Origin of the sequence: Pseudarthrobacter sp. 1C304, assembly GCF_052245515.1 — a bacterium.
Taxonomy (GTDB): domain Bacteria; phylum Actinomycetota; class Actinomycetes; order Actinomycetales; family Micrococcaceae; genus Arthrobacter.
This window is the reverse complement of the sequence record NZ_JBQQCH010000001.1, coordinates 334,445-388,329: the sequence shown is the minus strand read 5'-3', so window position 1 is coordinate 388,329 and position 53,885 is coordinate 334,445. Positions and strand designations below refer to the sequence as shown.

Annotated in this window: 56 protein-coding genes and 2 pseudogenes (2 of these 58 running past the window's edge); 25 read left to right on the top strand and 33 right to left on the bottom strand. The window is 68.5% G+C overall.

Going from position 1 to position 53,885, the window contains the following annotated elements:
* Together ACTWQD_RS01865 and ACTWQD_RS01860 are read right to left on the bottom strand one after the other, a co-directional pair.
* A protein-coding gene (locus ACTWQD_RS01865) for a GGDEF domain-containing protein (protein ID WP_443194500.1) crosses the window boundary here: on the bottom strand, positions 1-258 show its 5' portion. The gene continues 906 nt to the left of window position 1, outside the view; the window shows 258 of its 1,164 coding nt (coding positions 1-258); it begins with the start codon at positions 256-258; its stop codon lies off the left edge, out of view.
* A gap of 334 nt (positions 259-592) precedes the next feature.
* Positions 593-1,198, bottom strand: a complete 606-nt coding sequence (locus tag ACTWQD_RS01860; RefSeq protein ID WP_443194499.1) for a malonic semialdehyde reductase — start codon at positions 1,196-1,198, stop codon at positions 593-595.
* 233 nt (positions 1,199-1,431) lie between these two features.
* On the opposite strand from ACTWQD_RS01860, the gene ACTWQD_RS01855 reads away from it, so the two are divergent.
* A complete protein-coding gene (locus tag ACTWQD_RS01855) occupies positions 1,432-2,769 on the top strand; it encodes a uracil-xanthine permease family protein (RefSeq protein ID WP_443194498.1) in 1,338 nt (445 codons plus the stop codon).
* A gap of 163 nt (positions 2,770-2,932) precedes the next feature.
* Here ACTWQD_RS01855 and ACTWQD_RS01850 read toward each other — a convergent pair whose 3' ends face one another.
* Both ACTWQD_RS01850 and ACTWQD_RS01845 read right to left on the bottom strand, forming a co-directional pair.
* Positions 2,933-3,448, bottom strand: a complete 516-nt coding sequence (locus tag ACTWQD_RS01850; protein ID WP_443194497.1) for a hypothetical protein — start codon at positions 3,446-3,448, stop codon at positions 2,933-2,935.
* A gap of 76 nt (positions 3,449-3,524) precedes the next feature.
* Positions 3,525-4,424: an SDR family oxidoreductase gene (locus tag ACTWQD_RS01845; protein WP_443194496.1), complete on the bottom strand. Its 900-nt coding sequence runs from the start codon at positions 4,422-4,424 to the stop codon at positions 3,525-3,527.
* Between the two features lie 213 nt (positions 4,425-4,637).
* Here ACTWQD_RS01845 and ACTWQD_RS01840 point away from each other — a divergent pair, with 213 nt between their 5' ends.
* Complete coding sequence (locus tag ACTWQD_RS01840; RefSeq protein ID WP_443194495.1) at positions 4,638-5,174, top strand: DUF6328 family protein; 537 nt, start codon at positions 4,638-4,640, stop codon at positions 5,172-5,174.
* Position 5,175: 1 nt separating this feature from the next.
* Entirely contained in the window at positions 5,176-5,886 is a 711-nt protein-coding gene (locus tag ACTWQD_RS01835; protein WP_443194494.1) for a DUF6766 family protein, read from the top strand.
* A gap of 19 nt (positions 5,887-5,905) precedes the next feature.
* On the opposite strand, the gene ACTWQD_RS01830 is transcribed toward ACTWQD_RS01835, so the two are convergent.
* Positions 5,906-7,030: a glycerate kinase gene (locus tag ACTWQD_RS01830; protein ID WP_443194493.1), complete on the bottom strand. Its 1,125-nt coding sequence runs from the start codon at positions 7,028-7,030 to the stop codon at positions 5,906-5,908.
* Positions 7,031-7,128: 98 nt separating this feature from the next.
* Here ACTWQD_RS01830 and ACTWQD_RS01825 point away from each other — a divergent pair, with 98 nt between their 5' ends.
* Together ACTWQD_RS01825 and ACTWQD_RS01820 are read left to right on the top strand one after the other, a co-directional pair.
* The gene (locus tag ACTWQD_RS01825) at positions 7,129-7,878 is read left to right on the top strand and encodes a histidine phosphatase family protein (protein WP_443194902.1); all 750 of its coding nucleotides are present in this window, start codon (positions 7,129-7,131) and stop codon (positions 7,876-7,878) included.
* Positions 7,862-8,788 (top strand): NAD(P)H-hydrate dehydratase, encoded by a 927-nt coding sequence (locus tag ACTWQD_RS01820; protein WP_443194492.1) that lies wholly within the window; start codon positions 7,862-7,864, stop codon positions 8,786-8,788. Before ACTWQD_RS01825 ends, ACTWQD_RS01820 begins: the two co-directional genes overlap by 17 nt.
* A gap of 42 nt (positions 8,789-8,830) precedes the next feature.
* On the opposite strand, the gene ACTWQD_RS01815 is transcribed toward ACTWQD_RS01820, so the two are convergent.
* The 10 genes from ACTWQD_RS01815 to ACTWQD_RS01770 form a co-directional block, all read right to left on the bottom strand.
* Positions 8,831-9,592, bottom strand: coding sequence for a glycerophosphodiester phosphodiesterase (locus tag ACTWQD_RS01815; RefSeq protein WP_443194901.1), 762 nt, complete (start codon positions 9,590-9,592; stop codon positions 8,831-8,833).
* A 126-nt stretch (positions 9,593-9,718) separates the two neighbouring features.
* On the bottom strand, positions 9,719-9,967 hold the full coding sequence (locus ACTWQD_RS01810) for a hypothetical protein (RefSeq protein ID WP_443194491.1): 249 nt from the start codon (positions 9,965-9,967) through the stop codon (positions 9,719-9,721).
* 116 nt (positions 9,968-10,083) lie between these two features.
* Positions 10,084-10,902 carry an HAD family hydrolase gene (locus tag ACTWQD_RS01805; protein WP_443194490.1) on the bottom strand — a complete coding sequence of 273 codons (819 nt, stop codon included), beginning with the start codon at positions 10,900-10,902 and terminating at the stop codon, positions 10,084-10,086.
* Positions 10,903-11,033: 131 nt separating this feature from the next.
* Positions 11,034-11,552: a YbhB/YbcL family Raf kinase inhibitor-like protein gene (locus ACTWQD_RS01800; RefSeq protein WP_443194489.1), complete on the bottom strand. Its 519-nt coding sequence runs from the start codon at positions 11,550-11,552 to the stop codon at positions 11,034-11,036.
* Positions 11,553-11,561: 9 nt separating this feature from the next.
* Positions 11,562-12,557 (bottom strand): carbohydrate kinase family protein, encoded by a 996-nt coding sequence (locus tag ACTWQD_RS01795; protein ID WP_443194488.1) that lies wholly within the window; start codon positions 12,555-12,557, stop codon positions 11,562-11,564.
* A 57-nt stretch (positions 12,558-12,614) separates the two neighbouring features.
* A complete protein-coding gene (locus ACTWQD_RS01790; protein WP_443194900.1) occupies positions 12,615-14,003 on the bottom strand; it encodes an MBL fold metallo-hydrolase in 1,389 nt (462 codons plus the stop codon).
* Between the two features lie 100 nt (positions 14,004-14,103).
* Positions 14,104-15,453: a Na+/H+ antiporter NhaA gene (gene nhaA / locus ACTWQD_RS01785; protein ID WP_443194487.1), complete on the bottom strand. Its 1,350-nt coding sequence runs from the start codon at positions 15,451-15,453 to the stop codon at positions 14,104-14,106.
* A gap of 78 nt (positions 15,454-15,531) precedes the next feature.
* Positions 15,532-16,227 carry a potassium channel family protein gene (locus tag ACTWQD_RS01780; RefSeq protein ID WP_443194486.1) on the bottom strand — a complete coding sequence of 232 codons (696 nt, stop codon included), beginning with the start codon at positions 16,225-16,227 and terminating at the stop codon, positions 15,532-15,534.
* Positions 16,220-17,611, bottom strand: a complete 1,392-nt coding sequence (locus ACTWQD_RS01775) for a TrkH family potassium uptake protein (protein ID WP_443194485.1) — start codon at positions 17,609-17,611, stop codon at positions 16,220-16,222. Before ACTWQD_RS01775 ends, ACTWQD_RS01780 begins: the two co-directional genes overlap by 8 nt.
* Before the next feature lie 42 nt (positions 17,612-17,653).
* On the bottom strand, positions 17,654-18,448 hold the full coding sequence (locus ACTWQD_RS01770) for an alpha/beta hydrolase (protein WP_443194484.1): 795 nt from the start codon (positions 18,446-18,448) through the stop codon (positions 17,654-17,656).
* A 219-nt stretch (positions 18,449-18,667) separates the two neighbouring features.
* Between ACTWQD_RS01770 and ACTWQD_RS01765 the strand changes: the two genes are divergently transcribed.
* On the top strand, positions 18,668-19,774 hold the full coding sequence (locus tag ACTWQD_RS01765) for a GTP pyrophosphokinase (protein ID WP_443194483.1): 1,107 nt from the start codon (positions 18,668-18,670) through the stop codon (positions 19,772-19,774).
* 130 nt (positions 19,775-19,904) lie between these two features.
* Here ACTWQD_RS01765 and ACTWQD_RS01760 read toward each other — a convergent pair whose 3' ends face one another.
* The 3 genes from ACTWQD_RS01760 to ACTWQD_RS01750 form a co-directional block, all read right to left on the bottom strand.
* Positions 19,905-20,189 (bottom strand): DUF1540 domain-containing protein, encoded by a 285-nt coding sequence (locus ACTWQD_RS01760; protein ID WP_443194482.1) that lies wholly within the window; start codon positions 20,187-20,189, stop codon positions 19,905-19,907.
* A gap of 118 nt (positions 20,190-20,307) precedes the next feature.
* Entirely contained in the window at positions 20,308-20,748 is a 441-nt protein-coding gene (locus ACTWQD_RS01755; RefSeq protein ID WP_443194481.1) for a protein-tyrosine phosphatase family protein, read from the bottom strand.
* A gap of 149 nt (positions 20,749-20,897) precedes the next feature.
* On the bottom strand, positions 20,898-22,421 hold the full coding sequence (locus ACTWQD_RS01750; RefSeq protein WP_443194480.1) for a SulP family inorganic anion transporter: 1,524 nt from the start codon (positions 22,419-22,421) through the stop codon (positions 20,898-20,900).
* Between the two features lie 209 nt (positions 22,422-22,630).
* Between ACTWQD_RS01750 and ACTWQD_RS01745 the strand changes: the two genes are divergently transcribed.
* Entirely contained in the window at positions 22,631-22,981 is a 351-nt protein-coding gene (locus ACTWQD_RS01745) for a MerR family transcriptional regulator (RefSeq protein WP_443194899.1), read from the top strand.
* A 184-nt stretch (positions 22,982-23,165) separates the two neighbouring features.
* Positions 23,166-23,288, top strand: a pseudogene (locus tag ACTWQD_RS01740) (bile acid:sodium symporter family protein); the annotation flags it as partial.
* Between the two features lie 27 nt (positions 23,289-23,315).
* Here ACTWQD_RS01740 and deoC read toward each other — a convergent pair.
* From deoC to ACTWQD_RS01705, 7 genes are all read right to left on the bottom strand, one after another.
* The gene (gene deoC, locus ACTWQD_RS01735) at positions 23,316-23,990 is read right to left on the bottom strand and encodes a deoxyribose-phosphate aldolase (RefSeq protein ID WP_443194479.1); all 675 of its coding nucleotides are present in this window, start codon (positions 23,988-23,990) and stop codon (positions 23,316-23,318) included.
* Between the two features lie 22 nt (positions 23,991-24,012).
* Entirely contained in the window at positions 24,013-25,998 is a 1,986-nt protein-coding gene (locus ACTWQD_RS01730) for an ABC transporter permease/substrate-binding protein (protein ID WP_443194478.1), read from the bottom strand.
* The gene (locus ACTWQD_RS01725) at positions 25,995-27,485 is read right to left on the bottom strand and encodes a sugar ABC transporter ATP-binding protein (RefSeq protein WP_443194477.1); all 1,491 of its coding nucleotides are present in this window, start codon (positions 27,483-27,485) and stop codon (positions 25,995-25,997) included. The genes ACTWQD_RS01730 and ACTWQD_RS01725 overlap by 4 nt, the downstream gene beginning before the upstream one ends.
* 1 nt (position 27,486) lies before the next feature.
* The gene (gene rbsD / locus ACTWQD_RS01720) at positions 27,487-27,891 is read right to left on the bottom strand and encodes a D-ribose pyranase (protein WP_443194476.1); all 405 of its coding nucleotides are present in this window, start codon (positions 27,889-27,891) and stop codon (positions 27,487-27,489) included.
* Positions 27,892-27,944: 53 nt separating this feature from the next.
* On the bottom strand, positions 27,945-28,919 hold the full coding sequence (locus ACTWQD_RS01715; RefSeq protein ID WP_443194475.1) for a ribokinase: 975 nt from the start codon (positions 28,917-28,919) through the stop codon (positions 27,945-27,947).
* Positions 28,920-28,952: 33 nt separating this feature from the next.
* On the bottom strand, positions 28,953-29,963 hold the full coding sequence (locus ACTWQD_RS01710) for a LacI family DNA-binding transcriptional regulator (RefSeq protein ID WP_443194474.1): 1,011 nt from the start codon (positions 29,961-29,963) through the stop codon (positions 28,953-28,955).
* Between the two features lie 164 nt (positions 29,964-30,127).
* Positions 30,128-30,757 carry a LacI family DNA-binding transcriptional regulator gene (locus ACTWQD_RS01705; RefSeq protein ID WP_443194473.1) on the bottom strand — a complete coding sequence of 210 codons (630 nt, stop codon included), beginning with the start codon at positions 30,755-30,757 and terminating at the stop codon, positions 30,128-30,130.
* Positions 30,758-30,977: 220 nt separating this feature from the next.
* On the opposite strand from ACTWQD_RS01705, the gene ACTWQD_RS01700 reads away from it, so the two are divergent.
* From ACTWQD_RS01700 to ACTWQD_RS01670, 7 genes are all read left to right on the top strand, one after another.
* Positions 30,978-31,859, top strand: coding sequence for a WXG100 family type VII secretion target (locus tag ACTWQD_RS01700; RefSeq protein WP_443194472.1), 882 nt, complete (start codon positions 30,978-30,980; stop codon positions 31,857-31,859).
* A gap of 51 nt (positions 31,860-31,910) precedes the next feature.
* Positions 31,911-32,531, top strand: coding sequence for a hypothetical protein (locus tag ACTWQD_RS01695; RefSeq protein ID WP_443194471.1), 621 nt, complete (start codon positions 31,911-31,913; stop codon positions 32,529-32,531).
* A 61-nt stretch (positions 32,532-32,592) separates the two neighbouring features.
* Entirely contained in the window at positions 32,593-33,243 is a 651-nt protein-coding gene (locus ACTWQD_RS01690; protein WP_443194470.1) for a hypothetical protein, read from the top strand.
* Positions 33,244-33,525: 282 nt separating this feature from the next.
* On the top strand, positions 33,526-34,065 hold the full coding sequence (locus ACTWQD_RS01685) for a hypothetical protein (protein ID WP_443194469.1): 540 nt from the start codon (positions 33,526-33,528) through the stop codon (positions 34,063-34,065).
* 207 nt (positions 34,066-34,272) lie between these two features.
* Positions 34,273-35,022 carry a DsbA family protein gene (locus ACTWQD_RS01680; RefSeq protein WP_443194468.1) on the top strand — a complete coding sequence of 250 codons (750 nt, stop codon included), beginning with the start codon at positions 34,273-34,275 and terminating at the stop codon, positions 35,020-35,022.
* Positions 35,022-35,957, top strand: a complete 936-nt coding sequence (locus tag ACTWQD_RS01675; protein WP_443194467.1) for a cytochrome c biogenesis CcdA family protein — start codon at positions 35,022-35,024, stop codon at positions 35,955-35,957. Before ACTWQD_RS01680 ends, ACTWQD_RS01675 begins: the two co-directional genes overlap by 1 nt.
* Entirely contained in the window at positions 35,944-36,453 is a 510-nt protein-coding gene (locus ACTWQD_RS01670) for a hypothetical protein (RefSeq protein WP_443194466.1), read from the top strand. Before ACTWQD_RS01675 ends, ACTWQD_RS01670 begins: the two co-directional genes overlap by 14 nt.
* Here ACTWQD_RS01670 and ACTWQD_RS01665 read toward each other — a convergent pair.
* Positions 36,450-37,229, bottom strand: coding sequence for a GntR family transcriptional regulator (locus ACTWQD_RS01665; protein WP_443194465.1), 780 nt, complete (start codon positions 37,227-37,229; stop codon positions 36,450-36,452). The two genes, ACTWQD_RS01670 and ACTWQD_RS01665, sit on opposite strands and share 4 nt — an antisense overlap.
* A 226-nt stretch (positions 37,230-37,455) precedes the next feature.
* Between ACTWQD_RS01665 and ACTWQD_RS01660 the strand changes: the two genes are divergently transcribed.
* The 4 genes from ACTWQD_RS01660 (at position 37,456) to ACTWQD_RS01645 (ending at position 40,637) form a co-directional block, all read left to right on the top strand.
* Positions 37,456-38,064, top strand: a complete 609-nt coding sequence (locus ACTWQD_RS01660) for a hypothetical protein (protein WP_443194464.1) — start codon at positions 37,456-37,458, stop codon at positions 38,062-38,064.
* A 106-nt stretch (positions 38,065-38,170) separates the two neighbouring features.
* Entirely contained in the window at positions 38,171-38,728 is a 558-nt protein-coding gene (locus ACTWQD_RS01655; RefSeq protein WP_443194463.1) for a copper resistance CopC family protein, read from the top strand.
* Positions 38,729-38,781: 53 nt separating this feature from the next.
* Positions 38,782-39,372 (top strand): copper chaperone PCu(A)C, encoded by a 591-nt coding sequence (locus ACTWQD_RS01650; RefSeq protein ID WP_443194462.1) that lies wholly within the window; start codon positions 38,782-38,784, stop codon positions 39,370-39,372.
* Positions 39,372-40,637 carry a Dyp-type peroxidase gene (locus ACTWQD_RS01645; protein ID WP_443194898.1) on the top strand — a complete coding sequence of 422 codons (1,266 nt, stop codon included), beginning with the start codon at positions 39,372-39,374 and terminating at the stop codon, positions 40,635-40,637. The genes ACTWQD_RS01650 and ACTWQD_RS01645 overlap by 1 nt, the downstream gene beginning before the upstream one ends.
* 113 nt (positions 40,638-40,750) lie before the next feature.
* Here ACTWQD_RS01645 and ACTWQD_RS01640 read toward each other — a convergent pair whose 3' ends face one another.
* Positions 40,751-41,053: an antibiotic biosynthesis monooxygenase family protein gene (locus ACTWQD_RS01640; protein ID WP_443194461.1), complete on the bottom strand. Its 303-nt coding sequence runs from the start codon at positions 41,051-41,053 to the stop codon at positions 40,751-40,753.
* A gap of 148 nt (positions 41,054-41,201) precedes the next feature.
* Here ACTWQD_RS01640 and ACTWQD_RS01635 point away from each other — a divergent pair, with 148 nt between their 5' ends.
* The 5 genes from ACTWQD_RS01635 (at position 41,202) to ACTWQD_RS01615 (ending at position 45,416) form a co-directional block, all read left to right on the top strand.
* The gene (locus ACTWQD_RS01635) at positions 41,202-41,561 is read left to right on the top strand and encodes a hypothetical protein (protein ID WP_443194460.1); all 360 of its coding nucleotides are present in this window, start codon (positions 41,202-41,204) and stop codon (positions 41,559-41,561) included.
* Between the two features lie 11 nt (positions 41,562-41,572).
* Positions 41,573-42,799 carry an N-acetylglucosamine-6-phosphate deacetylase gene (locus tag ACTWQD_RS01630; RefSeq protein WP_443194459.1) on the top strand — a complete coding sequence of 409 codons (1,227 nt, stop codon included), beginning with the start codon at positions 41,573-41,575 and terminating at the stop codon, positions 42,797-42,799.
* Between the two features lie 237 nt (positions 42,800-43,036).
* Positions 43,037-44,212: a zinc-dependent alcohol dehydrogenase gene (locus tag ACTWQD_RS01625; RefSeq protein WP_443194458.1), complete on the top strand. Its 1,176-nt coding sequence runs from the start codon at positions 43,037-43,039 to the stop codon at positions 44,210-44,212.
* Between the two features lie 35 nt (positions 44,213-44,247).
* Positions 44,248-44,481 (top strand): DUF6480 family protein, encoded by a 234-nt coding sequence (locus tag ACTWQD_RS01620; RefSeq protein ID WP_443194457.1) that lies wholly within the window; start codon positions 44,248-44,250, stop codon positions 44,479-44,481.
* A gap of 119 nt (positions 44,482-44,600) precedes the next feature.
* A complete protein-coding gene (locus ACTWQD_RS01615; protein WP_443194456.1) occupies positions 44,601-45,416 on the top strand; it encodes a CPBP family intramembrane glutamic endopeptidase in 816 nt (271 codons plus the stop codon).
* Between the two features lie 121 nt (positions 45,417-45,537).
* Here ACTWQD_RS01615 and ACTWQD_RS01610 read toward each other — a convergent pair whose 3' ends face one another.
* Both ACTWQD_RS01610 and ACTWQD_RS01605 read right to left on the bottom strand, forming a co-directional pair.
* Positions 45,538-46,365 (bottom strand): creatininase, encoded by an 828-nt coding sequence (locus ACTWQD_RS01610; protein WP_443194455.1) that lies wholly within the window; start codon positions 46,363-46,365, stop codon positions 45,538-45,540.
* Between the two features lie 87 nt (positions 46,366-46,452).
* A complete protein-coding gene (locus ACTWQD_RS01605) occupies positions 46,453-47,970 on the bottom strand; it encodes a purine-cytosine permease family protein (protein WP_443194454.1) in 1,518 nt (505 codons plus the stop codon).
* A gap of 124 nt (positions 47,971-48,094) precedes the next feature.
* Here ACTWQD_RS01605 and ACTWQD_RS01600 point away from each other — a divergent pair, with 124 nt between their 5' ends.
* On the top strand, positions 48,095-49,702 hold the full coding sequence (locus ACTWQD_RS01600) for a PucR family transcriptional regulator (protein ID WP_443194453.1): 1,608 nt from the start codon (positions 48,095-48,097) through the stop codon (positions 49,700-49,702).
* Between the two features lie 16 nt (positions 49,703-49,718).
* Here the strand turns inward: ACTWQD_RS01600 and ACTWQD_RS01595 are convergent, their stop codons facing one another.
* From ACTWQD_RS01595 to ACTWQD_RS01580, 4 genes and pseudogenes are all read right to left on the bottom strand, one after another.
* Positions 49,719-50,540 (bottom strand): IclR family transcriptional regulator, encoded by an 822-nt coding sequence (locus tag ACTWQD_RS01595; protein ID WP_443194452.1) that lies wholly within the window; start codon positions 50,538-50,540, stop codon positions 49,719-49,721.
* A 90-nt stretch (positions 50,541-50,630) separates the two neighbouring features.
* A complete protein-coding gene (locus ACTWQD_RS01590) occupies positions 50,631-51,884 on the bottom strand; it encodes an aminopeptidase P family protein (protein ID WP_443194451.1) in 1,254 nt (417 codons plus the stop codon).
* A gap of 62 nt (positions 51,885-51,946) precedes the next feature.
* Positions 51,947-53,308 (bottom strand): MFS transporter, encoded by a 1,362-nt coding sequence (locus ACTWQD_RS01585; protein ID WP_443194450.1) that lies wholly within the window; start codon positions 53,306-53,308, stop codon positions 51,947-51,949.
* Between the two features lie 248 nt (positions 53,309-53,556).
* A pseudogene (locus ACTWQD_RS01580) lies at positions 53,557-53,885 on the bottom strand (DUF222 domain-containing protein) (its annotated part continues 889 nt past the right edge of the window); the annotation flags it as partial.

Below are 53,885 nucleotides of genomic sequence, written 5' to 3'. Positions count from 1 at the left end.
CAGCGAACGGGCTCCCGCCCAGATGCTGGCCGCTCCCGCCACCAGAAGAACGTTCCCGAGCGGGTTGGCCCAGATCTGGTGTGGTGTGCCGTCCAGCAAGTAGGCGGCGTTGCCGGCGAGGAACAGCAGCAGGGCCAGGCACCACCAGCCGCTGTAGGCCGACCGCGTCCGGCGGAAGGTGATGAAGTAGAACAGCAGCAGCAGGGTCAAATCGACCACCGCCAAGGCGACACGCAAGGTTGCGACGTCAAGCATCATGTAGGGCCCCCCGGTCCGCTCGCAATAGCCCGATTTGCGCCGACTCCGCGCCGCAGGTGACCTTAGTATGGCACCCCTGGGCGGGGAAGTGTGACCGCGGTCTCGGACGTGACGCAGGCGGGCCGCGCTGACGCCGCGCAAGGGCCCTGCGCCCCTGTGTTACGGCGGCAAGGCGGACTAAACTGGAACCGGCCCCGGACGCGGCCTTGCGCTCAACCGCAGAATTGCGTCCCGAGTGCCTCCGGCCTGTCCCCCATGGTGCCGGAGGCACCTCCGCGTCATCCCAGTGCCGGAGGCACCTCCGCGTCATCCCACCGGCGCCGGGCCCGGCGTATCAGACCGTGCGGACGACGTCCTCGTAGGCGAACTTGGGCTTTGCCGCACCCCACGCGTCGGCTGCGGGCCGGCCGATATTGACCACCAGGAAGCTCTTCTGGCCGCCGTCGGGGAAAAACGCCGCGTCAATCGCGGAGAAGTCCGCTCCCGTCATGGGCCCGGCCGAGAAGCCGAGGGACCGGACGGCGAGGATGAAGTAGCCGGCCTGCAGGTGGGCGTTGTTGTTGCCGGTGGCGGCGGCGAGCTCCGGGGCGGCGTCGTACATGGCCTTGGGCGCGTTGTAGCCGGGCAGGAAGGTGTCCCACTGGTCCTGCCAGGAGGTGTCGTAGCTGAGGATGGCGACAAGCGGCGCGGAAACGGTTTTGGCGCGGTTGCCGTTGGCGAGGGTTTCCACCAGCGTGGCCCGGGCCTCCTCGGACCGGACGTAGGTGACGCGCAGGGGCTGGGAGTTGAAGGCGGTGGGGCCGAACTTGGTGAGTTCGTAGATGGCCCGGGCCTGCTCGTCGGTGACTTCGCCGGTGAAGGCGTTGGCAGTGCGGGCCTCGGCAAAGATGGCATCCACTGCGGCGGCGTCGATTACTGCTTCGTCATGGGCGATGGTCACAAGTGCCTCTTTCGCTGGGGTGCCCGCCAGGCGGCGGCCTCTGGTTCCTGTCTATAGTTGCAACTTCAACTACCCTCCGGCGCTTCCCGAACGGCCCCGTGACGTCCCGCACAGTGGCCCCAGCGGGTGCAGCAGCCGCCGCCGCCGAAGCATGCCGGAAACACCGGCGCGGTAAAGTTGCCCCCGGAAGATTCCTTCCCGCCCCGCCACATATTCTCTGAAAGGCCCCGGCAATGAGCATGCTCGGCACCAAATGGAAGCTTCACGGCAACGGCAAGTCCATCCGCCCCGGTGAGGTCGTGAAGCCCGATGAGCGCCTTGCCTGGCCGCTGACCATCGGCGTCGGGATGCAGCACGTTGTCGCCATGTTCGGCGCGACCTTCCTGGTCCCGATCATCACGGGCATGCCGCCGGCCACCACGCTGTTCTTCTCAGGCATCGGCACCCTGCTGTTCCTGGTCGTCACCAAGGGCCAGGTGCCGAGCTATCTCGGGTCCAGCTTCGCCTTCATCGCCCCGATCATGGCCTCGCAGCAGCAGTACGGTGTGGCCGGAGCGCTCGGCGGCGTGGTGCTGGCCGGCGTCGGGCTGGCGATCATCGGCGCCGTGGTGCAGAAGTTCGGCGCCGGCTGGATCAACCGGCTGATGCCGCCGATCGTCACCGGTGCGATCGTGGGGCTGATCGGACTGAACCTCGCCCCGGCGGCCAAGAACAACTTCGACGCCGCCCCGGTCACAGCCCTCATCACCCTGGCCACCATCATTGTGGTCAGCGTCTTCTTCCGCGGCATCCTGGGCCGGCTGAGCATCCTGGTCGGCGTGGTGGTGGGCTACCTCGTGGCAATGATCCGCGGCGAAGTGGACTTCGCCAAAATGGACGCCGCCGCCTGGGTGGGGCTGCCGTTCTTCCAGACTCCCGAGTTCCACATCGGCGTCGTCGGCCTGTTTGTGCCCGTGGTCCTGGTCCTTGTGGCGGAGAACATCGGCCACGTGAAATCCGTGTCCGCCATGACCGGCCAGAACCTCGACGGCGTCTCCGGACGGGCGCTGATGGCCGACGGTGCGGCCACCGTGCTGGCCGGCATGGGCGGCGGCTCCGGCACCACCACCTACGCCGAAAACATCGGCGTCATGGCCGCCACCAAGGTGTATTCGACGGCGGCCTACTGGGTTGCCGGTGTTTTCGCCGTCGCATTGAGCTTCTCGCCCAAGTTCGGCGAACTCATCGCCACGGTCCCGGCCGGCGTGCTGGGCGGCGCGGCGACGATGCTCTACGGCATGATCGGTGTGCTGGGCGTCAAGATCTGGGTGCAGAACAAGGTGAACTTCTCCAACCCGATCAACCTGACGACGGCGGCCGTCGCCCTGATCGTCGGGATCGCCGACTACACCTGGACCATCGGCGAGCTGGTGTTCACCGGCATCGCCCTCGGCTCTGCGGCGGCCCTGGTGATCTACCACGGCATGACGGCGATCGCGAAGGCCCGCGGCACGGTGGCCGAGCCGGAAACGGAAGGCGTTGTGGCCGCAGCCACCGCCGCGGTAAAGCGTCCGGGGAAGAAGCGCCGCTAGGCTTCAAAGCCAGGGGTGGCAGGCCACATGCAGCCACGCCGCCCGCCTGCAGCTGACGAAGGCCGGGGCCCGGACACCGAACGGTGAACGGGCCCCGGCCTTTGCTGCGCCGCGGCGGTTTTGCGCGGCGGCTTCAGCGGGTCGAGGCTTGCGGCCTGGGGCTTTAGCCGGCGTCGAAGGTTTCCTCGTCGTCGTCGTCCTTCGGGGCCTGGTCCTCCGGGAGGTCCGTTCCCGAGCCGTCCGGGATCCCGGCCGCGTCCTGGCCGGGTTCCGAGGAGAAGGGCCGACCGGCGTCGGGCTCTTCGGTGTTGGTCTCATCCATCTCCGCATCCGCTGACGGCACGGCCGCCTCGGAGTTCTCGGTGGCGTCGGCGTCGTAGCCGGGTGTGGTGCTGGCGTTTTCCGAACTCATCTGTTCCTCCGTTCCTCCGAAGCGTCCTGCTCCGGGTTCTCCTGCACTGTCCTGGTCTTCGGCGCCGAACTGGCTCAGGTCCGGGGCGCCGGCGGGGTAGGTCTCGCCGTCCGGGCTGTCCTGGCTGAGTCCCGCGGCGTCGAACGCTTCTTCTTCGCGGGGCTGGGCGAACTTTTTGGTGTCTGCCCCGGGGAGCTCCTGCTCGGCCGTCGGCGTTCCGTAGCCGCCGACTTCCTCGATCGGCTCCTGCTGCTTTTCCTCGGTCATGCTGTTCCTCCCGTGGTGGAATCGTGAACTGCGTGGTTTTCTGGGCCTGCCGGATCCGGGATCCGCCGGACCGGCGTCAGAGGCCCTTGCCGCCGGTGACCGGCAGGACGGCGCCGGAGATGTAGGAGCCGTGATCGGAGGCCAGCAGCACGTACGCCGGCGCGAGTTCCGCGGGCTGTCCGGCACGCTGCAGCGGGGTGTCCTGGCCGAACGACGGCAGCTTCTCCGGCCATTCGGTGGCCGGGATCAGCGGCGTCCAGATGGGCCCCGGCGCCACGGCGTTGACGCGGATCCCCTTGGGGCCGAGCTCCTGGGCCAGGGCCTTGGTGAAGGCGACCTGCGCGGCCTTGGTCATGGCGTAATCGATCAGCTGCGGAGAGGGGTTGAACGCCTGAATCGACGCCGTTGTGATGATCGACGCGCCCGCTTTCAGGTGCGGCACCGCCGCCCGGGCGGTCCAGATCAGCGAGTACAGGTTGGTCTGGAAGACCCGGTCGAACTCCTCGGTGGGGAGCGACTCAAAGCTGTCGCGGTTCTTCTGGTACGCCGCGTTCAGCACCACGACGTCGATGCGGCCGAATTCGGCGAGCGCGTCGTCGACGATTCTGGTGGCGAAATCCTCGTTGCGTCCGTCCCCGGCGATCAGCAGCGCCTTGCGCCCGGCTTTACGGATCCACGCGGCGGTGTCCTGGGCGTCGTCTTCCTCTTCCGGCAGATAGGAGATGGCGACGTCGGCCCCCTCCCGTGCGAAGGCGATGGCCACCGCTTTCCCGATCCCGGAATCGCCGCCCGTGATCAGCGCGGCTTTCCCGGTGAGGGCGCCGCTGCCTTCGTAGCTCTCCTCGCCGTGGTCCGGTTTGGGGTCCATGGGCGCGGTGAGGCCCGGCTGTTCCTGCACCTGCTCCGGGAAGGAGCCGGAGTAGTAGCCGCCCCGGGGATCTCGCGGCTGGTCCTGCTGCTTGCTTGAATCACTCATAGTCCACCTACCCAACGTGTCGGTTTTCCAGGAACGGCTTCCGCCGGTCGCAGGCGGTGGCCCGGACCTGCGATGCGCCCCAACGGAGTAAACAATTACACCCTACCCGGGGATTCATCAGCAACCTTAGTATCGGCTTGAAATTCGCAACGCTCAAGCCTAGGTTGAAGTTGACTGCCACCGCAGCCCGGCCATCATCCCGTGGAGGCACAAATGTCCGATATAGCGCCGGAGTCCGCTCCGAATGAGTCCGCCGCTGGCCGAACGAAGGTGCCGGCCCCGGACGAACGCAACGAGTCACCAATTGAAAAATTGGACCGGAACTGGATGGAACTGTTACAGGAGCTGCGGGTGCTGCAGACCGGTGTGCAGATCCTGGCGGGGTTCCTGCTGACCCTCCCGTTCCAGTCGAGATTCGAGACGCTGGACGATTACCAGACCACTCTCTACCTCGCCAACGTGGCGCTGGCCGCCCTCACCACAGCCCTGATCCTGCTGCCCGTGAGCGTGCACCGGCGCCTGTTCCGGCTGCACCTCCGGGCGGCCCTCGTGTCCAGCGCGGACAGGATCGCCAAGGTGTCCCTGGCCTGCGTCGGGCTCCTCAGCGTCGGAACGTCGTCGCTGGTTTTCGACGTCACGGCCGGCCGGGCCGCGGGGTTGTGGGCCGCCGCGGTGCTGCTGGCGGTGCTGCTAATCCTGCTGGTCTACGTTCCAAGCAGGCTCCGCCGGCAGGCGGAAAGGGAGAACTGACATGACCAACGACGCAAGCCAACAGCGCAGCACGCGGCCGGGACGGACCGCAGGCGAATGGGTGAAGGACCATGGTCTCCTGCTCGCGAACATCGCCCTGTTCCTGGTGTTTTTCGGCGGCATGGTGGTCAGCGGGGCCGCCGAGTACAGCGAAGACCAACTGGCCCACGGCGAGCCGGGCGTCACCCTGCTGGGCTATCTGGGCACCGGGGCCTTCCTAGAGGCGACCTTTGAAAACTGGGAGTCCGAGTTCCTGCAGATGGGCATGTACGTCATCCTGACGGTCTTCCTTTTCCAGAAGGGTTCCTCGGAGTCCAAACCGGTGGGCCGGGAGGCCCCGCAGGATGAGGATCCCCGGGACGCGGAGGTGAAGGCCGCCACCCCGTGGCCCGTCCGGCGCGGCGGCTGGGTCCTCAAGCTGTATGAACACTCCCTGTCCGTCATGTTCCTCCTGCTGTTCCTGGCGTCCTTCGCCCTCCACGCCGTCGGCGGGGCGGAGGAGTACAGCAGTGAACAGCAGAGCCACGGACAGCCGCCCGTGACCGTCCTGGAGTACCTGGCCACGAGCCGCTTCTGGTTTGAGTCGTTCCAGAACTGGCAAAGTGAATTTTTGGCTGTTGCCGTGATCGTCGGCGCATCCGTGTACCTGCGCGAGCGCGGCTCGCCGGAGTCCAAGCCGGTCGCAGAGCCGCACTACGAGACCGGTGCCTAAGGGACCGGCCCCTCGGCGTTCAGGCGCCCTCGAGCACCTGGCTGGTGGCCCAGGCGAGGTACTTCGCGGCGTTGGCGACGGCGTCGTCCGGGCTGCCGGCCACGTCCAGCAGCTGCGCCGCGGCCACCACACCGTGCTTGGCGAGGTCCTCCGGGGTGACCAGGATCCGTCCCGCCACCACCAGCACCGGAATGCCGAGACGCATGGCGGCGTCGGCGAGCGCAATCGGCGCTTTGCCGGCCAGCGACTGCGAATCCAGCGAGCCCTCGCCGGTGATCACCAGATCCGCCTGCGCCAGTTTGTCTGCCAGCCCGGTCAGCCCTGCCACCAGCTCGAAGCCGCCTTCCAGCGCGGCGCTGCTGAAAGCCAGGAACGACGCCGGGAAGCCGCCGGCCGCGCCGGCGCCCGGGATGTTGACGTCCCGGCCGGTGGATTCGCGCAGCACCGAGGCCCAGTTGCGGAGCCCGGCGTCGAGCAGTTCCACGGCGTCCCCGTCGGCGCCCTTCTGCGGTCCGAACACGTGGGCGGCACCATCGGGCCCCATCAGCGGGTTCTGCACGTCGACGGCGATCCGGAACGTGACCGCGCCCAGCCTCGGGTCGAGGCCGCTGGCGTCGACCCGTGCGACGTCGGCGAGCGAGCCGCCGCCGAGCGGCACCACGCTGCCTGCGGCGTCCAGCGGCTTGAGACCCAGCGCGCGCAGGGCGCCGCTGCCGCCGTCGCTCATGGCCGAGCCGCCCAGGCCCAGCACGATTTCCGTGGCGCCGGCGTCGAGGGCCGCAGCGATCAGCTGGCCGCAGCCGTAACTGTGGGCGCGCAGGGCATTGGCCGGGGTGGGTTCCATGTGCGCCAGCCCCGAGGCCTGCGCGGTTTCGATCACGGCGGTTGCCCCGCCGAACGCGTCCTTCCGGATGGCCCAGGCCGCACCCACCGGCGCCAGGATGGGGCCCACCACGGCGTTCAGCCGCTCTTCATACCCGGCCGCGACGGCCGCCTCCAGGGTTCCTTCGCCGCCGTCGGCCACGGGAAACTGGACGGCCTCGGCGTCCGGATAGACGCGCAGGGCGCCCTCTGCGATGGCGGCGGCCGCCTCGGCGGCGGTCAGGGAACCTTTGAACTTGTCCGGGGCGATCAGGATGCGCATTCCCCTATCCTGCCAGTCCGGGAGTATCGTGGCAGCCACGCAAAGCGACCTGCACCCAGGGGGCATCAGTGAACGACAACGGAAAGATCCGCCGGCACATGGCCGGCCAGCCCGGCATGGCCGAACTCCTGCTCGTCCGGCACGGCGAGAGCCAGGGCAACGTGGCCGCAACGCTGGCGCACCAGTCCGGCGCGCACGTCATCAACGTTCCGGCCCGCGACGCCGACGTCGAGCTCTCGGACACCGGACGCGAGCAGGCACTGGCCCTGGGCCGGCTGTTCGCCGGGTTCCCGGAGGAACGGCGTGCCGCCGTGTGGTCCTCCCCGTACCTGCGGGCGCGGCAGACCGCGGAGCTGGCCGTCCACACCGGAGGCTGGAATACCCGGGTCACGCTGGACGAGCGGCTGCGCGACCGCGAGCTCGGCATCCTGGACATGCTCACCTCAGCCGGGGTGGAGGCCAGGCTGCCGCAGGAAGCGGAGCGGCGGCGCTGGCTGGGCAAGTTCTACTACCGGCCGCCCGGCGGCGAATCATGGGCCGACGTCGTCCTCCGGCTGCGCTCCCTGATCGCCGACCTGGACCGCCTGTACCCCGGACAGCGGGTACTCCTGGTCTGCCACGACGCCGTCATCCTGCTGATCCGGTACATCCTGGAGGGGCTGACCGAGCGTGAGCTGCTGGATATCGCCGCCTCGACCGCCATCCTCAACGCCTCCGTAAGCCGCTTCGTCCGGCCGGACGGCACCGGCCCGTGGACGCTGGAGAGCTTCAACATGGCAGACCACCTGATGAGCGAAGGGGTTCCCGTGACCGAACATGCAGGGGATGCCAATGTCCACCCGAAGTGACGCTGCCGCGGGGGCCGGCCCGGCCCGCCCCGAGCCCGTGACCCCGACCCTGCTGCGCGCCTGGCCGCTGCCCGGCGGCGGCTCCGGCAAAGACGACCGGGGTTCCGTGCTGGTGATCGGCGGGGCGCGGATGACGCCGGGCGCCGCGCTGCTGGCCGGGGTGGCCGCGCTGCGCTCCGGGGCCGGCCGGCTCACCCTCGCCGTCGCGGAATCGGCCGCGGTGCACCTGGCGGTCGCGTTGCCCGAGGCGGGGGTGCTGGCTTTGCCGGAGACCTCGTCCGGTTCCGTCGAGGGGGCGGCCGCCGCCGAGGCCGCCGCCTCCGCGGCCGGCTCCGCTGACGCCGTGCTGATCGGGCCGGGCCTGGATGACAAGGACCAGGCCACAGCGTTGCTCCGCGGCCTCCTCGGGACACCCGGGGGGTCGAAGGCGCCGGCCGTGATCCTCGACGCGTTCGCCCTGGGCAGCCTGCCCGACCTGGCCGGCGAGCTGGACCCCTGGCGGGGCCGGCTGATCCTGACCCCGAACGTCACCGAGGCGGGCATCCTCCTGGGGCGCGACGCCGACCTGCTGGACCGGGACATCCCCGAACTCGCGGAGAAGTACGGTGCCGTGGTCACCTGCCAGGGGGTGATCGCCCGGCCGGCCGGGGACGCCGGCTCGGAAGCGTCCCTGTGGGAAATCACCACCGGGCACGGCGGGCTGGGCACCTCAGGTTCGGGTGATGTGCTGTCCGGGACCATCGCCGGGCTGCGGGCCCGCGGAACCACGGATGCGCAGGCAACCTGCTGGGGCACGCATCTGCATGCGAGCGCCGGCGACCGGCTGGCGAGCCGGCTGGGCAGCCTCGGCTACCTGGCCCGCGATCTCACGGAGGAGCTGCCGCCGCTGATGATGGAACTCGGTTCCTGACCGGGTCTGCGCCGGATCTGTGCCGGGTGGGCCGGGGACCGCTCAGCCGCTTTGGGCCGGTCCGCCGACCCAACCGCCGCGTGCCTCGAGGACTTCCTTCAGCAGGTCCGCGCGGTCGGTGACGATTCCGTCCACGCCGAGGTCCAGCAGCCGGTGCATCTCCGCGGGCTCGTTGATGGTCCAGACGTGCACCTGGAGCCCGTGCCGGTGCGCGCGCCGGACGAAGCCGGGGGTCACCACCGGCACGGCGCCGTAGCTGACCGGGACCTGCAGGGCGTGCACGCCACGAAGCGCCCGTCCCACCACCAGGCCCAGCAGCGGTGCGGGCAGCACCGGGCCCAGCAGGACGAAGAGGGCGTTGGACACGATCCCGGCCGATGCCGCGGCGGGGCGGCTCAACTGCCGGAGGACGGCACGCCGCCGGCGGTCGGAGAAGCTGGCAATCAGCACCCGGTCGTGGAGGCCGTACCGTTCGATCGCCGCCGCCAGGGTGTCCACCGAGTTCCAGTCCTTGACGTCGAGGTTGAGCCGGACGTCCGGGAACGCCATGGCCAGTTCCTCGAACAGCGGGATGGGTTCCGTGCCGCCGATCCGTGCCCGGGCCACGGCCTCCGCCGGAAGTTCCGAGATCCTGCCGCGGCCGTCGGTCACCCGGTCCAGGGTCTCGTCGTGGAACAGCAGCAGGACGCCGTCGGCTGTGGTGTGCACGTCCGTCTCCAGGTGCCGGAACCCCAGGTCGACGGCGGCGCGGAACGCGGCCATGGAGTTCTCCAGGCCGTCCCGGGAGAAGCCGCGGTGGGCCATGGCCACGGGCCGGTCCGGGCCGTCACCGGCAGCGGGGCCGGAGGCGAAAAACGGGTGCGGGGTGCTCACTCCTGAAGCCTAGCGGAGCCCTGGGGGGCTGTGCGGCGCGGCAACTTCCGGGCAGGCTCAGTTCGTGTGCGGGCGGATCTCCACACCGTCGCTGCAGTGCAGCAGCGTGCGGCCGCGGCCGCCGTCGAGGTCCACCCACACGGCCGTATGGTCCGCCGTCACGGCGTCCACCCGCCCGTCGGTTTCGTAGCCGGGCACCAGGCGGACGCTGACCCGGTCGCCCTGCTGCAGGCTCTTCCAGTGCGCGTCGGGCGCCGCCGGGCGCAGGGGCATATCGTCTATGTTTTTCATGCGGTACCTGGCCATGATGTCCCACCGTCACTGAGCTGATCCGTCGTGAGATTCCACCGTAGGGCGCGAAGGTGAACGCCAGTTGGCCGGAAGCTGGGAGTCCGGTGACTGCGGGTGCCAGCGCGACCGGTTCAGGCCAGCCGGACACCCAGGGCTGCGAGCTTGGCCTCGAGGATCTGGGCGACGCCGTCCTCGTCGAAGTGCGGCGCCTGCTGCCCGGCGGCGAGGATCGCTTCCGGATGGCCGCTGGCCATCGCATAACCGTCGCCGGCCCAGCGCAGCATCTCGATGTCGTTAGGCATGTCCCCAAAGGCCACCACATCGGAGGCCCCGATTCCGAGGGAAGCCGCGTATTCGGCGAGCGTCACGGCCTTGTTCACGCCGGGCAGGGACAGCTCCAGCAGGGCCATGTTCGGCGCCGAATGCGTCGCCGCGGCCAGGTGGGCCACAGCGGGGGTCACCTCAGCCAGGAACTCGTCGGCCGTGCCCTCGCGGACAATGGCCATAAGCTTCACCACCGTGTCTTCGGCGGAGAGGGTGCTGTGCAGCGGCGCGGGGGTGACCTCTGCCAGCAATGCGCTGCTGCCGGAGTTGAGGAACCCCGGTTCCAGGTGGAAGCCGCCCAGCGTCTCGGCGGCAAAGACAGCGGAGGGCCGCAGCCCCTGGATGATGCGGCGCGCCTCGAATACGGCGTCGAGTTCAATGCCGCGGGCCGACACAAGGCGGTCCGCTTCAAGGTCCCAGACCACCGCGCCGTTGGAGCAGATGACGGTCCCGGCGTGCCCCAGCCGGTCCTGCAGCGGGTGGAGCCACCGCGGCGGGCGTCCGGTGACGAAGACCAGTTCGACGCCGGCCTCCCGGCACGCGTGGAACGCCCGGACGGTCCGGTCACTGATTTTTCCGTCGTGTCCGAGGATCGTTCCGTCAATGTCACTTGCTACCAGCCGCATACCGCCAGTCTACGGGGCGGCGGGCCGCCGGATTGGCCGGGGTCCGGCGTCGAACTCGACGGAAACGTGCCTAGACGCCGGAACGTTACGTCGACCCCGCAGGCTTCCGGCGAATTCGGGGGGCGGCGGGTTCAGCGCTCGTAGAGTCCGGTCAGGGTGGCCCGGGCCAAGGTGTGCGGGGCGAGCTTCGACTCCAGTGCCGAGGGATGGGCGCCGGCGCCGAGCCCGGAGTGTGCGACGTCGAGGGCGTGGACCGTGACGATGTACCGGTGCGGGCCGTGGCCCCGGGGCGGGGCGCCCCCCATGTATCCGGTGCTGCCGCCGTCGTTCTTCAGCTGGAACGCCCCGGACGGCAGGTGCCCGCCCTGGCGCGCGCCTGCCCCGGCCGGCAGGGATGTGGTGGCTGCGGGGAGGTCAACCACGGCCCAGTGCCAGAAGCCGCCGCGGCCCGGAGCGTCGGGGTCGAACATGGTGACGGCGTAGCCCTGCGTGCCGGCCGGGGCGCCGCTCCAGCTCAGCTGCGGCGACTCGTCCTTGGCGCCGGCACCGGTGGAGGCGCCGCGCTGGGCCGGCGGGAGGGTCTGGCCGTCCTGGAATGACTCACTGCTGACGCGGAAGGACGGGGCAGGGTCTTGCTGGTGCTGTGCCATGGCTGCCTTTCAGTTGCTGGGGAGGTGTGCACCTTCGGCGCCGTGGCCCGCTGCTTTGGCCGGCTGCGCGCCCGCGTCCACCCGGTTCAGTTCCGCCCGGGTGGGCGGGTTGGCGCCGGCCCGGGACACGGTGACGGCGGCGGCCCGGGCGGCACGGTCCAGGAGTTCCCGGAGGCTTTCGGCGGAGAGTTCCCTCAGATCCTTGCGGTTCTGCGCGCCGTCGAGGCCCAGGTCCACGACGCCGGACAGCAGGGCCGCCATAAAGGAATCCCCCGCGCCCACGGTGTCCGCCACCTTCACGGACGGCGCCGGGACGTGCGCCTCGCCGGCGGCATTTACGCCCCAGGGCCCTTCGGCGCCGCGGGTGACCACCACCATGGCGGGGCCTTCCGAGCCGCCGAGGGCCAGCCAGCGCCGGGCCGAATCCAGCGGGTCCTCACCGGGGTAGAGCCACTCGAGGTCCTCGTCCGAGGCCTTGACCACGTCCGCGAGCGCCACGAACTTTTCCGCCTGCCGGCGGGCGTAGTCCGCGTCGGAGATGATGCTGGGCCTGCAGTTGGGGTCGAAGCTGATGGTCGCCGAAGGATGGGCATGCTCGACGGCGGAGAGCACCTCGGCGGCCCCGGGAGCCAGCATGGTGGCGATGGAGCCGGTGTGCAGCAGCGTGGTCGCCTGCAGCATAAACGGCAGCCGGTCCGCGAGTCCGGGAAGCTCCCAGGCGAGCTCGAACGTGTAGCTGGCGGCGCCGTCGTCGTCGATCAGGGCGGTGGCGACGGACGTCGGGAGCCCGTCCGGGGCCAGCGGGAGCAGCACGGAACTGGACTTCAGGTGGGCGGCCACCGAGTCGCCGTAGGCGTCGCGGCCGTAGCGGCCGATGAACTGCACCGGATGGTCCAGCCGGGCCAGTCCCACGGCGACGTTGAGGGGGCTTCCGCCGACGTGGGCCTGGATGCCGGAGGATCGCTGGACCACATCAACCAGGCCTTCGCCAATAACTGTGAGCATGCCCATACTCTGCCAGAGAACCAGGGCAGGTGCCGCAGTGTTTCGGTGCGCGGACGTTCAGGCGGGTGGCGCCGCCGGGGCCGGGGCGCTGTCCACCGGGATGCTGTCCACCGGGATGCCTGCGGAACCGGCGTCGTCGAATTCCGCGTCGATGTGGACCACGTCCCGTCCTGCGCGCTGCAGCAGGCTCGCCGCGATGCCGGCCCGGTAGCCGGAGGTGCAGTGCACCCACAGCTTCCCGTCGGGGAGTTCGGCCAGGCGGTGCAGCAGTTCGTGGACCGGCACATTGACAGCGCCGGCCACCCGCGAGGCGGCGTACTCGTCGGCGCGCCGCACATCGACCACGGTGTCCTGCGGATCCCGGCCGGCCATGACCCCGTCCCAGCCCACCCGGGGGTAGGAGGCAAGGGCGGCCCGGGGCGCCAGGGAGTGCGGGTCCGTGCCGAGGGCGGCGTCCGGGGCGTCGATGCCGATGCGGGAAAGATCCCGGATGGCGCGTTCGACGTCGTCGCGGGTTCCCACCAGGGTCAGCTGCTCGCCCCAGGGCAGGATCCAGCCCAGGTACGTGCTGAAGTTGGTGCCGTATTCGAAGCTGGCGCTGCCCCGGAGGTGGCTGCTGGCGAAGGCCACGCGGCGGCGCAGGTCCACCACCCACTCGCCCGCTTCAAGCCGGCGCACGAGTTCGTCGGCATCCAGGGATTCCGGCACGGCCAGGTCCGCCGGGCCGGGACCGGCCGCGTTGGTGACGCCCATATGGGCGTAGTAGGAGGGGTAGGCCGTGAGGTTGGCGATCAGCTCCCGGACGAAGTGGTCCTCGTCCGGGTCCGTCAGGGCGTGGTTGCTGGCCAGCTGTTCCCCGATCGTGGAGGACCCGGCACCGCTGGCCGGCCCGGAGGAGCAGAACGAGCCGAACCCGTGGGTCGGGAACAGGGCGGCGCCGGGCTCGGCCTCCCCGGCGAGCCGGCGCACCGAGGAGTACTGGTCATGGGTCAGGCCAAGCGTGTCCCCGGCGCCGACGAGGTCCGTGCGGCCCACCGAGCCGTAGAGCAGGCTTCCGCCGGAGAACACGGCCTGCTGCCCGCCGTCGTCCACGATGAAGGACAGGTGGGTGTGGGTGTGGCCGGGGGTGGCGACGGCTTTGACCGTCAGCGCACCGACCCGGACGGTTTCCCCGTCCGAGATCGGCTGCCGCTCGAACTTGACCGGGTCGGCCGCGTTCACCAGGTAGCTGGCCCCGTGCGTCCGCGCGAGCTCGAGCCCGCCGGTGAGGTAGTCGTTGTGGATGTGGGTCTCGGCCACATGCGTGATGGTCACCCCGGCGTCGCGGGCCGCCGCCTCCACCCGGTCGGTGTCCCGCTGCGGGTCGATGACCAGCGCCACGGTGCCGTCATGGACAAGGTAGCTGCGGTCCCCGAGTTGGTCGGTTTCAATGACAACGACGTCCATGATGCGCTCCTGGCTGGGGTGGGCACGGCTCGCGGCAGGGCCGTCCGGCCGCGCACTCTCCATGATCAAACCCCCTGGGGTATGAGCGCAAGACCTCCTGCTACCGGGAGGGGCCGTCCTGCTGGTAGACGTCCGGGATCCCGTCCATGTCGGCGTCGACGGTCTCCGCCTCCTCAACCTTCCGGTACTGCCGGTTCCTGGTCTTCAGCACCAGCGTCGCCAGCAGGGCCGCCAGTACGGAGGCCGTCAGGATGCCCACCTTGGCATGGTCATCATGAATGCTGCCGTGGCCGAAGCTCAGCTCGGCAACCAGAAGCGAGACGGTGAAGCCGATGCCGGCCAGCAGGGACACCCCGAAGACGTCGATCCACTTGAAGCTGGTGTCCAGCCGCGCCTTGGAGAGCTTGGTGAGCAGCCAGGTGGTGCCCATGATGCCGATCGGCTTGCCGAGGACCAGCGCCAGGATGATGCCCACGGCCACCGGGTCGGTCAGCGCCGACACCAGTCCGTCCCAGCCACCTACCGCCACGCCGGCGGAAAAGAACGCGAAGATCGGGACGGCAACGCCGGCGGAGATGGGCCGGAACCGGTGCTCGAAGATTTCCGCGAGGCCCGGGCCGGCCTCCGGGCCGCCGCTGGCCTGGGAGCGCAGCACCGGGACGGCGAAGCCAAGGAGGACGCCTGCCACGGTGGCGTGGATGCCGGAGGCGTGGACCAGGGCCCAGGTGACCGCGCCGATGGGGAGCAGGATGAACCAGGCCGCTGCCGCCTTCATCCCGAAGAAGCGGCGGTACCGGTGCGCCAGGAAGGCGTAAAGGGCCAGTGGAATCAGGGCCAGCAGCAGCGGGGCGACCTGGAGGTCGCTGGTGTAGAAGACGGCGATGATGGTGATGGCGATCAGGTCGTCCACCACGGCCAGGGTGAGGAGGAAGATCCGCAGGGCGCTGGGCAGGTGGGAGCCGATGATGGCGAGCACGGCCACGGCGAAGGCGATGTCTGTGGCGGTGGGGATCGCCCAGCCGCGCAGGGTCTCCGGGCTGGTGAGGTTGACGACGGTGTAGATCACGGCCGGGACGATGACGCCGCCGGCGGCCGCGGCGACCGGAACGATGGACTTGTTCAGCTGCCGCAGGTCCCCGGCGACGAATTCTCGTTTGAGTTCGAGGCCCACCAGGAAGAAGAAGATTGCCAGCAGCCCGTCGGCCGCCCAGGCACCGAGGCTCAGTTCCAGGTGCCAGGGTTCGTAGCCGAACTTGAAGTCGCGCAGCGCGAAGTAGCTCTCGGAGGCCGGTGAGTTGGCCCAGATCAGGGCGATCACCGCGGCGGCCACCAGGAGGGCGCCGCCGACGGTTTCTTTGCGAAGGATCTCACCGATCCGCAGCGACTCGGCGTAGCTGCCGCGGCTGAAGATGGTCAGCCGGGGCTTGGCGGGGGGTTGTGTGGGGCTCATACGGGAAGTCCTAAAAGTTGGGTCGACAGATCCATGCCGACCAGACTTCCCGGCGCACCTGCCCTCCAGTCTAGTGGGTTATGCCATGGTGCTGAACCGCTCGGCCTTGGTTTTGCTGCCCTGGACGATGATCTGGTCGTCGTCGTAGAGAACCGTCTGGGCCGTCGTGTGGCCCCAGACGCCGCCGGGCCGTTTGACGGCCACGATAGTGATGCCGAACTTGTCCCGGAGCCCCAGCACGCCGAGCGGCCGGTCGCGGGCGGCGGCGGGCGGGCTGGTGCGGATCATGACAAAATCGTCCTCGAACTCCACGTAATCAAGGATTGAGCCCAGGACCAGGTGCGCAACGCGCCTGCCCATGTCGTGTTCGGGCCGGATAACGTGCTCGACGCCGAGCTGGCCCAGGATCTCCGCGTGCGGTTCGCTGATGGCCTTAGCCCAGATCTGGGGACGCTGGAACTTCAGCAGCCGGGACGTCGTCAGGATGCTGGCTTCGATGTCCGAGCCGATCCCCACCACGGCGCGGTCAAACTCATGGACAGAGAGCTGGCGGAGCGCCTCTTCCTTCGTGGAGTCGGCCCGCACCACGTGGGTGAGCCTGCCGTTGTAGGACTGGACGATGTCCTCGCTGGCGTCGATGCCGAGCACCTCGGTGCCCTGCGCCTCCAGTTCCAGGGCCAGGGAGCCGCCGAAGCGGCCCAGGCCGATCACCACGACCGAGGAGGCCTTGTCAACGCCGGCGGCGGAGTGGGACGAGAAGATATTCCTAGCCAATGAGGGGCCTTTCCTTGGGGTACTCGTACAGCAGGGGCCGTTCGCGCAGCGCGAGGGCCGCGCCCAGTGTGACCGGACCCAGCCTTCCGACGAACATCAGCAGGATCAGCACCAGCTGACCGGCGGGAGGGATCGCGGCGGTGATGCCGGTGGACAGCCCCACCGTGGCGAAGGCGGAGATCACCTCGAACAGGATCCGTTCCTGCCCGAAATCGGTGATCAGCATCAGGAACATCGTGGCGCCGGTGACCAGGGCGATCGCCAGGAGCACCACCGTGATGGCCTGGCGGTGCACCGCGCGGGACAGGCGTTTGCCGAAGACGTTCACGGCCGTTCCGCCCCGCAGCTCGGTGCTGAGGATGAAGAACAGCACGGCGAAGGTGGTGATCTTCAGGCCGCCGGCGGTGCCGGCCGGGCCGCCGCCGATGAACATCAGGATGTCCATGCCGAGCCACGACACCGGGTGCATCTGCGCGATGTCGATGCTGTTGAAGCCCGCGGTGCGGGTGATGACGGACTGGAAGAACCCGGCCAGCAGGCGTTCGGCCGGGTGGAGGCCCCCCAAGGTGGCCGGGTTGGCCCATTCGACGGCGGTGAGGAATACGGTTCCGCCGGCCAGGAGGGTGCCCGAGCCGACGAGGACAAGCTTCGTGTGCATGCTCCAGTGGATGGGGCGGCGGTACTGCCGGCCCAGTTCGAACAGGACCGGGAACCCGAGCCCGCCGATGATGACGGCGGCGGCGATCGGCAGGCAGATCCACGGATCCCCGACGAAGCCCATCAGGTTGTCCGAATACAGGGCGAAGCCGGCGTTGTTGAAGGACGAGACGGAATGGAACACCCCGTGCCACACCGCCTCTCCCAGCGGATAACCGTAGCCGGCCATGAAGCGGAGGGTGAGGATCAGAGCCAGGGCCGCTTCCACGGCCGCGCTGATGAGCAGGACGCCGACCAGCACGCGGCGGACGTCGCCGAAGCCGCTGCTTTTGGTCTCGGCGGCGGCGGAGATCCGGGATTTCAGGCCCAGCCGGCGGGCGGTCAGTACCCCCAGCAGCGTGCCGAAGGACATCACGCCGAACCCGCCGATCTGGATCAGGACCAGGATGACCACCTGGCCGAAACCGCTCCAGAACACGGGGGTGTCCACCGTGATGAGGCCTGTCACGCAGACGGCGGACGTGGCGGTGAACAGCGCCTCCAGCAGGCTGGCCCCGCCCCCGCCGGCTTTCGCCGCGGGGAGCAGCAGCAGCCCGGTGCCGGCCGCAACCGCGGCAGCAAAGCCCAGGACGATCACCTGGGCCGGGTGCCGGGGCGCGAACGCGTGCGTGAACCGGGTGAAGCCCGCAGCCAGGGCGCGCGGAACCGCGGGAACTTCGACGTGCATAGGGCTCACGCTACCACCGGGCGGCGGCCGCGGCGGGCCGGATCAGCCGAGCAGGAGTTGCACCAGTTCGCGGCATTTCCGGTAGGCGGGCGCCTTCGGGTCGATGAGGGCGAAATGGTCGCCCGGGACCCGAAGCAGCTGGACCGGGTCCCCCACAGCTTTGGCGGCCGCCGCGTAGGAGTCCGACTGGCTCAGCGGGACGGTGTCGTCGTCCGTGCCGTGGACGGCATAGATCGGGATCTGCAGCGGCATCGCGCTCATCGGATCCGCGTATTTATGCCGTTTGGGGTATCTATCGGAGGAGCCGCCCAGCAGGTTGCTGACTGCGCCGTTGCTGAGATTCAGCCGCTCGGCCTCCGCGAGGTTGAGCACCCCGGACTGGCTGACAACCCCGGTCAGGTGCACCGCGCCGGCCTCGTCCTTGCGCACCAGCTGGCGGTCGGCGTCGGGGGCACCCAGCAGGTACAGCCGCCTCCGGCCCGCCGCCCAGACCGCGAGGTGCCCGCCGGCTGAGTGCCCCAGCGCCACCACGCGGTCGAGCGCGAGGCCGTGGTCACCGGCGATGTCCGCCAGCTTGTCGATGCCGGCGAGGACGTCCGAGAAGGTGTTGGGCCAGCCCCCTCCGTTGCCGGCGCGGCGGTATTCCAGGTTCCACGCGGCCATGCCGTGCGCCGCGAGGTCCTTGGCCAGCGGCTCGCCGAGCTCCGCACCGTACTGCGAGCGCCAGTACCCGCCGTGGATGACCACCACCACGCCTTTGGTGACGGCGGTGTCCGGCAGGAAGAGCTCCCCCCACTGGCTGGAGTCATCGCCGTAACTGTACTTTTGTCGCTTCACACTGTCCTCCTTGGGGCCCGGTGAACAGGCGGCGGTGATCGCCCCCAAACTCACCGTCGCTGCGGCCGCGATAAGAGCCCGACGCCGCACATCAGCCATGTGGCGAGCCTACCTGAGCGCCGCGCGGCGGGACGCAAGGCGGCGCCGGGCCATGCGCGGTGGGTGCACCGCGCGGGTGTCCGCCCCGCCGCCGTCGTACCTCCGCCGTAAGCTGGACGCATGGCGAGCAACTGGGACCGGCTGGACGTGGGCCTGCGCGAATCCGTGCAGGAGAACGTGGAACTGTACGAACGGGTGCGCCCTGCCCTGAAGTTGGTCACCCGCGAGGTGCTGCTGACGCTGCGGAGCATGCTCAAGGGAACCGAGGTGACCCCGCTGTTCGTCACCGGACGGACCAAGACGGTCGAATCCTTCCGCGAGAAGATCTCCCGGACGGAGAAGCCGCTGGAGCCGGGCGGTCCGCCGGTGCTGAAGTTCCCGGATCCGTTCCGGACCCTGAACGACATGGTGGGCGTCCGCGTCATCACGAAGCTGCCGGCGGAGAACGCGGTGGCGGCCAACCTGATCAAGCGCCAGCGCCAGCTGTTCGACTGCCGCGGCGACCGCGAAAAGGACATCGGTTCCATCGAGTCCGGCACGTACGGCTATTCCAGCCGCCATCTGATCCTGCGGACCATCCAGAACGAGACCGTCAAGGAGTACCAGCAGGTCTTCAATCCGGACGTTCCGCCGAACGGCAGCTACTTCTTCGAATGCCAGATCCGCACCGTGTTCGCGCACGCCTGGAGCGAGATCGAGCACGACATCCGCTTCAAGGCCGAGGATCCGCGTGCCTGGACCCCGCATTTTGACCGCCAGTTCACGGCCACGGCCGCCATGCTGGAAACGGTGGAGGGGGCGTTCGCTGACCTCAATGAGCGCTACGAGGAGGTCCGCAGCTACTGGGACATGGACGGCGAAGGCGCCGCGCAGCTCACCCCCAACCGGATCCGCGACGTCTGGCGCACCCTCCTGCCGCACGTGGACCGGAAGGTCGACGACGACTGGGGCTGGGCCGCGGAACTGATGGCGGCCCACGGCCTGAACCAGACCGTGCAGCTGGCCGGGCTGCTCAGCGCCAACCAAATCACCGAGGTCCGCCGCGCGCTGGACCACCGCTACTCCCCCGGCCCGGACCGGCTCCTCGATGACCTGCTGCTGTGGCAGTACGGCACCAAACACATCGACCTCACCGCGGAACCGGCCGACGCCGTCCCCCACCCGCGGCGCGACAGCCTCCTGCGCCGCCTCAAGCAGATTGAGCGCTACCGCCTCACCCAGGGGTAGCGCGCTGGTTCTCCCCGCCTTTGCAACGCCGACGCCGGTACTCACCGGCGGTTCGGCACGCCACGCCGGGTGCCGGCGTCAAAGGTGGCGAAACGCCGGCGCCGGTTCCATGGTCCTGGGGTGCGGGGGCTTACCTGTGGGCGTACGTGAGGCAGTCGGCGTTGTCGACGCCCGGGCCCACATGTACCTCGGTGGCCTTGCACATCAGGTGGTCGTTGTGCGCGCATTCAGTCCGCTGGCAGGCGCCGACGTCGGCCAGTACCTTGGGTAGCCCGCCGTGCACGCCGATGTCGATGAAGGTGGCGCAGGAGGCGTGGTCTTCGGCGCCGCCGACGGTGATGGCCGCGGCGTTGCAGTTCGAGTGGTCATTAAACGAGCAGTTGGTCACGCTGCAGTCGGCTACGTGCGTCGTCATGGGTATTCCTCCGGGGAATCCGGCCGCCCGGGCCGGGCGGCTCCGTCCGTCCACGGTAGGCCCGTCCCCGGCAAACAAAAAGACCCAATACTGTGCCCTAATACCGGCCGGCGGTCCGCTATGCCTCGGGGTTCCGGAACCGTGCCACGTATTTGCGCTGCCAGGGGGTTTCGACGGCGCCCCGGCGGTACCGTGCGCGGACAAACTCGACGGCCTCCGCGGGCGGAACGCCGTCGAGGACGGCAAGGCAGGCCAGGGCGGTGCCGGTCCGGCCGCGGCCGCCCCAGCAGGCCACTTCGACCCGCTCGGTCTCGGACCGGCGCCAGGCCTCCATCAGGGCGTCCAGTGCGTCGGCGTCGTCGGCCGGCAGGCGCAGGTCCCGCCAGCGGACCCACCGCGAGTCCCACGCCACCGGCGCCGGGCGGCTTCCCAGCAGGTACAGGCCAAACTCGGGCCGCGGGCCGGCCGGAACCGGCCTGAGCAGTCCGCGGCCCCGGATGAGCCGCCCGGACGGGAGTTCCAGGACTCCCGGCTGGCCTGGATCCCAAGTCTGGGTCATGGTCACGAGCGTAGTCCTTCCGCCGGCAACCCGCACCGTCCGCGTTCCTGCCCGGTTACTCCCCTGCCGCACCCGGAAATCGCTGGTAAGGCGGGCGCCGCGCAGTGGTTTTCCGGGTCCGGGCTGAAGTAACCGGGCGGGAGCGCAGCCTAGTGGCCGGCGTCGAGCTTTCCGGCGAGCCGTTCGCGCATGAGGACGCTGGCATCGTTGAGCCCGGTGATCGTCACGTCCTTGCCGTGGTGCCGGTACTTTTCGGTGATGGCATCGAGCGAGGCGATGGTGGAGGCGTCCCAGAGGTGGCTGTCGTGCATGTCGATGACCACGCGCTCCGGGTCCAGGGCGTAGTCGAACTGGGTGTAGAGGTCGTTCGAGGAGGCGAAGAAGAGCTCGCCGTCCACCTTGTATGTGGCGACGGGGACGCCGTCGACCTCTGCCACGGTGCGGTCGACGGTGACGAAGTGCGCCACGCGCCGGGCGAACAGGACCATCGCCACCAGGACGCCGACCCCGACGCCGATCGCCAGGTTGTGCGTGGCGACGGTGACGATCACGGTGGAAACCATCACGAGGGTTTCACTCTTAGGCAGCGCCCGCAGGGTTGACGGGCGGATGCTGTGCCAGTCGAACGTGGCCACGGAAACAAAGATCATGACGGCCACCAGGGCGGCCATCGGGATGAGCGAGACGATGTCGCCCAGGACCACCACCAGGATGAGAAGGAATACACCGGCCAGGAAAGTGGAGATCCGGGTGCGCGCGCCGGAGGCCTTGACGTTGATCATGGTCTGGCCGATCATCGCGCAGCCGCCCATGCCGCCGGTGAATCCGGTGACAATGTTCGCCACGCCCTGGCCCCAGGCCTCGCGGGTCTTGGGCGAGCGGGTGTCCGTGATGTCATCCACGAGTTTGGCGGTCATGAGGGATTCCAGCAGTCCCACGAACGCCATGGCCAGGGCGAACGGGAAGATGATTTGCAGGGTTTCGAGGCTGAAGGGGACGTTCGGGACGAACAGGGTGGGCAGCGAGTCCGGCAGGGCGCCCTTGTCCCCCACCGTCGGGACCGCAACGGCAGCGAAGACGGTGATGAGGGTGAGGACCACGATCGCGACGAGCGGGGCGGGGACGGCCCTGGTGAGCTTCGGCAGGCCGAAGACGATCAGGAGCCCGACGGCGGTGAGCGGGTAGACCAGCCACGGGACGCCCAGCAGCTCAGGGACCTGGGACATAAAGATCAGGATCGCGAGCGCGTTGACGAAGCCCACCATCACCGAGCGCGGGATGAACCGCATCAGCTTCGCGACTCCGGACAGGCCCAGGATGATCTGGAAGATGCCGGCCAGGATCACCGCGGCTATCAGGTAGTCCAGGCCGTGGGACTTCACCAGCGGGGCGATGACGAGGGCTACGGCGCCGGTGGCCGCCGAAATCATGGCCGGGCGGCCGCCGACGAAGGCGATGGTGACCGCCATGGTGAAGGACGCAAACAGGCCGATCCGCGGGTCGACGCCGGCAATGATCGAGAAGGCGATGGCCTCCGGGATGAGCGCCAGCGCGACCACCAGCCCGCCAAGGACCTCGGTCTTGAGCCCCCGCGGCGACGTCAGGGTTCCCCGCACGGACTGGAGCTGTTCAGGGGTGAACACCGGGGGAAGTTCGGTTTTGGTGGCGGCCATTGCTGGCTCCGTTCATGGTCGAAAAGACGTACGTCAGGCTTCGTGGGGCAAATGAATGTGGGGGGCGCAGCGCCGCGCCCGCGGACAAGGGAAACACGTCGAATGTGGCTCGACCCTGCCCCTCAACCCTACCCTAACGTGATGGTAGGGTTTAACCCCGAGTACGTAGAGGAGACCCAGTGACGGCCAAGGCCACCCGCGCCAGCACCATGCACATCGGCGAACTGGCAGACCGCACCGGCCTGTCCCTGCGGACCATCCGTCACTACGACGACGTCGGACTCCTCCCCGCGAGCGCACGGACAGACGGCGGCTTCCGGGTGTACTCGGAGGATGATTTCGATCGGCTGATGGTCATCAAGCAGATGAAACCCCTGGGGTTCTCGCTCGAGGAAATGGCAGAGATCCTGGGCCTCCTCGCGGAGGAACCGGGCGCCCCGGAGCGCGGGGGCCGGCTCGCGGAAATCCTGGAACAGGCGGCGCTCCAGCGCGCCAAAATGGCCCGCAATCTCGCACAGGCCGACGACTTTATCGCCATGCTCCGCGGCCAAACCGCCTGAGCACCACGGCGAAGGGCCCGCTGGGGCGAAACCAGGCCGGCCGCCGGCCTAAAATACGACATATTTCCTGCCAGGGGTCACGAACTGGCCTGAGGGCGGCCGGACTGGCACCATTTTTTGGATGCTTGAGGCAATCAAATCACCCGAGTCCGCCCCGGAGGCCGGTAACGGCACAGTTCCGGCCAACCCCGCCCTGGCCGCCGAGGCGAAGACCGCACTGCCGTCCGCCGTGTTCTCGCTCTGGCACAACATCTCCGGCGCCGTCGTCGCGGCCTGGCTGGCGCGGCGCCCCCTGCGGGACGGGTAACGGCCAAGCGGCCCGCAGGGGTCCGGGTCAGTACCCGGTGCTGCGGCCGCCGCCCAGGACGTCCGCGGTCCCGGACAGCCCCAGCCGGGTGGCGCCCGCCGCGGTCATCGCCTGCGCGGCGGCCCAGTCCCGGATACCCCCGGAGGCCTTGACGCCGAGGCGCGGAGCCACCGTGCGTGCCATCAGTTCGACGGCGTGGGTGGTGGCGCCGCCGTCAGGGTGGAAGCCCGTGGAGGTCTTGACGAAGTCGGCCCCGCCGCTTTCGGCGGCGGTACAGCAGCGGACGATCTGCTCATCGGTCAGCGCCGCGGTCTCGAGGATGACCTTGAGCACCGTCGGCGCCGGCACGGCCGCCCGGACGGCGCTGATGTCCCGTTCGACGGCGTCGTAGTCACCGGCCCGGGCGGCGCCGACGTCGATCACCATGTCGATCTCGTCCGCACCGTTGCGCACTGCCTCCCGGGCCTCGGCAGCCTTGACGCTGCTGTGGTGCTTGCCTGAAGGGAAGCCGCAGACCGCGGTGATGCGGGTGCCGGTGACCGCCAGCGGCAGCGGCAGCATGGACGGCGAGACGCAGACCGAGTAGGCCCCCAGCCGCGCGGCTTCGGCGGCCGCCTGCTCCGCCTCGGCCCGGGTTCCCGTGGATTGCAGGAAGGTGTGGTCCACCATGGAGGCCAGGCCGGCCGCAGTCAGTTCAGTCATGATTCTCCTTGGAGGTAGTGGGCTACTTGCAGGTGGCCGAGTCGCCGATGCCGCGCAGGTACGAGCAGAACTCCTCGACGCCGGCACCGGTGATGAGCCTGCCCTGCAGCACCCGGGACTCTTCGACCTTCTCGCCGCTGGCCACGGCATGGCCGATCTTGGCGACTTCCTGGCCGAGGGCGAACGGGGATTCGGCGTTCGTGGCGTACATTTCGCCGCTCTTGACGGCCGCCAGGGCATCGCCGATTCCGTCGTTTCCGACGATCTTGATCGTGTCCAGCAGGCCCCGTGACTTGACGGCGGCCACAGCGCCGAGCGCCATTTCATCGTTGGCGCCGTAGATCCCGGTGATGCCCGGATTGGCCTGGAGGATGTTGGTGGTGACGTCCAGGGCCTTGCCGCGGTCGAAGTCCGCGGACTGGACGGCGACGACCTGCACGCCCGGGCATTCCTTCATTCCGGCCTTGAACCCTTCGGACCGGTCCCGGGCAACGCTGGTGCCGAGGAGGCCCTGCAGTTCGGCCACCTTGCCGGTCCCGCCGACTGCTTCGCAGAGGGCCTTGGCGCCGTTCTTGCCGGCCTGGACTGCGTCGTAGCCGATGAACGCGGCCAGTTTGCCCTGGTCGGGCACCCGGTCGAACGCGACCACGGGGACGTTCGCCTGGTTGGCCTTGACGGTGATCGATCCTCCCGCTTCGCTCGAGGTCGGGTCGAGCAGCAGCACGCCGGGCTTCTTCACCAGCGCCGTGGTGGCCTGGTTCAGCGAGGCGGTGTCGTTGTTGTTGGCGTTCTGCACGTCCAGGGTCACGCCCAGCTTCGCTGCCTGGTCCTTGGCGCCGTCGCCGACGGACACGAAGAAGGGGTTGTTGAGCGTTGAAATGACCAGAGTGGCCGTTTTCTGCTGGGCGCCAGCGCCGCCGTCGTCCGTGGAGCGCACGGCCGTGGTGACGCCGGCGCCGACCACCAGGAGGCCCGCCACGGAGATCATGGCGACCTTGGGAAGGAACGGAGCCGGGGCGCCGGTTGCGGCCGCCTTCGCCGGGCCGGCCGTGGTGGTCTTTCCGGAGCGGAAGATGCGCATCAGCACACCGGAGTTGCGGTCCACGAACACGGCCAGCAGGATCACTGCGCCCTTAACGACGCTCTGCAGGAACGGCGAGACGTTGAGCAGGTTGAGCCCGTTGTCGATCATCGCGAGCAGGACCGCTCCGACGAGCGTGCCCAGCAGCGCACCGCGGCCGCCGGCGAGGCTGGTCCCGCCGATGATCACGGCGGCGATGGCGGCGAGTTCGAGGCCGGTTCCAGCGGTGGGCTGCGCCGTACCGAGACGTGCGGTGAGGATGAACCCGGCGGTGGCGGCGAGGACACCGGAGATCATGAAGGCGAGGATCTTGACGCGGTCCGTGCTGATGCCGGCGAGCCGGGCGGCGTCGGCGTTGTCGCCCGTTGCGTAGAGCTCGCGGCCGTACCGTGTGCGGGCCAGGATGTAGCCGAACAGCACACCGAGGACCAGCATGATCCAGATGGGGGTGGGGATGCCCAGCAGGTTGCCCTGGCCCAGGGCCAGGAACGCCTCGTTGGTCACCTTCACGGGGTTGCCCTGGGAGAACTGCAGCGTCAGCCCGGCGAAGATGGACATGGTTGCCAGGGTGGCGATGAACGAGGGCATTTTGGCCTTGGTGACCAGCACGCCGTTGATGAGGCCGGCCAGCGCACCGACCGCGAGGCCCGCGGCGAGGCCGGCGACAACGCCGTGCTGGCTGATCACGCTGGCGGTGGTGATCGCGCTGAAGCCGAGGACCGCGCCGACGGACAGGTCGATCTCGGCGAGGATGATCACGTACGTCTGCCCCGCGGCGATCAGGGCGACGACGGCGGCCGTGAGCAGGACGTTGAGCATGTTGGACGGCTGCAGGAACAGGGGCGTGGCGAAGACGAGCGCTATGGCAACGAACGCCAGCATCCACACCGCACGCAACTGGTCACTGAAGAGGGATATTTTTTTCATCGGGATACGGTCTCCATTGCGTGTTCCAGGACGGACTGCTGAGTGAGGGCGTCGGAGGTCAGTTCAGCGTTGATGCTGCCTCCGCGCATGACCAGCACCCGGTCCGACATTTCGACTAGTTCGGGAAGGTCTGATGAGACCAGGACGACGGCGACGCCCTGGGCGGCGACGTCATTGATGATGGAGTAGATCTCCGCCTTGGCGCCCACATCGACGCCGCGTGTGGGTTCTTCCATCAGCAGGATCGCGGGGTTGCTCAGCAGGCAGCGGGCCAGGAGGACCTTCTGCTGGTTGCCGCCGGAGAGGGTCCCGACGGCGTCGTCGATGCTGTTGCACTTGACGCTGAGCCGCGTGGAGACCTCCTGGCACCGGTCCCGCTCGCGTTTCAGTGCCACAATCCCGTTCCGGGTGATGGCGGCCAGGGTGGCCAGGGATTCGTTGTGCGCGATGGGCTGCGCCAGGGTAAGGCCCTCAGCCTGGCGGTCCGGGGTCAGGTAGGCCACACCGGCGCTGATGGCGTGCCGGGGCGACTTCAGCGTCAGCGGCTTGCCGTCGATACTGACGGAGCCGGCCGCGGTGTCCAGCCCGAACAGCGCGCGCAGAACCTCGCCCTTGCCGCTGCCCATCACGCCGCCGATTCCGAGGACTTCCCCGGCGCGGACCTGGAAGGAAACCCCGTTGACGCCGGCCGCTTCGAGGTCCTTGACGTCCAGCCGGACACGGTCCGTGGCGTGGTGTTCCTTGGGGTAGAAGTTCTCCACCTCGCCGCCCACCATGGCGGCCACGACGGCGGCTTCGGTCAGTTCCGCGGCGGTTCCGGTTTTGGAGACGCGGCCATCGCGCATCACAACGATGCGGTCGGACAGGGCGAAGACTTCGGGGAGCCGGTGGCTGATGTAGATGACGGCAACCCCGGCCGCCTGGATCTTGCGCACCTGGGCGAACAGGAGCTCCGATTCGCGGTCGTCGAGGGCCGCCGTCGGCTCATCGAGGATGAGTAGCTTGACAGAGTGGTTGAGGCAGCGGGCCAGCTGTACCAGCTGCTGCTGGCCGAAGCTGAGCTTCCCCACCGGAAGGCGGGTGTCGACGTCGATCCCCACCTGGCTCAGCAGCTCGGCGGCGCGGGCGTGCATCTTGTCCTTGTTGACGAACAACTTGCCGAACTCGCCGGTGCCGTCGTGGGCGAAGATGTTCGAGGCGACGTCCAGTTGCGGGAACAGGTTGTTCTTCAGCTCCTGGTAAATGACCTGGATTCCGGCGCCCATGGCGTCCTGCGGGCCGCTGAATTTCCGCGCCTCGCCGTCGATGGAGATCTCACCGGAATCGGGCTGGTAGGCCCCGGCGATAATCCGGGTCAGGGTCGATTTTCCGGCCCCGTTTTCGCCCACGAGGGACACGATTTCGCCAGGTTCGATGCTGAGGTCCACGCCGCGGAGCACCCGGTTGGGGCCGAAGGACTTGGTGATGCCGCTGAGGGTGACCGCCATGTCAGTACACCACCCCGGCGACGAGGATGACGTTGGCGTAGGGGGTGAATTCGCCGGAACGGACGGCGGCCCGGGAATTCCTGGTCCGCTGCTTGAATTCCGTGTGCGGGACGAGGTCCAGCGGGATGCCGCGATTGCCGAGCCGGTCCTTGAGGGCCTCGAGGAGCTCCGGGCTGTGCTCGGCGATCTCCGACGCCGCGATGGCGCCTTCGGCCTCGACTTCGGCCAGGACGACGTCGAGGCACTCCAGGAACCGCGGCACGTTGGCGGTCAGGGCCAGGTCGATCCGTTCCACCCCGGCCGGGATCGGCAGGCCGGCGTCGGTCACCACAAGTTCGTCGGTATGGCCCAGTTCCGAGATGACCCGGGCGAGGGATGGGTTGAGGGTGCCGCTGTTTTTGCGCATAGTTGCTCCACTGCGTTGTAGAGGGATGAAAGGTGGGGGTGGGCTTTTCGCCGCTAGCGGGCCGTGGCGGCCTGCCCGGCGAGGAACGCGTCAATGGCTGCACGCTGCGGGAGGCTGGGGCTGGCACCGGCAACGGTGACAGCCAGCGCGCCGCCGGCCATGGCGCGCCGCAGGGAATCGTCCCAGTCCAGGCCTTCGGCCAGCGCGCTGCCCAGCACCCCGGCGAAGGCATCGCCGGCGGCCGTGGTGTCCACCGCTGTGACCCGGAACGGTTCCTGCAGCGTCACGGCGGTGCTGTCCGCGGACGTCCGCTCAACCACGACGGCGCCGGCGCCGGCCAGGGTGACCACGGCACGCCGCACGCCGCGGTCGGTGAACCAGCGGCCCGCCGCGGTGGCTGATGCGTGGTCGGTCACCTCGATTCCGGTGATAAGGCGTGCTTCGGTCTCATTCGGGGTGACGATGTCAACGTGGGGCCAGAAGTCCTCGTCCAGGGGGCCGGCCGGAGCCGGGGCGGGGTCCAGGATGACGGTGATGCCGCGGGCTTTGCAGGCGCGTGCCGCCTCCAGCGCCGATTCATGCGGGATCTCCAGTTGGATCAGGGCCACCCCGGCGGGACGTGCGGACTGGTCCAGGGATTCCCTGATGTGGGTCGGGCTCAGCCGGGAGTTGGCGAGCGGGATCATCACGATGTCGTTTTCCGCCGAGGCGTCCACCCGGATGTGGGCGATTCCCGTGGGGCCTTCCGTGCGCATCACGTGGGTGGTGTCGATGTTTTCCTCGGCCAGGGTCCCCAGGACCAGTTCGCTGAAGCCGTCGTTGCCCACGCAGCCGATCAGTGACACCTGGCTCCCGGCGCGTGCCGCCGCCAGCGCCTGGTTGGCGCCTTTGCCGCCCAGCACCATGGTGAAGGAGTTTCCGAGGACCGTTTCCCCCGGCTGCGGCAGGCGGTCACTGAAGCTGGTCAGATCGCAGGTGATGCTGCCGATCACCAGTACATTCCCGTTTCCGGGCACAGCTGTTGTCATGGGGTTCCTTAGGGGTGTGGTCAGGCGGGAGCGTCAGTTGAAGGCGGGGGCGGAGCAGGACTGCCGGATGGTCAGGCTCACCGGGAGTACTTTGTGTTCCAGCGGGGGCTGGTTGGGGCTGCCGAATCGCGCAATCCGTTCGAGCAGCAGGTCGGCGGCGGCGTGGCCCTCGGCGATGGCGGGCCGCGAGATCACGGTGACAGGCGCCGGGAGCAGTTCCGCCAGGTCGAAGTCGTCAAAACAAAGGAAGGAGAGCTGCCCGGGGATGGACACCCCGGCGGCGTGCAGGGAGAGCAGGGCGCCCTGGGCCATGGTGTTGTTTCCCACGAACAGCGCTGTCATTCCGGTGGGATTCTCGATCAGTTCCTGGGCGGCGCGACGGCCGAAGTTCCGGCTGAATTCGCCGATTTTGACGGCCTCGGCCGGAACTTCGATGCCGGCGTCGGCCAGGGTCCGGAGGAAGACCTGGTGGCGGACCCGTCCGGGAACGGTGTCCTGGCGTCCGCTGATGATGCCGAAGCTGCGGTGCCCCAGGGACAGGAGGTAGTCCGCGGCGGCTTTGGCCCCGCTGGCGTTGTCGACGTGGACCAGGTCGAAGCCCGGCTCATCACCCACGGTCCTGTCGATCAGCACCACCGGCTTGTTGAGGTCCGCCAGCATGCTGCGGGTGCGGTCGCCTTCTTCAGCCGGCACAATCGCGACGGCGTCGACGGCGTCGATGAGGTTACCCAGGAGTTCCGATTCCGCGCTGAACTGCTCATCGCTGCTGGCCACCACGATGCGGAAGCCCTGCGTCATGGCCCGTTCCTCGATGCCGCGGACCAGGGCGGCGAAGTAGGGGTTGGAGATGTCGGGGACAATCACGGCGATGCTGTGGTGTTTGCCCAGGCGCAGCCCCCGGGCGCTGGCGTTGGGCCGGTAACCGAGATCATTGATGGCCCGCCGGATCGCCTCGGCGCTGCGGACGTTTTCCCCGGCGAGCATGCGCGAGACGCTGGCGATCGACACGCCGGCGAGCTTTGCCACGTCATGGATGTTTGCCACTGATGCACTCTCCTTTGAGTCTGCCGGGCCCGTTTCTCCGGCCTTTCGTGGCCGGAGCGATGCGCCGGCTGTGAACCCAATCACTCCGGCATTCGACAACTGTAAACGTTTTCAGTTGAGGGCGCAAGAGCGGGATTGGGAAACCGTTTCGGCCGGAGCGGCGTTCAGGAACTCCCCCGACCGGAATCCGGGGCCGGGTCCGGATCCGGGTTCCGGGGAGCGGCCCGCTGGACTGCCAGCCGGCCGACCACCCGGGCGACCGCCCGCTCGGCGAAGGCATCCGCCGTCGTGCCGGCTTCCGGGGCCAGCACGTCGACGCCGTCCGGCGGCGCCGAGTCCGCGACGAGCAGCTGGGCCACGCCGCGGTCGGCGAGTTCCGTCATGGCCTCAAGGTCGACGGCGGTGCGGGACGCCGGTACCGAGCCGAGAATCACGCCGTCGGCTCCGCCGGAGAGCATAAACTGCCGCCAGCTGTCGCCGACGAGAATGACCGGCTGGTAGCCGCGCCGGGGCAGGATCCTCGCCGCGGCGGCAGCGAGTCCGCGGTCCAGGGGATCCTCAAGATCCGTGATGGCCATTGCCACCACATCGGTACGGCCCCGCCGCATCCCGCGGGCGGCACCGTTGGGCACGTAGCCAAGATCGCCGGCCGCGGCATGCACACGGTCCTGCGTGGGCTGGCTGATCCGGGTATTGCCGCCGGTGCGGCCGGACAGGACGTAGGAGACCGTGGTCAGGGACACTCCTGCAGCCTCCGCGACATCGCGGATGGTGGGCTTGGATCCGTGCCGCACTGGTGACTCCCGGGTACTTCTCCGCCGCGGACGTGCGGCACTGCTGGAAACGTCGTCGTGGGGTTGGCCCCACGGTGAACTCTAGCCCGAAGCGGGGGGCGGTTCGTGGTGGACGCCGCGGGCTGGGGCGTCGCCCATGGGCAGGACTCTCCATCGCCCAGGAATTCGTTTGCCGATAGTGTTCGGGGAAACGAGTCTTTACATCCATTGGGGGAAACGCATGGCTCCTGGCATCTACGGTGCTGACGTGGCGCAGCTAAGGTCGCTCTCCAAGTCGATCGGGCAGTCCGGCGCCGCCCTCCAAAGGATTGAGGCCACCGTCAACAGCGTGGTCGGGTCCGCTGTCTGGAAAGGCGCCGATGGAGAACGCTTCCGCAGCGAGTGGTCCTCCACCCTGCGCCCGATGCTGCGTAACTCGAGCGACACGCTGCGGGACCAGGCAAAGAGCCTGCTGGCGCACGCGGACGAACAGGAAAGGACCAGCACCGGGTCCTCCGGCGGTGGCGGCTCCGCGGCGTCAGCAGGCGGTGCGGCCTCCGGCTCGCCGCTGGCCCACGTCTTGGATCCCGTGCTGGACGCAAACGGGAATCCGGTGTACCAGGTCGCCAACGCCGCAGCCTCGGGCGCGGGACTTGGGGCAGACGTGCTGTTGAGCCAGATGAACAAGGCCGGCCTGCTGACCAGGATGCCGTGGAGCGTGCTGGGCGCACAGTACGGCCAGGCGCCGGGACTGGGATACCTCAAGGGCACCCAGCTCTTGAACGGGCTGTCCATGGTGGGCCGCGCCGCCGGCGTCCTCAGCATCATCGGGGGAACTGCCCAGTTCGCCGACGGAATGCTGAGCGGGGATTCCAATGCCATGTGGGATGGCGGAGTGTCCACCGTGCTGGCGGCCGGCAGCTTCGTCCCCGTCGTGGGCCCCTTCTTTGCCGGGGCGAGTCTGGCCTGGGCGGGCATGGGTCTGCTGTCCAAGAATCTCGGCTACGGCTCCACCTCAGAGATGGTGGTGGACGGCGCCAAGAAGGTCGGTAGTGTCATAGCGGACGGTGCAAGCGCCGTCGCGGACGGGGCCAAGAAGGTGTGGGGCTGGCTGGGCGGCTAGCCCGGCTTCCCGCCGGGCAGAGGAATGATGACCACACGACGTGAGGAAAGAATGAACGACGAGACCCCGCTCCGCCTGACAGACCACGAACTGCTGGCCCTTCTTGCCGTGAACCCGACGCCGTCGGCAGATACCACCCGGGCCGTGTTCCGGCTCTCCCCTGTAGCGGACAACGAGCTGCTGGAGCAGGCCGGCATCACCACTCTGCTGGTCCGCGGACTGGCGGAAGTGTCGGGCAATGACATCGTGCCCGTGGACAAGGGCGCCATCGTGGCCGCTGTGGTCTCCACGGCCGAAGAGTGGCTTGAAGTCGCCCTGGTCACCCCGGAAACGGACCACGTCCTGTTTACCGCCGGGTCCAAGGACGGCGCGCTTCTGCTCAACCTCAACCGGTACGGAGTCCACGAGGTGCAGCCGGTGGATCCCGGCGCCGGAATGCTCCAGCTCGGGCTGCAGATCGCCCGGCACTACCTTGAAACCGGAGCCGAGGGCTACCCTGCGGCGGCCATGATCAAGCACCACCGGCTGTCCGGGCCGCCGCTGACCGCGCACCTCAAGGTGGAAGCGGACCAGTCCTGGACGCTCGCCACCGGCGACGACGGTGCGGATAAGACCGAGGCGATCGACGCCGCCGATGCGTTCCGCCGCTTCGAGTCCGCCCTCACGTTCTGATTCTGCCGCGGACCCGTCCGCGGAAGGCCTGCCCGATCGCACACCAGAAAGCCCAGCCGGAATGACAACCCAGCCGCACGCCCGTCCGTCCGCCCCCCGGCAGTTTCCGCTCAGCTACTGGATCGCCGAGGAGGTCCAGCCGTCGGCGCAGGCCTTGGCGCCGAGCGCCCTGCGCGAGATGGCCTGGAACTTCGGCCAGGTCCGGGGTCTCGCCGCCGCATGCCTTGGCGTCGGTGCTGCCTGTCTTGGCGGGGCAGCACTGACGCTGCTCGTCAGTCCGGCCGCTGTGGCGGTCCTTCTGGGCCTGCTCATTGCGGGAATGGTCCTCATCGGCACCGGCGTGCTGTTGCGGCGGCGGGCCAAACACCGTGTGCCCAGCGTACGGCCGGTGATGGCCTCGCGGGCCCCGGGGAAGCTGAGCTCGGGCATCGGGCTCACACTGTTCCTGTCCGCGGTGCTGGGAGTGTTGTTGCTCCCGGCGGCCATCAGCCTGGAGGCCGGCGCGGGCGGAATGGCCGCCGTCGTGGCCATGTACGGCCTGTTCCTGGTGGCGACCAGCAGCGTTTTCGCTCTTCCGGCCTACTTTATGCAGCATGCCCGCCGGGACTTCCGCGCGGCAATCCTGGCAGACGCGGAGCTCCGGAGCGCCCTCGAAACAATGTCACCGGTGTGGACGGATCCTATGGGCTACCGGGAATTCGGTCCGCTCTGACCCGCAACCAACCAGGGCCCGTTCCGACGACAGGCGACGGAGTGCGACTGCTCAGCGCGCCCCTGTGACATCGCTACACGGTTTCGGTCACTTGTCGCAGGTACACCGCTGCTCCTGGGGGACGTCTGCCATCACCGAGTCGACATGCTCGCCGCAGCCGGCCCAGGTGACTTTTCCACAACGATTACAACGAACTGCAGCACACATATGGACTCCTGGTTCTGGGTGCCGCGGGTGAGGCACCTGAGACTACAATAATACCCCATAGGGTATATTGGAGCCGTGACAGTCACCCAGAAACCCGGGCATCGCATTCCGACGCGCACGGATCGGGCACCGGCAGGTTCAGAGCGCGTCCGGGCCATTTCGCAGGTGCTCCGCAGCTGGTCGCGGGCGCGCGTGGCCGCGACTCTCGTCGCTGCAGGCCTGGCCGCCGTCTTCCTGATGACCGCTAATGGCATGAGCACCGGCGCTGGCACCGGCTGGACGGGCTACGCCCTGGTGTCTGCGGGGTCGATCCTGGCCGGCTTCCTGGCAGGCAGCTACGTGAACGCGCCGATCGGCGCGGCCGCCACACTGTGCGATCTGCGGTGGCCAGCCCTAGGCCTCTTCGGTGCGGCGTGGGCGAGCTCGGCAAGGGAAGCAGCTTCGTCCGCCCAGATCGCCGTCGGCATCCTGTCCTTGGCCGTGATGGCGTGGGCCCTGCACGGGCGCCTGGAATTGGAGCGTGAGATCGTCTTGAGCCGCGGCGAACCATCGGACACTGACGCCTGCACCGGCTGCCGCCCGCTGTTCCCCGCCAAGCGAGGGCCGCGGGACTGAGCCGGCCGGCACTGCGGTCCCTGTCAGCGGCGGATGCATACCCAGCCGTCCCGTTGCCGCCTGGCGGGTTGGGCGATGGCTGCCGGGGCCGCAACACCACTCCCGCGCCGGCATCCGGGCGGCTGTTTTACATCGGCAAGTGTGTCACGTAGCCTCGCAGGTGCATCAAATGTATGTACATTTACCAGCCACGCTTGAGGAGCACGGATGCCCACCTTGACCAAGCCTGAGCGGGCGGCGGCCAAGCCCCGCCGCATTGCACCCTTTGTCCTGCCCGCACTTGGCATCGCCGTACTGCTGCTGTTTGTGGGGCTGCTGTCCTATCAAGGCGGAGCGGCCCAGAGGGACGCCGCCGGTCAGGGCCAGGCCCAGGACTCGGAGAGCCCTGCCGGAGAAAAACTGGACATGTCCCGCCGGGTGGCAGGTGACCCGACTGCAATCGGCAGCCCTGATGCCCCGGTTGTCCTGGTGGAGTACGCCGATTACCGGTGCCCGTTCTGCGGGCTGTTTTCCCGGGACACCCTGCCGCAGCTGGTGGCCGAATATGTGGAGCGCGGCGACCTCAGAGTCGAGTGGCGGGACCTGCCGGTCTTCGGGGCGGAGTCCTCCGCGGCCGCGGTCGCCGGCCGCGCGGCAGCCGAGCAGGGACGGTTCTGGGAATTCAACAAGGCTGTCTATGCCATCGCGCCGGAACGTGGGCATGCCGCGCTGCCCCGGGGAGTCCTGATCAAGCTGGCCGGCGACGCCGGCGTCCCTGACCTTGAGAAGTTCGAGGCTGACCTTGACTCTGCCGAGCTTAAGGCCGCTGTGGCGAAGGACGCCCAGGAGGCCGCATCCCTGGGAATAACCGGTACCCCCACGTTCCTCGTAAATGACACCCCGATCGTCGGCGCGCAGCCGCTGGCAACCTTTGAGAAGGCTGTCGACGCCGCACTGAAGTCCGCCAAGGGCAACTGATGGACATCGGCTATGCCGGCGCGTTCCTGGGCGGCGTCCTTACACTGCTGAGCCCCTGTTCGGCCCTCCTGCTGCCCGCCTTCTTTGCCTACGCCTTCTCCACCAAGACCCGGCTGGTGGCACGGACCGGGCTCTTCTACCTGGGCCTGCTGACCACCCTGGTGCCGCTGGGCATATTTGCCGGCGTACTCGGTTCCCTCGTCACACAGCACCGGCCGGTCCTGATCAGTGTCTCAGCGGCGCTGGTGATCCTCTTCGGCGCCGCCCAGATCGCCGCTCTGCGGCTTCCCTCCGGTCTCACCCTGGCCGCGGGCACCGGGTCCTCCCGGCTGTCCGTCTTCGCCCTGGGAACCGTCTACGGCGTCGCCGGAGTCTGCACCGGGCCCATTTTGGGTTCCGTTCTGACTGTGGCAGCAGTGGGCAGCAACGCCGTCTATGGCGGCGTCCTCCTGGCAATCTTCGGGCTCGGCATGGCTTTGCCGCTCTTTGCCCTGGCGCTCACATGGGACCGGCTGGGCATCTCCGGCCGCCGTTGGTTGCGCCCCCGTCCGCTAACCGTCGGGAAGTGGTCGAATTCCTGGCTGATGATTATTTCCGGCCTCATTTCCATCGGCATCGGCGTGCTGCTGCTGGTCACTGACGGGACAGCGGGGTTGGGCGGCGTGCTGACCGTCCAGGATCAGTTCCGGGCGGAGTCGGCTGCCACCGAGGCTGCCGCCGCGGTCCCGGACCTGGTGGTCGCCGGGGTCGCGGCCCTCGTGCTTGCGATCGGCGTGGCACTGTATTTCAAGAGCCGGGGGAATGAGCCACCCTTGCAGCACCGGAGCACTGGAGCTGCGGACCAACCGAGTGCGACGAAGGCTGCCCCCGGCCCGACCGCCAATGCCGCCGGCCCGGGCCGGCCCAAGACAGGGATGCCTGATGATGCGCATTAAATACCAAGAATTGATCCCCGCCCTGGCGCAGTGGCCGGCCCGGCGCTGGCTGACTGCGGCCGCCGCCGCGGTCCTCACCTATCTCGTGGTGGCCGTGCCCACGGACCTGATCGACACGCCGTTTTTTAGCCGTGAGGTCCCCCCGACCTGGTGGTCTTTCCCGGTCCTCGGCGTCACCGCCATCCTCACCGGCCTGCTGGTGGCCACCTACGTCGCCCGCGAATCGACCAGGGGCGAGGAGACGGGCGGCGCGGGGTCCGACAACAAAGCCCGCTTCGGGGCTGCCGGAGCCATCGTCTCCTTTTTCGCCGTCGGCTGCCCGGTCTGCAACAAGCTCGTACTGCTGGCTCTCGGCACGTCCGGCGCCATGCAGTACTTCGAACCGATCCAGCCTCTGCTGGCGGGTCTTTCTATTGCTCTACTGCTGTGGGCATTCTTGAAAAGGGCAACCTCGGAGGACCGCTGCCCGGTGCCGCGGGTGCAGGCCGCCCGTTAGTCCCGCCGGGGCGGGGTGGCCTTGCAGCCAAAGGCGGTGGCGATGGCTACTCGTTCACCCAGGACGTAGCTGCGCCGGAATTCAAGGTCTCGTGCCCGGTGACAGCCGGTCCGTTCGATCAGCAGCAGCGGGGAGTTCTCCGGACACCCGAGCAGGGCTGCCTGCGCCGGCGTGGCGGGCACTGCGGTGAGCTTCTCCGTGCCGCCGTCAAGCACGACGCCGCAACGGCGGTCAAGCTCCCCGTAGAGGGACGCGTCGCGGAAGTCAGCTTCGAGCAGCTTCCCGGCAGTCGCCGCGGGGAGCCAGACCTGGTCCAGGCCAATCGGCTCGCCGTCGGCAAGACGGACCCGCGAGAGGTGGAAGAGCTGCGCATCGGGGTTCAGCGCGAGCACTGCCGCGACGTCCGGGTCGACCACAATGTGCTGCTCGAGGACAACGCTGCTGTGGGTCATCCCGGAATCCCGGATCGAGGCCAGGACGCTGTAGATCGGCCCGTACGCCGTACTTCGGCCCGCGACCACCGTCGGTTTCTTCCCGGGGTGCGCGGTGATGTGCCCGGCATCGCGCAAGGGTTTCAGGGCTGCCCGGATGGTGCCCCGGCTGACCCCGTAACGCTGGGCCAGTTCCAGTTCGCCCGGGAACCCTGCCACAAACTCTCCGGCGAGGACTTCCTGCAGGAGTTCAGCACTGACCATCTTCCACAGCGGGTCAGCCTTGGTTCTTTCTGCAGCGCCCTTGGCGTGGGCTGCGGACGCTGGCCGCTGCTGATCCTTCACACCGCTCCCGACTGATCCATTCCACAAGCTGCTGGCAGTATGACGTTACTCCATCGGATCCCTCCGCGACCCGAATCGGACGCCTCTACCAACAGGCCAATTGGCCGGAAGTTCATACCCCGAGGGGTATGTGGAATAATGAGGTCTGGACTCACGGAACGCCGCCAGGACGCCCAGCGGCGCATTGTCGACAGCCCGGGGAATCGCACGGAAGCGAGGAGGAGAGATGACAGCACGCGGCCTGCGTTTGGTGCGCGGCTGGATCGGCGCCCTCGCCGCGACCTCCATCGCCGCCGCATCGCACTTGGTGGCCGGCGGCAGCGCTCCCCAACCCGCCCTGCTCCTGCTGGCCCTGGCCCTCTCCGGGCTGGTCTGCACAGCGCTCACCGGCCGCGGGCTGTCGCTATGGCGGCTCTCAGCTGGCGTGGCACTGAGCCAGGGGTTTTTCCACTGGCTGTTCAGCGGAACAGCGACCGCCCACGGGTCCGGCGTTCCGGCCGGCGGCCACCTTCACACCCTGTCGGCGCCGGAACCGACCGGCGTGATCCTTTCCTCCGCGCCGGCCCACGCCTCGCCACTGATGTGGCTGGGTCACGCCGCCGCCGCGGCTTTGACGGTTGCCGCGCTGCGCCACGGCGAGGTCGCTGTTGTCCGGTTGGTCCAGGCGATGCGCCTGCGCGTGACGGCGTTCCTCCCGCTCTTCCAGCCTCTACCGGCGCGACCGGCGCCCGCCGCCCTGCCCGCCAGCCGTCCGGTCCGGGCTTTGCCCAATCTCGGCGCACCCCTGCTGGTGCTGCGCCACCGGGGACCTCCCCTGCTTCCGTTCGTGTCCTAGGCGCCCGGCGCCTTTCATCGATACGCCCCGCGGTGCTGCGACGACAGTGCCGGGGCGGGAAGCAGCCATGACAAGAAAACCCTTGAAAACATGGCGGAATCCTGGTTTGGGAGCACCTCTGCTCGCCGCCCTGCTGCTCTGTGGAGGCGCCAGCCTCGCAGCCGCACCGGCGGCCCTCGCCCACGACCAGCTGATTTCGTCCAGTCCCGCGCCCGATGAGCGCCCGGACAAGTCCCCTGCGAACATCACCCTGACCTTCAGTTCGCCCCTCCTGACGCTGGGCCATGAGGTCCGCGTCGTTGACGATGACGCCAGGAACTGGGTGAGCGGCGCGCCGGTCCTCAGCCGGGAAAGACTGGTCCAGCCGCTTCCGGAACTGCCCGACGGCGGCTATCAAGTCAGCTGGCGGGTGGTCTCCGCGGATGGTCACCCCATCAGTGGCGGCTACAGGTTCCACGTCGGCGGCCCGGCCTCCGCTGCACCGGCGGGCAGCCCGGCAGCGGACGTCGAGCCCGCCGCCGAACCCGCCGAGGCAGCCCCGGCCAGCGCCGTGCCCGAGTGGCTTCCCACCGCCGGAATCGCCGCGGCCGCAGGCCTTGGCCTCTTCCTGGCCTCGGCAGGCCTCCGGCGCATCAGGCGCGCAGCACAATCCACCAGCGAATAGCACTCTTCAGGCCGGCCCGCCGCGGCCGCCTGCCACGATCCAGGAGCACCACCATGTCCAAAAAGCTCATGTACCCCGCCTTCTCCGTCCTCGCCGCCGCGGCCCTGGCGCTCACCGGCTGCGCCCCGTCAGCCCCGACGCCGGCACCGCCGGCAGCAGCCGCCCCGGCCGGCGAACCCACCAGCGCCCCGGCCGTCCTGACGGTCAGCCAGCCGTGGGTCAAGACGGCCGCCTCCGGCATGACCGGCGCATTCGGCGTCATCAAGAACACCTCCGGCGCCGACGTCACCGTCACCGGCGCCTCCACCCCAGCCGCCCGCATGGTCGAACTGCACGAAACCATCGCGGGGCCCACCGGCGCAATGCAGATGCAGGCCAAGCAGGGCGGCTTTGTGATCCCGGCCGGCGGTGAACTGGTCCTGGAACCGGGCGGCAACCACCTGATGCTGATGGGGCTGACCGGGCCCGTCACCGCCGGAGCGGACGTGACGTTTACACTGACCCTGGCCGGCGGCGGCACCTTGGACTTCGCCGCCGTGGCGAAGGACTTCAGCGGCGCCAACGAGAACTACGTCGAAGGGGGCGCGGGCATGTCCCACGGCCAGCCTTCCGGCAGTTCCGTGCCGTCGTCGACGTCGAAATGATGCCGGGAGACCAGCAGCCCGCGGACAGCGCCGGGTCCGGCGCGCCGAGGACGCTGCCACGGCGCGGCCTGCTCTTCGGCGGGGCAGCTGCCGGGCTCGGGGCCCTGGCCGCCGCCGGCACCCACCTCGCCGGAGCCGGCGTCGAGCCGGGAGGAAACGCCGCCCCCGTGGAAGCTGCGGAGAGCGTCCACGGCGGCTCGGTTGTCCCATTCCACGGCGACCGGCAGGCGGGCATTACGACGGCGGCGCAGGCCCACGGCGTTTTTGTCGCGCTGGACCTGCGGCCGGGCACGACGCGCGCCGGCGTGAAAGCGCTGCTGCGGCTGCTCAGCGACGACGCCGCGAACCTCACCGCGGGGAGGCCAGCACTGGCCGACACCGAGGGCGAACTCGCCCGGGTGCCTGCCCGGCTGACGGTCACCTTCGGCGTTGGACCCGGGCTGGTGGCCGCCGTCGACCCGTCCCGGGCACCGGGGTGGCTGAAGCCGCTGCCGGCCTTCAGCATCGACCGGCTGCAGCCAGAGTTCTCCGACGGTGACCTGCTGCTGCAGATCTGTGCGGATGATCCGCTGACCGTGGCGCATGCTCAGCGGATGCTTCTGAAGGACAGCCGCAGCTTCGCCACCGTCCGCTGGGTGCAGACCGGCTTCCGGCGCTCGTTCGGCAGCGAGAAGTCCGGGACCACCATGCGGAACCTGTTCGGCCAGGTGGACGGGACCACCAACCCCGCGCCGGGCAGCACGGAGCATGAGCGTGTGGTCTGGGGCGGCGGGGATATTCCTGCGTGGACGGACAACGGCACCTCGGTGGTGATCCGCCGGATCGCAATGAACCTGGACAAATGGGACGAGGTGGACCGCGTGGGCCGGGAGGAGTCCGTGGGCCGCCGCCTGTCCAGCGGCGCGCCGCTGACCGGCACGCACGAGCACGACGAGCCGGACTTCGCCGCTGTCTCCAAGCTCGGCTTTCCGGTCATCTCGGACGTCTCGCACCTGCGCCGGTCCCGGCCGGAGGACGGTTCCCAGCGGATCTTCCGGCGGGCGTACAACTACGACGCCGCTCCCGGGACCGGCGGGATCTCGGACTCGGGGCTGATCTTCGTGTCCTACCAGTCCGACGTCGACAAGCAGTTCACGCCCATCCAGCGCCGGCTCGATCAGATGGACATGCTCAACCAGTGGACGACGCCGATCGGCTCTGCCGTGTTTGCCATCCCGCCCGGATGCCGTGAGGGAGGGTTCATCGGCGAAGGCCTGTTCGCCTGATCCCAGCCAACGCGGGGTCACCTGGCGCCCATCCGGCCTCCCAGGATGGGCGTTGAATGACCCCGCGTTGGTGTTCGACAGGGAGCGCCGACGGCGGGGAACGCGGGCTGGCGTCAGTCCCGGCCGATGCTGGCTGCCTCGTCCAGGGTGTGCGGCTCAAAATGCTCCAGCATCTCCTTCATCACCTCGAGGCCGTGCCGGTAGGTCTCGGAGGCCCGCCACTGCTCCACCTGCTCCAGGGATTCCCAGGGACCGGTGCTGATGAACCGGTTCCGGACGTCGTGGTCGTGCATCAGCACGGCCTGCGTGTGCGGGAAGTCTTCCTGGGTCTTGCGGGCCAGGTCCTGCCAGGCCTGCACGAAGTCGTTTTCGCGGCCCGGGTGCACCAGCCAGATTCCCAGCGTATAAACCGACACGTCGATCGCCTCCATAGTCTTTGGGGTGGATACGCCCGATTATCGGCCCGGACGCCGGACGGACGGTAGGGCCGATCTACCCGTCGGCTGTCCCCGCCGGATGTCCAAACCCGGTGCGCGGGAACAGCGGGGTTTGTAGTCTGGGGCCATGACTGTGACCCATGCCAAGGTAGAAGAGTTCTTCAACGACTACGCCGCTGCATTGCTGGCCCGCGATGCCCGGGCGATCGCCGGTATGTACGCGGTGCCGTCACTCATCCTGTTCCCCGGTACGTCGATCCCTGTCAGCGACTCCCGCCAGACCGAGGAGTTCTTCACTTCCGCCTTCAGCCAGTACGCCGGAGTGGACGACGTCGGCCGGCAGATCGTCATCATGGGCGAGGCGCCGGGCATCGTCTGGGCCGTCGTCACCTGGTCCTATGCCGCCCGGCAGCCCGAGCGCTTCTGCTACCAGCTCATCGAGTCAGCCGAGGGGTACCGGATCGCCGTGCTCACGCTGATGGACTGAGGACACTCCAGATGCCGGAACCAAGCGACGCGGCACCCGCGTACGTCCTGCGCGGCGCCCTCCTCACCGACGGCGCCTGCACCGCGGACGCCGTCGTGGCCGTGACAGGTGGCCGGATCGCCTATGCGGGGCCGGCTGGCGGCTATGACGCTGCGCAGTTCACCGGCGCCGAGGAGATCCCGCTGCCGCCCGGCAGCTCACTGCTGCCCGGCCTGGTCGACCTCCATTGCCACGGCGCGGCCGGCGGCGGTTTCCCGACCGGTGACGGCCGGGCCTGCCGGCAGGCGGTGGACTTTATGCACCGCAATGGGACCACCACGCTGCTGGCCAGCCTCGTCACCGCCCCGGCCGATGAGCTGCTGCGGGCACTTGGCGTCCTCCGGCCCCTGGCCGCCGAGGGACTCGTCGCCGGAATCCACGCCGAGGGCCCCTTCCTCTCCCGCGCCCGCTGCGGCGCGCAGGATCCGCGCTGGCTCCGGGACCCCGATCCGGGACTGTTGCGGGACATGCTGGAGGCCGCCGGCGGCGCGCTGCGGACCATGACCTACGCCCCGGAACTGCCGGGTGCCGGCGAGCTGCTACGTATGCTCACGCAGCACGGCGTCACGCCCTCGCTGGGCCACACCACTGCGGACGCGCGGACGACGGCGGCCTCGCTGGCGGAGGCGGCAGATCTCATCGGCGCCGCGCCGGGTTTCGGCCCGCACGCCCGGCCGACGGTGACGCACCTGTTCAACGGCATGCCGCCGCTGCACCACCGATCCCCCGGGCCGGCCGCGGCGTGCCTGCGGCTGGCGGGCGCGGGCACCGCCGTCGTCGAACTCATCGGCGACGGCGTCCACCTCGACCCGGAAACCGTCCGGATGGTGTTTGACCTGGCCGGAGCCGGGAACATCGCGCTGGTCACGGACTCCATGGCGGCCGCCGGGCTTCCCGACGGGAACTACACCCTGGGCACGTCGGAGGTGGTGGTGCACGACGGCGTGGCCACCCTGGGCAGCAACGGACCCCTCGCCGGCGGCACGGCCACGCTGCTGGAGGTGGTCCGGACCACCGTGGCCGCCGGAGTCAGCCCGGCCGATGCGGTCCTGGCGGCAACTCTGGTCCCCGCGCAGGTCCTGGGCCTGGAAGCGGAAATCGGAAGCCTCCGCGCCGGAACCCGGGCCGACGTCGTCGCCGTGGGCCCGGATTTCGAGCTGGTGACGGTGCTGCGCGGCGGCTACATCCTGCCCGCTTAACACAACGCGGCTCAGATCAGGCGGGAGACCGGCCCGGCAGATTCCGTCCGGGGGCACTTTGGGCGCAAAGTTCGACGGCGGCGCCCCAGGAGGCGGCGTGTCCGCGCCAAAGTGCCCCCGGAATGCAGCTGTTCCGCCCGGCTGCGGACCGGCCCGCCTTTTCATCGCAGCGAGAACAGGCAATAATCTAATTGGTCAGCATACTTATCAATTTGAATGACGACTGAAGGAGCAGGCATGAGGGCACTTACATGGCAGGGAAAGCGGTCGGTCAGCGTTGAGGAGGTTCCGGATCCGGTGATCCAGGAACCCACGGACGCCATTGTCAGGATCACCTCGTCGGCGATCTGCGGCTCCGACCTCCACCTGTACGAGGTCCTCGGGCCGTACATGAAGTCCGGCGACATCCTCGGCCACGAGCCCATGGGCATTGTCCAGGAGGTGGGCCCCGGGGTCACGAACCTCCAGCCCGGCGACCGGGTGGTCATCCCCTTCAACATCTCCTGCGGCCATTGCTGGATGTGCAAACGGGGCCTGCAGTCCCAGTGCGAGACCACGCAGGTCCATTCCCACAACACCGGGGCAAGCCTGTTCGGGTTCTCCGAGCTTTACGGGTCAGTTCCGGGCGGCCAGGCGGAACTCCTGCGGGTGCCCCACGCGGACTACGGGCCGATCAAGGTGGGCCAGGAACTGCCCGACGAGCGGTACCTCTATCTCTCTGACATTCTTCCCACCGCGTGGCAGGGCGTTAAGTACGCCGACGTCCCCGCGGGCGGGACGCTGGCCGTCTTCGGCCTGGGGCCGGTGGGGCAGTTCGCCAGCCGGATCGGCCGCCACCTCGGACACCGGGTGATTGCTGTGGAGCCGGTTGCGGAGCGCCGGAGCATGGCCGAGCGCCACGGCGTGGAGACCATCGACTTCACCAAGGACATCGGGGAGCATCTGCGCGACCTGACCGAGGGCAGGGGCCCTGATGCGGTGGTCGACGCTGTCGGCATGGAGGCGCACAATTCCCCGGTCGGCGCGTTCGCGCAGAACGCGGTGGGGCTCCTGCCCGACGCGCTGGCCAAGAAGGCCATGGAGACCGCCGGCGTCGACAGGATGTCGGTGCTGCATGCCGCCATCGATTCCGTGCGCCGGGGCGGGACGGTCTCGCTGAGCGGCGTGTACGGCGGCACTGCCAGCCCGATGCCGCTGATGACCATGTTCGACAAGCAGATCCAGTTCCGGATGGGCCAGTGCAACGTCCGCCGCTGGACGGACGATCTGCTGCCGCTCGTGGAGGATCCCGCGGACCCGCTCGGCGTGATGGACCTGAAGACCCATGAGGTGTCCCTCGACGGCGCCGCGGCCGCCTACGAGATCTTCCAGAAGAAGGAAGACGGCTGCATCAAAGTCGTCCTGAAGCCCTAGCGAAGGACCGCGCCCGCCCTGAGAAAGGCAGAATAATGAGCACGTACCACCCGGAAAATGACCCGGCCAATCCGGACCGGCCCAAGCCTGCCGGCAGCTCCCCGCAGCAGGACCAGCCCGGCGCCGGGGCGGCGGATCCCGCAGCCTCGGCCAACCCTGATCCGCTGGACGGGAAGATCACCGGGCTGGAGCCCGGGGGCGGAGTTCCTCCCGGGGAAACGCCACCCGCGGAGGACCAGATGAGCCGCGACCAGGGGCACGAGGAGTAGCAGGCCCCGCCCTCCGGCCGACGCCGTCGGCAAGCGGCATCAGAACGTACGACGGCGCCACGCACCTGCGGTTTCCAGCAGACGGTGCGTGCCGCCGTCGTCCCTGACATGCTGGTGGGGTGCAATCGATCTCGACGGAAACCCCCCGCACCGCGCTCAGCTGGAAGCTGCTGCCCGCGGCGCTGGTGTCGGCGTCAGGGGTGCTGCTGTTCGGCGTCGAGAATGACCTCGGCTATGGCGTGCTGGCCCTGGGGCTGCTCACGGCGGCCTTTATTGACCGCGGGCTGCTGCGGCACCTGGCGCTTCTCGCTGCGGGCATGGTCATCATCAGCCTGGTCCCGCTGCACGCCGATCTGAGCCTCCAGCACATGATCCTCATGGGCAGCGCCCTCGCCCTGGCCGTGCTGGTGCCGTGGCTGGTGTCGCGGTACGCGTACGGCGAGCGGATCATCAGGTTTCCGGTGAACACCGGCCGCAAATGGCCTCTCGCCGCGAAGCTGTACCTGGCCGGCGTCGTCCTGCTGGGCTACTTCATTCTGCCCGCGTACCTGATCCGCACCGGGGTCTACCAGAACTGGCCGGACGCCTCCGACCCGACCATATTCTGGCGGCTCTTCCTCGGCGTGAATGCGGTGGGCATCTGGGACGAGCTGTTCTTCATCTGCACCATGTTCACGCTGCTGCGGCAGCACTTCCCGGACTGGCAGGCCAACCTCCTGCAGGCGGTGGTGTTCTCGTCATTCCTGTGGGAGATCGGCTACCAGGCGTGGGGTCCGCTGCTGACGTTCCCGTTCGCGCTGCTGCAGGGCTACACCTTCAAGCTGACCAAGTCCTTCACCTACGTCGTGACAGTGCATCTGACGTTCGATTTTGTGTTGTTCCTGGCGCTGGTGCACGCCCACAACCGCGACTGGCTGCCGATTTTCCTGTACTGAGCACACAGCAACGCGGGGTCACAGCAACGCGGGGTCACATCGCGCCCATCCGGGGCTTCCCGATGGGCGCGAGGTGACCCCGCGTTGCTTGAAATCCGGCCGGACCTGAGGGTCCGTGTTCCTACGCCGGAACCACTTGGGACACTGGTTCGCGGACCGGTTCACGGAACGGTTCGCGGACCAGTTCGCCCGCGAGGTCGGCTGCCAGGTCCTCGACCACCTGCGCGTACAGAAGCCCGCCCTTGGCGGCACTGGAGCCCGCGGCCGACGACAGGCAGCCGGTGGCGGGTGTCCGCTCCGGCACCACTGGCAGCCGGTCGAACCGCGGCAGTACTGCCGCCGGCCCGTCGACCAGGCGGTCCATGGCAACCCGGGCCGGTTCGAGGTGGAGCATCAGCGAGGTTTCCAGGACCCCGCCGTGCTCGATGTCCCAGCCCGGGAAGCCGCCGGGGTAAACCTTCGCCAGGGTGTCCTGGCTGACAAAGTCCCAGTACGACAGCAGCAGCACGCTCTGCTCCGCTCCGGACTCATATCCGAGCTCGCCCAGCGCCAGGTCGATTCCCTCATACAGGAACTGGTAGTTCTCGAAGTGGCCGTTGATGAAGACCACGTGCCGGACGCCCTGGCCGAGGAAGGACTTGACCAGGTTGCGCGCGACGCCGATGAGGGCGGCGCCATCGAGGCTGACGGTTCCCGGGAGATGGTTGCCGCCGCCGGACTTCTGCTGCGACTTGTACCCGTAGGCGATGGGCTGGGCAACCAGTGCGCCCAGCCGCCGGGCCACACCCTCCGCGAAGTGGGAGGCCAGGACGGTATCCGTTCCCAGTGGAAGGTGGGGGCCGTGCTGCTCCAGAGACCCGACGGGAATGAGGACGATCGCCTCCCCGGATGCCACAGCGTCGCGGTAGGCAAAGGCGTCCAGTTCTTCCAGGAATACTGATCGGTCCATGCTGGTGGTGCTCCTCGTTGAGTTGCGGGCCGGTGGCGGCGGCGGCCGCCGCCACCGGGTCAGGCGGTGATGATGGTGCTGGCCGCGCTAGAGCCCGGCCGGGGCGGTGGTGGTGGTGACCGGAAGGTCGCCGATCCGCGGCTCGGCGGCCACGGTGCTGGCAACCGTGCCGGGCGCCGGCAGGTACTTCCGGTGGAAGTGCGGCCCCATCAGGGCGTAGGCCGTGGCGCTGGACAGGCCGCCGGCCAGCCAGGACAGGTCCCATCCGCCGAGCGCGACGGCCACCGGGCCCTGCATTGCCGGCACCAGGCCGTACATAAACAGCCAGGTGGAGAAGATGCCGATCAGCAGGGAAGCGATGCCGGCCGGGTTGACCCCCGGGAGCCGTTTGGTGCCGACTGCGTCGAAGAGCCGGGCGGGGTCTCCGGGCCAGCGCTTTTCAATCCAGAAGTAGTGCACCAGCATGACGCCGCCCCACGCAGCCACCCAGGCGACGAGCCCGATCAGCCATGCGTCCAGGACTGCGGCGAAGTCCTCCTGGAAGATGAAGAAGACGACGGCGGCGAGCGAGAACACGCCGACGAACAGGTTGAGCTTGCGGCGGCTGATGGTGATGTCGAGGGCCTGCGTCGCGACCGAGAAGGTGTAGATGTTCAGGATGTTGGTGGCGATGGGACCGTGCAGGACCATGAGGAGCACCGGGAGCGCCAGGACACCGAAGTTCTGGACGATCAGCTTGCCGGGGTCGATTTCGCCGCTGTTGGTGGCCAGGCTGGCGCCCAGGATGCCGAGCCAGACGACGGGGATGAACTGTCCCAGGACCGAGGCCAGGTAGACCTTGCGCTTGGGCACTTCGGTGCTGACAAAACGGGAGTAGTCGGCGGCGTAGGTGAACCAGGTGATCCCCCAGCCGATGCCGATGGCCGTCATGACGGCGCTCATCGCGGCGATGCGCTCCGAGCCTTCCAGGATGTTGCCGGCCGGTCCGGCATAGGACCAGTTGATCTTCATGCCGAACCAGGCGACGGCGGACATCACCGCGAGGATGATGATGGTGGGCGGCACGGTCCACTTTTCGAAGGCAGCGATGGCCTTGTAGCCGAACCAGGCGATGGCGACCTGCGCGGCCATGATGGCTGTGGCGACGCCGATCTTCCAGGCGTAGTTCTGGGCCGTCGGGTCGACCCAGCCGAGGGTGCCGAAGAGGGCCATCACCAGGTCCAGGATGATCCAGGTGTTGACGGCGCACCAGCCGATGACCAGCAGGGCCTGGATGGCGGCGGGAAGGTAGTTTCCGCGCCGGCCGAAGGCGGCCCGGGCGAGGACCATACCGGTGGCGCCCGTTTTCTGGCCCAGCAGGACGAAGCAGCCGAAGAGCAGCATCCCGATCAGGTTCCCCAGAACCAGGACCGTGACGGTGTCGGCGAAGCCGAGGCCCAGATGGATGCCGAGGGCGCCGAGCACCCAGTTGATCGGGGCGAGGTTGGCACCGGCCCAGATCCAGAACTGGCCGGACACTTTGTGGGTTCGCTGGGATTCAGGAATGGGCTGGAGCCAGGCCTCGACGTCATTGTCGGTGGCAGGAGAGTGGCTAGCCGAAATCATAGGGGGTTCTTCACGCATTGGAGCCTCCGTGAGTGAGTGGGGTCCTTCCAGATTATGTGGCACATGCCACATCCGCCTATATATGATGTGTCTAGTTAATGTTTGCTTCACGCGACGGAGTGTCATGTCTATACGTCTTCAGGATGTCCTGGATCATCCCACCCTGGCAGTCGCCGACCCGGTGGTCCGGGCCGCGGCCGGCAGCGCCGCCCGGACCCAGCTCCGCTGGATCCACTCCAGCGAGATCCTGGACATCGCACCGCTGCTTGACGGCGGGGAGCTGCTGCTGACAGGAGGGGAGGCCTTGGCCCTCGCTTCCGAGGAACGGCGGGTCACCTACATCCGTCAACTGGCCGAGCGGGGGGTGGCGGCCCTGGCCATCGAAACCGGCGCGGCCCTCTCTTCCCTTCCGTCCTCAATGGTGGCGGCTGCCGAGGACGCCGGCCTTCCGCTGATCGAGCTGCGCAAAGTGGTGCCGTTTGTCAGCGTGATGCAGGCGATCAACTCCTCGCTGGTCAGCGAGTCGGTCTCGCAGTTGCGCCGGGCGGATGAGGCCAGCCACGCGATGGCCGTGGAACTGGCTCACGGCGGCAGCCTGGACCGGATCCTGGCGGTGCTGGCCGGCATCACCGGCAGCGAGGTGACCCTGGCGTCCCTTACGGGCGCTCCCCTGGCCAGCGCGACGCCGGGGCAGGCCGAGACCGGCGACTTGGCCGCGGACGCGGCTGGCTCTGGCGCGGCTGGCACTGCGGCGGCTGACACTGCGGCCGGGGACACGCCCGCATCCCCGGCTGCGTTGCACGAACATGCGCGCCTGATCCACATCGACGTGCCGGTGCGCGGCATTCTCGCGGCGCAGCTGGTGCTCCGCGTTCCGGCGGACGAGGACGAAAATCTTGCCCGGACGGCAGGGAAGCGCTCGGTGGACATTCTGGCCCTGGCCATGCTGCAGCGGATGTCCCCCGGGCTGCGGGAGGTTGCCGGAGCCGCGCTGATCCGCGCGGTCGATTCGGGCAGCCAGCCGTGGCGGCTGCAGCAGCTGGCGTCGGCGGCCGGCATTCCGGCTGCGTCCCCGCTGGTGGCCGTGGTGGTGCGCTCGGATATTTCCCAGCAGCTGCGGACGGCCCTGGAGCAACACCTGTCCCGGGCGGCGCAGTCCCACGCCACCTATGTGGACAACGCCGAGCTTCTGGCGGTAGCCAGCCTGCCCGGCGGCTCTACGGAAGGAAACCGGCAGCAGCTCCTTGCGGGTCTCTTGGAGCTTCCGGCCATGGCCGGAACGCTCGCGGCCGCAGGTCCCCTGGTGTCCGGAATTTCGGATGCCCCCTGGTCAATGTCCGAAGCCAAGCTCACGCTGGAGCTGGCATCTTCCCCGCAGCAGGGACCCGGAAGCGGCGGCCCGCACCCCACAGTCATCGACGCCGAGGCATTCGCCGTCGAACGCCTCACCGTGCAGGCACTGGACCCGTACCAGCGGCGGAACTTCGTGCGGCAGCAGTTGGGCGCACTGCTGGATCAGGATGCCCAACGGAATTCCCGGCTGCTCGAAACCCTGGCCACCTGGCTGGACTGCGGGTGCAACACCGCCCACGCGGCCCGCGAGCTTCACGTGGAGCGGCAGTCCATGCATCAGCGTCTCCGGCGGATCTTTGAGCTGTGCGGCGGCGACCCCCGGGATTCCGGCCGGCTGGCGGCACTGCACCTGGCCGCGCGGCTGGCCCGGCTGGCCTGACGGCTGGCCTGCCTTTCTAGCGCGGGGCGGGCCCGGAGCCGCCGGGCGGGCGTCCGCCCAGCCGGGCGGTGACCTTCGCTGCGGCCGCGGCGCAGGCTTCCCCCAACGCCTGCAGCCTGTCCTGGGACACCCGGAACCGGGGTGCCGGGATCAGGACGGCGGCCACCACCTCGCCCCGGTGGTCAAAGACGGGAGCTGCCAGGCCAACCTCATCGAGGGAGGTTTCCCCGTAGTTGACGGCCCAGCCGCGCCGGATGTCATCCTTCAGCCGTACCAGGTAAGCGTCAATGCTGGAGTCGTCCAGTCCGGGGTAGCTGATGGCCCCGCTCGTGAGGAGGGAACGGACCCGGGGTTCGGGTTCGCGGGCCAGGAAGACCTGAACGGAGGCGCTGAGGGCGTCGTTGTACCGGGCCCCCAGCGGGGTGGTGTGCTTGATCTGGTGGTGGCTGGCGATCTGCTCCACGCAAATGGATTCATCACCGCTCCACACCATGAGGGCGCTTGTCTCGCCGGTCTGTTCCGACAGCTCGCGCAGCACGGGATACGCAACCCGGCGTTCCTCAAGCTCGGCGAGAAGCGGCCCGGCCACGGCAATCAATCCCAGCCCAAGCCGGAACCGCCGCGTTTCGGCGTCCCGCTCCACCAGATGCTCCTGCTCGAAGGTGGCAAGGATCCTCGAGACCGTGCTCTTGTGCAGCCCCACCCGGTTGGCGATCTCGGTGACACCGAGCAGGGGCTCGTCCGCCGTGAAAGTCCGGAGGACCGCGATCGCGTTGACGATGACGGAAGCGCCCTTGCTGTCGCCGTTGCCTGTGGTCTCGGGTTCTGTTGCAGTCATGGTGTTACCTATCATTCCCTAAGGGAGAGCCAGAAGCGGCGCCAAGGGGATGGCGCCGCTTCCGGGTGTTCGTTGACGCCAGGGAAGAGATTAGGCGCCGATGATGTTGTACTCCGGGCCGAACGGGAACTTGGTGATGTTCTCCGCGCCGTCCTCGCCCACTACCAGGATGTCGTGCTCGCGGTAGCCGCCGGCGCCGGGCTGGCCGTCCAGGACCGTGATCATCGGTTCCATGGAGACCACCATGCCGGGCTCCAGCACGGTGTCGATGTCCTCGCGGAGCTCGAGTCCGGCTTCGCGGCCGTAGTAGTGGCTCAGGACGCCGAACGAGTGGCCGTAGCCGAACGTGCGGTTGGCCAGGAGCCCGTGGCCCACGTAAATCTCGTTGAGCTCGGCGGCGATGTCCTTGCAGACGGCGCCCGGCTTGATGAGTTCCAGGCCGCGCTTGTGGACCTCCACGTTGATGTTCCACAGTTCCAGCGACCGGGCGTCCGGTTCACCGTAGAACAGCGTCCGCTCCAGCGCCGTGTAGTAGCCCGAGGTCATGGGGAAGCAGTTCAGGGACAGGATGTCGTGTTCCTGGATCTTGCGGGTGGTGGCCCAGTTGTGTGCACCGTCGGTGTTGATGCCGGACTGGAACCAGACCCAGGTGTCCCGGATTTCCGAGTCCGGGAAGGTCCGGGCGATCTCGTGGACCATGGCCTCGGTGCCGATCAGCGCAACCTCGTACTCGGTGATCCCCGCGGTGATGGCATTGCGGATCGCTTCGCCGCCCAGGTCGCCGATGCGGGCGCCGTGCTTGATCACCTCGATCTCTTCGGCCGACTTGATCATCCGCTGGCGCATGGCTGCCTGGGCAACGTCCACCAGGGTGGCCGATTCGAACGCCGCCTGGATCTTGTTGCGGTTGTCCAGCGGGAGCGAATCGTCCTCGACGCCGATCCGGCGCGGGGAGATGCCGCGGGTGCGCAGCACTTCCTGGATGGCGAAGATGTAGTTGTCGCGGCGCCAGTCCGTGTAGACCAGGTTGTCACCGTAGCTGCGGCGCCACGGCATGCCGGCGTCGATGTTGGCCGTGACGGTCACGGTGTCGTCCTTGGTGACCACCATGGCGTAGGAGCGGCCGAAGTAGGTGAACAGGAAGTCGGAGTAGTACTTGATGGAGTGGTAGCTCGTCAGGACGACGGCGTCCAGGCTCTTCTCTGCCATGATGCGGCGCAGGCCGGCCAGGCGGCGCTCGAACTCGGCGTCGGAGAAAGTGAGGCTCACCTTTGAGCCGTTGTTCAGGACCTTGAGGCGCTCCAGTTCGGCGATGGACGAAGCGTTGTCGGTGGTGATGGTCATCGTGGCGATGCCTTTCTCTAGTGCATTTCTTGAGGTGCGGTTGGTTTGGTTTCGGAGGGAAGCTATTCGTGCTGCAGGGGCTCTTTGCAGGTTTCCCTGGAGAGGGACACTGCGATGAGGGAGACGACGGCGGCAGCCACCAGGTACCAGGCCGGTGCCAGGTCGCTTGCGGTTGCGGCGATGAGGAGCGTTGCCATGAACGGGGCGGTGCCGCCGAACAGGGCGTTGGAAAGGTTGAAGCTGACCGCAAAGCCGCTGTAGCGGACCCGGGTGGGGAACATTTCCGCCAGGAAGCTGGGGAGCGTGCCGTCGTTGAGGCTAAGCATGGCGCCCAGCAGGATCTGGACCAGGACGATGACCAGGAAGTTGCCGGTGCCGAGCAGTACGAAGGCCGGGACGGTCAGGACGATAAAGGCAACCGAGGCGCTGATCAGCACCTTCTTGCGCCCGTACCGGTCCGAGAGCATGCCGGTGAGGAAGATGAAGCCGATGTAGGTGATCAGGGCGACCGTGGTGGCCAGGAATGATTCAGTTTCGCCCAGGCCCAGTTCCGAGGACAGGTACGTGGGCATGTAGCTGAGGATCACGTAGAAGCCGACGGCGTTGAGCAGCACGGCGCCGACGGCCTGCAGCAGCTGCCGCCAGTGGTTGCGGAAGAGGCTGGAAACGGGGGCCTTGACGGCGTGGTCCTCGGCGGCCAGCTCCCGGAACACGGGGGTGTCCTCGAGCTTGGTCCGGATGTACCGGCCGATCAGTCCCATGGGGGCCGCCAGCAGGAAGGGCAGCCGCCAGCCCCAGCTCTGCATCGCGTCGGAGGAGAGCAAGGTAGTCAGCAGGCCGGCCATGAGTGAACCGAGGAGCAGGCCGGCCGCGGTGCTGGCGGGGACGACGGCGGCGTAGAGGCCACGGCGGTTGGCGGGGGCGTACTCCACAAGGAAGGCCGAGGCTCCGGCGTATTCGCCGGAGGCAGAGAAGCCCTGGACCACCCTGATGATCAGGAGCAGGACGGGCGCCCAGATGCCGATCGTGTCGTAGCCGGGGATCAGGGCTATGCAGAACGTCGCTCCGGACATGATGAGGATTGACAGGGAGAGGGCTGTCCGCCGGCCCACCTTGTCGCCGATGTGGCCCCAGACGAATCCGCCGAGCGGTCGAACCAGGAAGGAGATGGCAAAGAGGGCGAAGGTCAGCAGCAGCCCGGTTTGCGGGTCGGATTCCGGGAAGAAGACCGTCGCGATGGTGACGGCCAGGTAGCCATAAACGGCGTAGTCGAACCATTCAACGAAGTTGCCGATGAAGCTGGCAGCGATGACCCGGCGCCTGGTTTCCTTGCTGACGGCGTTGTCGGCAAGGGCGGGGCGTGGATCACTCAGGGTACCGCCCAGGGAGCTGCGGCGGGATGGGGAGGAAGTTTCGTTACTCATGTTTCCACCAAATTGTTTGTGGTTGCATTCAGCGCAACGCTGTTGCAACAGACTAAGGTGTGATGGCGGCCACGGTCAATGGTTGTGAAGAAGCATCTTTCCCATGTGCAAAAAGAAAGCATCGGATTCCTTGGACCCACGACGGCTCAGCACGCAGCGGAGCGGGGTGCGCATCGGCTCGCAGCAGTTGTTCTGGATGCAATAGAGTTGCAATTATGTCGCAGCTGGCTTCATCCGCCTTCTGCTGATCAAGCGCGTGGGACGGTCAGGAACCGCGCCAGATCCTCTTCTCCCGGGGACAATCCCATGTAAGCGAAGTCTATAAACCCGAGGGTTGATCCGTTGAGGCGCTTGATTTCCGGCATCACTTCGTCCGGCCAGTGCGGCGGTTCCCAGTCCTGGTGTTCGCTTTTGTAGTGGCGGCCGGAGGGTGAGGTCCAGCCGGGGGGTTCGTTCTTGGTGGCTGGTGTTGGTGTCCATCCGGTGGTGTGTCTCAGACGATGGTGCTTAGGGCAGGGTTGTCCCAGGTTGCTGATGCCGGTGGCGCCACCTTGGTGCCAGGCGAGGAGGTGGTCTG

What these genes read in the sequence shown, in the direction of transcription:
- ACTWQD_RS01855 (WP_443194498.1), top strand. Translation starts at nt 1,432, where the DNA reads ATGAGCATGCTCGGCACCAAATGGAAGCTTCACGGCAACGGCAAGTCC.
- ACTWQD_RS01850 (WP_443194497.1), bottom strand. Translation starts at nt 3,448, where the DNA reads ATGACCGAGGAAAAGCAGCAGGAGCCGATCGAGGAAGTCGGCGGCTAC.
- ACTWQD_RS01845 (WP_443194496.1), bottom strand. Translation starts at nt 4,424, where the DNA reads ATGAGTGATTCAAGCAAGCAGCAGGACCAGCCGCGAGATCCCCGGGGC.
- ACTWQD_RS01840 (WP_443194495.1), top strand. Translation starts at nt 4,638, where the DNA reads ATGTCCGATATAGCGCCGGAGTCCGCTCCGAATGAGTCCGCCGCTGGC.
- ACTWQD_RS01835 (WP_443194494.1), top strand. Translation starts at nt 5,176, where the DNA reads ATGACCAACGACGCAAGCCAACAGCGCAGCACGCGGCCGGGACGGACC.
- ACTWQD_RS01830 (WP_443194493.1), bottom strand. Translation starts at nt 7,030, where the DNA reads ATGCGCATCCTGATCGCCCCGGACAAGTTCAAAGGTTCCCTGACCGCC.
- ACTWQD_RS01825 (WP_443194902.1), top strand. Translation starts at nt 7,129, where the DNA reads ATGGCCGGCCAGCCCGGCATGGCCGAACTCCTGCTCGTCCGGCACGGC.
- ACTWQD_RS01820 (WP_443194492.1), top strand. Translation starts at nt 7,862, where the DNA reads ATGTCCACCCGAAGTGACGCTGCCGCGGGGGCCGGCCCGGCCCGCCCC.
- ACTWQD_RS01815 (WP_443194901.1), bottom strand. Translation starts at nt 9,592, where the DNA reads ATGGCCCACCGCGGCTTCTCCCGGGACGGCCTGGAGAACTCCATGGCC.
- ACTWQD_RS01810 (WP_443194491.1), bottom strand. Translation starts at nt 9,967, where the DNA reads ATGGCCAGGTACCGCATGAAAAACATAGACGATATGCCCCTGCGCCCG.
- ACTWQD_RS01805 (WP_443194490.1), bottom strand. Translation starts at nt 10,902, where the DNA reads ATGCGGCTGGTAGCAAGTGACATTGACGGAACGATCCTCGGACACGAC.
- ACTWQD_RS01800 (WP_443194489.1), bottom strand. Translation starts at nt 11,552, where the DNA reads ATGGCACAGCACCAGCAAGACCCTGCCCCGTCCTTCCGCGTCAGCAGT.
- ACTWQD_RS01795 (WP_443194488.1), bottom strand. Translation starts at nt 12,557, where the DNA reads ATGCTCACAGTTATTGGCGAAGGCCTGGTTGATGTGGTCCAGCGATCC.
- ACTWQD_RS01790 (WP_443194900.1), bottom strand. Translation starts at nt 14,003, where the DNA reads ATGGACGTCGTTGTCATTGAAACCGACCAACTCGGGGACCGCAGCTAC.
- nhaA (WP_443194487.1), bottom strand. Translation starts at nt 15,453, where the DNA reads ATGAGCCCCACACAACCCCCCGCCAAGCCCCGGCTGACCATCTTCAGC.
- ACTWQD_RS01775 (WP_443194485.1), bottom strand. Translation starts at nt 17,611, where the DNA reads ATGCACGTCGAAGTTCCCGCGGTTCCGCGCGCCCTGGCTGCGGGCTTC.
- ACTWQD_RS01765 (WP_443194483.1), top strand. Translation starts at nt 18,668, where the DNA reads ATGGCGAGCAACTGGGACCGGCTGGACGTGGGCCTGCGCGAATCCGTG.
- ACTWQD_RS01760 (WP_443194482.1), bottom strand. Translation starts at nt 20,189, where the DNA reads ATGACGACGCACGTAGCCGACTGCAGCGTGACCAACTGCTCGTTTAAT.
- ACTWQD_RS01755 (WP_443194481.1), bottom strand. Translation starts at nt 20,748, where the DNA reads ATGACCCAGACTTGGGATCCAGGCCAGCCGGGAGTCCTGGAACTCCCG.
- ACTWQD_RS01750 (WP_443194480.1), bottom strand. Translation starts at nt 22,421, where the DNA reads ATGGCCGCCACCAAAACCGAACTTCCCCCGGTGTTCACCCCTGAACAG.
- ACTWQD_RS01745 (WP_443194899.1), top strand. Translation starts at nt 22,631, where the DNA reads ATGCACATCGGCGAACTGGCAGACCGCACCGGCCTGTCCCTGCGGACC.
- deoC (WP_443194479.1), bottom strand. Translation starts at nt 23,990, where the DNA reads ATGACTGAACTGACTGCGGCCGGCCTGGCCTCCATGGTGGACCACACC.
- ACTWQD_RS01730 (WP_443194478.1), bottom strand. Translation starts at nt 25,998, where the DNA reads ATGAAAAAAATATCCCTCTTCAGTGACCAGTTGCGTGCGGTGTGGATG.
- ACTWQD_RS01725 (WP_443194477.1), bottom strand. Translation starts at nt 27,485, where the DNA reads ATGGCGGTCACCCTCAGCGGCATCACCAAGTCCTTCGGCCCCAACCGG.
- rbsD (WP_443194476.1), bottom strand. Translation starts at nt 27,891, where the DNA reads ATGCGCAAAAACAGCGGCACCCTCAACCCATCCCTCGCCCGGGTCATC.
- ACTWQD_RS01715 (WP_443194475.1), bottom strand. Translation starts at nt 28,919, where the DNA reads ATGACAACAGCTGTGCCCGGAAACGGGAATGTACTGGTGATCGGCAGC.
- ACTWQD_RS01700 (WP_443194472.1), top strand. Translation starts at nt 30,978, where the DNA reads ATGGCTCCTGGCATCTACGGTGCTGACGTGGCGCAGCTAAGGTCGCTC.
- ACTWQD_RS01695 (WP_443194471.1), top strand. Translation starts at nt 31,911, where the DNA reads ATGAACGACGAGACCCCGCTCCGCCTGACAGACCACGAACTGCTGGCC.
- ACTWQD_RS01690 (WP_443194470.1), top strand. Translation starts at nt 32,593, where the DNA reads ATGACAACCCAGCCGCACGCCCGTCCGTCCGCCCCCCGGCAGTTTCCG.
- ACTWQD_RS01680 (WP_443194468.1), top strand. Translation starts at nt 34,273, where the DNA reads ATGCCCACCTTGACCAAGCCTGAGCGGGCGGCGGCCAAGCCCCGCCGC.
- ACTWQD_RS01675 (WP_443194467.1), top strand. Translation starts at nt 35,022, where the DNA reads ATGGACATCGGCTATGCCGGCGCGTTCCTGGGCGGCGTCCTTACACTG.
- ACTWQD_RS01670 (WP_443194466.1), top strand. Translation starts at nt 35,944, where the DNA reads ATGATGCGCATTAAATACCAAGAATTGATCCCCGCCCTGGCGCAGTGG.
- ACTWQD_RS01660 (WP_443194464.1), top strand. Translation starts at nt 37,456, where the DNA reads ATGACAGCACGCGGCCTGCGTTTGGTGCGCGGCTGGATCGGCGCCCTC.
- ACTWQD_RS01650 (WP_443194462.1), top strand. Translation starts at nt 38,782, where the DNA reads ATGTCCAAAAAGCTCATGTACCCCGCCTTCTCCGTCCTCGCCGCCGCG.
- ACTWQD_RS01645 (WP_443194898.1), top strand. Translation starts at nt 39,372, where the DNA reads ATGCCGGGAGACCAGCAGCCCGCGGACAGCGCCGGGTCCGGCGCGCCG.
- ACTWQD_RS01635 (WP_443194460.1), top strand. Translation starts at nt 41,202, where the DNA reads ATGACTGTGACCCATGCCAAGGTAGAAGAGTTCTTCAACGACTACGCC.
- ACTWQD_RS01630 (WP_443194459.1), top strand. Translation starts at nt 41,573, where the DNA reads ATGCCGGAACCAAGCGACGCGGCACCCGCGTACGTCCTGCGCGGCGCC.
- ACTWQD_RS01625 (WP_443194458.1), top strand. Translation starts at nt 43,037, where the DNA reads ATGAGGGCACTTACATGGCAGGGAAAGCGGTCGGTCAGCGTTGAGGAG.
- ACTWQD_RS01620 (WP_443194457.1), top strand. Translation starts at nt 44,248, where the DNA reads ATGAGCACGTACCACCCGGAAAATGACCCGGCCAATCCGGACCGGCCC.
- ACTWQD_RS01610 (WP_443194455.1), bottom strand. Translation starts at nt 46,365, where the DNA reads ATGGACCGATCAGTATTCCTGGAAGAACTGGACGCCTTTGCCTACCGC.
- ACTWQD_RS01605 (WP_443194454.1), bottom strand. Translation starts at nt 47,970, where the DNA reads ATGATTTCGGCTAGCCACTCTCCTGCCACCGACAATGACGTCGAGGCC.
- ACTWQD_RS01600 (WP_443194453.1), top strand. Translation starts at nt 48,095, where the DNA reads ATGTCTATACGTCTTCAGGATGTCCTGGATCATCCCACCCTGGCAGTC.
- ACTWQD_RS01595 (WP_443194452.1), bottom strand. Translation starts at nt 50,540, where the DNA reads ATGACTGCAACAGAACCCGAGACCACAGGCAACGGCGACAGCAAGGGC.
- ACTWQD_RS01590 (WP_443194451.1), bottom strand. Translation starts at nt 51,884, where the DNA reads ATGACCATCACCACCGACAACGCTTCGTCCATCGCCGAACTGGAGCGC.
- ACTWQD_RS01585 (WP_443194450.1), bottom strand. Translation starts at nt 53,308, where the DNA reads ATGAGTAACGAAACTTCCTCCCCATCCCGCCGCAGCTCCCTGGGCGGT.